Origin of the sequence: Pigmentiphaga sp. (assembly GCF_033795525.1) — a bacterium.
Taxonomy (GTDB): domain Bacteria; phylum Pseudomonadota; class Gammaproteobacteria; order Burkholderiales; family Burkholderiaceae_B; genus Pigmentiphaga.
In genome coordinates this window covers 284949-341467 of record NZ_JARYGM010000004.1, presented here as the reverse complement: position 1 = coordinate 341467, position 56519 = coordinate 284949, and the positions used below count along the sequence as shown (strand labels likewise).

Genomic DNA, 56519 nt, shown 5'->3' with positions numbered 1-56519 from the left:
CGTGATCGCCAACCTGCACGACGTGATCATCATCCTGGGCTTCTTTGCGTTCTTCCAATGGGAGTTCTCGCTGCCGGTGCTGGCGGCGGTGCTGGCGGTGCTGGGCTATTCGGTGAACGAATCCGTGGTCATCATGGACCGTATCCGGGAGAACTTCCGCAAGCAGCGCAAGGCCTCGGTCCGGGAAGTCATCGATAGCGCCATCACGGCCACCATCTCGCGCACCATCATCACCCACGGCTCGACCCAGATGATGGTCATCGCGATGCTGCTCTTCGGCGGCCCTTCCCTGCACTACTTCGCGCTCGCGTTGACGATAGGCATCTGGTTCGGCATCTATTCGTCGGTGTTCGTGGCCGCCGCCCTCGCGATGTGGCTGGGCGTCAAGCGCGAGGACCTGGTCAAGCCGATCAAGAAGGACACAGGCGAAGTCGTCGGTTGACCGGCGGTTGCTTCGACTTCGACCTGCGACTCTGTACGCCCGGCGCCGCCGGGCGTTTTTCATTGCAGCCGCCTGGATCCCACAGGCATGGAGCTTCGGATGAATCCGCGATTCGACCTTCTGACCCTGCAACTGCTGCGCAGGGTGGACGAGACGGGCAGCGTGGCGCGTGCCGCCGAATCCGTCCACCTGACGGCCTCGGCCGCCAGCAAGCGCATCCTGGAGCTGGAGTCCCAGCTGGGTATCGCGCTCCTGGTGCGGCGCCCGGAAGGCGCGCGCCTGACCGCTGCCGGACACGCCGTCGCGCAGCGCACGGAGCGCATGCTGGATGAACTGCGGGCGTTGCAGGCCGATCTCGCAGACTTCTCGGCCGGGACCTCGGGCACCGTCAGGATCGCTTCCAATACGTCCGGCATGTGCGCCGGCCTCGCGGACCAGTTGGCCCGCTTCTCGCGCGATTTCCCCGCTATACGGATTTCGGTGACGGAAGCCACCAGCGCGGCGGTCGTGGAAGCGGTGGCCAACGGCTCCGCCGACCTGGGCATCGCCCATGCCAGTGCGCAGGCCGGGACTTTGCGCAGCATCCCGTACGCGCGTACCCCGCTCGTGCTCGCCGTGCCGGCGGGACACGAACTGGCAGAAAGGACATCGGTAAGCCATGAGGAAACGCTGCGGTTTCCACACATCGCGCGCGCGCCGGGCAGCGCTCTGGCGCAATTCTCCGGCCCGGTCGGCCCCGACCCTTCTTGCATGCCGGCGGTGGCGACCCAGGTAACCAGTTTCCCTGCGGTATTTTCGCTAGTGAGCGCGGGACTGGGCGTGGCGGTCGTGCCGGCTGCGCCGGCGCAATGGCATGTTCCCGAGAACGTGGGGCTGGTACCTTTGTCCGACGGCTGGGCGAGCTTCGAGTTGTGCCTGGTCATCGACCCCGGTGTCGTGCCCTCCCCGGCCACCGCGCGCCTGCTCCAGGCTCTGCGGGCGGACTCCTGAGCAACCGGCGGTCGCGCCCAGCGCAACGCCCGGCCACCAAGGAGCGGCCGCCGTGCGATCAGTCGATGGTCACCGCCGCGTCCCGCACCACCTTGCCCCACTTCTTCTTGTCGGCCGCGATCAGCGCCGAGAACGCCTCCACCGAATCGGCCGCGGGCTCGTAGCCATTGCCGATGAGCTTCTGCCGAACCTCCGGTCTCGCCACATAGGCCTGCATCGCGGCATTCCATTTCCCGACGACTTCGCGCGGCGTACCCTTGGGCGCGGCAACACCCCACCATTCGTCGGCCACATAGCCCGGCAGGCCGGCCTCGGCCACGGTGGGCACATCCGGAAAGCTTGCCGCGCGTGCCGCGCCGGTGGTGGCCAGCAACTTGACCTTGCCTGACTTGATGTACGGGGTGGCCGGCCCCAGGATCGCGAACATCATCGAGATCTGCCCGCCCAATAAATCGTTCAGCGCCGGGCTGGTACCGCGATACGGAACGTGCCGGATGTCGATCTGCGCCATGGACTTGAACAGCTCGCCGGGCAGATGGCCCGCGGCGCCATTGCCGGCCGAGCCGAAGGTGAGCATGCCAGGCTTGCTCCTGGCCAGGGCGATGAGCTCCCGGATGGAATCCACGTTCAGCGAGGGATGCACCAGCACGCCGAACACCGTCGCAGCCACGCGGCTGACCGGCGTGAATTGCGCGTCGGGATCATAAGACAAAGACTTGTACAGGCTGGGATTGATCGCCGAGACGCCAGCGGTGGTCATCAACATGGTATAGCCGTCGGGCTTGGCCGAGGCCACCGCGGCGGCGCCTATGGCGCCGCCTGCACCTGGCCGGTTCTCGACGATGACGGGCTGGCGCCACTGGCGATCCAGTTCGCGGGCCAGTTCGCGGGCCAGGATGTCGGTGCCTCCCCCGGCTGGAAATGGCACGACCAGCCGGATCGGACCGGAGGGATAGGCGTCGCCCGCGTGGGCCGCACTCATGCAGGCGAGCGCGACGCCGGCGGCCAGGAGCATACGGATCGGTTTCATGCGTGGACTTCCTTGACTGATTCGGTATGGGATGCTTCGAGCGTGGACGCCGGAAAATAGACGGTCCCGGCGAACAGGCGCCGGGCGGTGCGCAGCAGGCTTGCCGAACGGATCTCGACACCGCCCGCGCCCTGGGCGGCGTCGACGTCCACGTGCAGGACGCCGGCCGGGTGCTCGATCGCGACCTTGGCGGCGCCGCCCGCGATTTGCGCGGCCACGGAACCCGGTACCTGCACCGCAGCGCCCAGGCAGACCGCGCCGGTCACGGCAAACGAGGTATGGCAGGTATAAGGCATGAAGTACCGGGCGGCGATCGTGCCGCCGCTGCGCGCCTGGGCCACCGTCACGAGCTTGGGCATTTCCAGCCGCGATACGTCGCCCAGCCCCATCGCCCGGCCAGCCGCGCATCGCACGCGCTCGACACGGGCCAGCAGTTCGGGCTGGGCATTGATGGCCTCGGCCGTTTCGTACCCGGTCATGCCCAGCGCCGCGGCCTGGACGATGGCCATGGGCACGGCCGCATCGATGCAACTGACGTCCAGGCCTTCCATTCTATCGACCGCGTTGCCGGTGGGAAGCAGCTTGCCGGTCTTGGCCCCGGCCACGTCGCAGAACCGCAGCCAGACCGGGGCAGCCGTGCCGGCCACGCCGTCGATCGCCGCGTCTCCGCTGTAGACCGCGCGGCCGGCACTCGTGCATACGGTCGCCACGATGCGCTTGCCGGTATTGACATTGAAGATGGCCACTTCGGTGGATGCGCCGGAGGCTGGCACCAGCCCTTCGTCGATGGCAAAAGGCCCGACGGCGGCCAGCATGTTGCCGCAGTTCACCGAATAGTCAATGGTGTTCTTGTGCACGCATATCTGCGCGAACAGGTAGTCGACGTTCACGCCGGGCCGGGTGCTGCGCGAAATGATGGCGACTTTGTTGGTAAGCGAGTCGATGCCGCCGATGCCGTCGATGCGGCGCGGCTCCAGCGCCCCCATGAGCCGCAGCAGTGCGGCATCCCGGAAGGGGCCCGGCGGGGGCAGGTCTTCGACCAGGAAGAACGGCCCCTTGGACGTGCCGCCTCGCATCAGGACGCAGCGCAGCCCCAGTTGATCGGAAAATGCTTGCATGGTTTTCCTCCTTGCCGCGAAGTCTGGCCTCGCCCGCCTCCCCTGGCAAACGAACATTTGGCGCGGGGGGCACGAAAAAATTTCGCGTCCCCTGGGACGGTAGGTGCGGGTTCGCCTCCCGCATACTGGCGGCCATGCACACTTTCGATCTCCCGAGTAGCCCGGCGAGCGGCATCGCCGAGGCCTTGCGCCGGGGCACGCTGTCGCCCGCCGAACTGGCCCGCGCCATCGTCGATCGCCATGCCGAACGTGAACCCGCGCTTCGGGCTTGGAGCTGGTTCGATCCGCTGCGCATCGAACAGGCCTATCGCAGCCTTGGAGCCGCCGATGCCCTGCCCTTGCTCGGCGTGCCCGTCGGCATCAAGGACATCATCGACGTGGCAGACATGCCGACCGGCCTCGGCCTGCCGGGCCCGGCCGCCGGCACGGCGGCGCGCGACGCCGCCTGCGTCGCCATGCTGCGCGCGGCGGGCGCTGTGCCGGTCGGCAAGACCGTCACAGCGGAGCTGGCCTTCTCGCATCCCGGTCCCACCCGCAATCCCCATGCCGCCGGCCATACGCCCGGCGGCTCCTCCAGCGGATCCGCCGCCGCGGTAGCGGCGGGCATGGTACCGCTGGCGCTTGGCACGCAAACCGGCGGATCCGTCATACGGCCTGCGGCCTATTGCGGCGTCGTAGGCGTCAAGACCTCGCTGCATGCCGTGCCCTCGGCCGGCGTGGCGCCCGTCGCCGACAGCCTCGACTGCGTTGGCTGGTTCGCCCGTTCGGTGGAAGACGCCGCCGCGGCGGGACGCGCGCTGCTGCCCTGGACGGGAGAAGCGCGCCCCCGCGCCCGCCATTGGCGCGTGTTGCGGCTAGACGCCGAAGCGCTCGGCCCGCTCGACCCCCAAGCCCGGCAGGCCCTGGAAGATGCGGCCGCCGCGCTATGCGAAGCGGGGCATCGCGTCGTTCCGTCGGCAATGCCGGAACGCCTGCAGGCCCTGGCCCGCTGCCACCGCATCGTCATGCTGTACGAGCTCGCGCGTTCGCTGATGCCTGTCGCCCGCACGCGGGGGCACGAGCTGAGCACCGTATTGCGCGAGGCGATCGATACCGGCCTGGCCATCGGCGCCGGCCAGTACCGCGCGGCCTTGGCGCAGGCCGCATCGGAACGGACGTCTTTCAGCCGTGAGCTGGAGGAATACGATTTCATCCTGACCGCGAGCGCGGCGGGAGAAGCGCCGGCCGGCCTCGCTCATACCGGGGACTCCACTTTCAACCGGGTATGGTCGGTACTGGGATGGCCCGCCGTTCATCTGCCTACGGCATGGTCCCGCAACGGACTGCCGCTGGGCGTGCAACTGGTCGCCCGGCATGGGGAGGACGAGCTCTTGCTGTCCTACGCCGCTCTGTCTCATCCGCTGCTCGACCGGCGGACCCGCACGATGCCTGGCCGGAGTCGTCCGGCTTAAGCCTGGTCTGGCGGATGCGCGCCGCCGGCTATCGCGCCACGCCGACCCGGTGCGCGACCGCGACGAGCGAAGCCACGAAAGGCTCCACCAGCCGCGGGACTTCGCGCCCTTTCTTGGTAATGCGGAAGAAATCGATGGGCACGGAAGGCTGCTCGAGGCGTGCAACCTCGACCCCCAGCCGCAGGCAGGTGGGCAGTGCGAAGGACGGCACGAAACCAATGCCGAAGCCGCGGGCGGCCATGGCGATGATGGTGGGCATGCTTTCGTACGCCGGCCGCTCTTCGTGGGCACGCCCGATCTTCTCCAGGTAGACGTCGATCAGCGACTGGCTGGGGTCGGCCGAGGCCAGGATAGGCATGGACGGCAGCTCGGCCCAGCTGGTCGTGGGCAGCCCGCCGTCCCGCGCCGGCTCGAGCTTGAGCACGCCGGGCTTGGCAATGCACAACAAGTGGCACTCGAACAGGGCCAGGCGCTCCGTGGCCGAGGCCGGGTTGGGCTGGGCGCAGAAGCCGACGTCGACTTCCCCGCTTTCGACCAGCTTCAGTATCCGTTCCTTGTTGACGTCGCGCAGCTTGACGGTCACCTCCGGCTCGGCCTGGCCGAAATGCTCGCACACTTCGGCCAGGAAGCTCGAGGCCACGACCGGCGCAACGGCGACGGTCAATACCCGGCGCGCATGCGCCGTGATCTTGCCCAGCGCCAGGCAGGCATCGCCGAACTCCGCCAGCATCCGTTCGATGCGCGGCACCAGTTGCGCCCCGGCCGGGGTCAGCGATACGACGCGGGTCGTGCGGTCGAACAAGCGGCAGTCGAACTGGGCCTCGAGGTCGCGCATCATGGCGCTCAGGCCCGCCTGGGTGATGTGCAGCTGCTCGGCCGCCCGGGTGAAGCTTTGCAGTCGCGCCAGGTACAGGAAGGCCTTCATCTGGCGGGTAGAGACATTCATAAATGATGCTTGTTAGTTAACAAGACTTCGTGACTTTACTTGTTAAAGCGCGAATCGTCTAATGGCGCGAACCGGAGCCGGGCCATGGCCCGCGGCCCCCTATTACGGTAGAGCCATGACGGAAACCTTGAATCCCTTACTCATCGAACTGCTTCACACCGAAGCGCGGTACCTCGACGAACAGCGCTGGCAGGACTGGCTGGCCCTTTACGAGCCGGATGCGGTGTACTGGGTGCCGGCGTGGAAGGCGGATCACCGCCCCACCGACGACCCTGCCACCGAGATCTCCCTGATCTACGCCGCCGGCCGCCACAGGCTGGAGGAGCGGGTCAAGCGCGCCACGGGGACCAAGTCGCTGGCGTCCCAGCCGCTGCCGCGCACCCTGCACTGCATCAGCAACGCCACGGTGGAGGCTGGCGCCGACAGCTCGACCTGGCTGGTGCGCTCCTACTGCGTAACGCATATCTACGACCTGCGCACCGAGGCCTTGCGCACGACGGCCTGCCGTTGCGAGCACACGCTGGTCGTCCGCGACGGCACGCCCCGGATCGCCCGCAAGAAGGCGCTGCTGATCAACGACAAGGTTCCCACCGTGCTCGATTTCTACTGCCTTTGATAGGAAGAACGATCAGGATGAATACCCCGGCATACGAGCCCGCACCGGCCAGCCCCCAACCGCTGACTCCTGCGGAGGTGGACCGGCTGCTGGACGACCGGACCGGCGAAGGCATCTTCCGCGTCCACCGCGACGCCTTCTGCAGCCCGGCGGTCTTCGAGCATGAGTTGCGCTCGATCTTCGAGAACACTTGGGTCTTCGTCGGCCTGGCCAGCCAGCTGGCGGCGCCGCACGATTTCTTCACCACCCGCATCGGCCGGCAGCCGGTACTGGTCACCCGCGACGGCGAAGGCCGTCTGCACTGCCTGCTCAACTCCTGTCGCCACCGCGGCATGGTGGTGACCGCCCAGCGCAGCGGCAACCGGCGCACCCATACCTGCCGCTACCACGGCTGGGTATACGGCAGCGACGGCGGCAACCAGTACGTCGCCAACCAGGCGGAAGGACGCTATCCGGGCTGGTTCGACCAGGCCGACCACGGCCTGGCGCCGGTGGCGCGCTTCGACCGCCATCGCGACTTCCTGTTTGCCAGCCTGTCGGCCGACGTTCCCCCGCTGGACGAGTACCTGGGCGATGCCCGCGCCTTCCTGGACCTGATCGCCGACCAGAGCCCGGAAGGACTGGAATACGTGCCCGGCGGCACGAGCTACACGTTCGATGCGAACTGGAAGCTGCAGCTCGAGAACTCGCTGGACATGTACCACTTCTCGTCCACCCATGCCTCGTACGTGGAGCTGCTGTCCCGGCGCCCGGCCGATGCCTATGCCGGCGGCATGCCGCCGGCCGCGGACGAAATCCAGGGCACCTTCAGCTTCGGGCACGGACATGCCGTCACCTGGCGCGAGAGCCGGGCGTCGCAGGCGCTGCTCGCCCGCCGCCGCGCCGCCTATTCGGCCACCATGGACGAAAACCGCATCCGCTGGGCGCTGCGGGCGAAGAACCTGACGATCTTCCCCAACCTGCAGATCGTCGACAACGTCACCAGCACGATGCTCCGGGTGATTCATCCGCTGGCCGCCGACCGGACCGAGATGCGGACCCATTGCCTTGCCCCGAAAGGCGAAGAGGCGGACCTGCGCACGGCGCGTATCCGCGACTACGAGGACTTTTTCAATGCCAGCGGGCTGGCCACGGCCGACGACAACGTCGCCTACGAGCACTGCCAAGCCGGATTCCACGCCCAGGCGGCGGGCTGGACGGCCGGCTACCTGCGCGGGCTGGACACCGCGGGCATGCCCCCGCTGGAGCCCTATGCCGCCGAACTGGCCATGCGGAACGTGGACGGCCGCCTGGGCCCCCGGACGCTGGGCGACGAAACCTGCTTTCACGACGGCTACCGGGAATGGCACCGGCTGATGCGTCGCGCGCTGCATCCCTGAAACCCCGCGGCCGCCTTTTCGCCAAGACCGGCCGCACCCTTTCGCCATACCTATATTGGAGACGACCATGTCCATACGCCTAAGCATTTTCAGCGCCGTCGTAAGCGCCGCGGCACTGCTGGGGGGCCCCGTTGCCGCCGCCGACACTGCCTATCCCAAGGGACCGACCACCATGATCGTGCCCTTCCCGGCCGGCGGCCCCACTGACGTCCTGGCCCGCATCGTCAGCCAGCAGTTGGCCGAGACCTGGAAGCATCCCGTGATCGTGGACTACAAGCCGGGCGCCAGCACCATGCTGGGTACCGCGGCCGTTGCCCGTGCGGCTGCCGACGGCACCACCATAGGCGTGGTCAATTCGGCCTACGTCATCAACCCCAGCCTGCAGAAGAAACTGCTCTACAAGAACGAGGACCTGACGGCGGTCACGCAATTGATCCGCGTGCCGCTGGCGATCGCGGCCAATCCGGACGCGCCGTTCAATACCCTGGACGAAATGATCGCCTACGCCAAGCGCAACCCGGGGAAGGTCACTTTCGCCAGCCCCGGTACGGGCGGCACCTCGCACCTGGCGGGCGAGCTGCTGGCGCACCGCGCGGGCCTGGACCTGGTCCACGTTCCCTACAAGGGCAGTGCGCCGGCCCACACCGATGTCATCGGCGGACGCGTCATGGTGATGATCGACCCGATTTTCTCGCTGATGCCGCACATCAAGTCTGGCCGCATGAAACTGCTGGCGACGACCGGTCCCAAGCGGGAAGCGGCCCATCCGGACTACCCCGCCGTGGCGGAAAAATACCCGGGTGTCACCGTGCAGGCGTTCATCGGCCTGGTCGTCCCGACCGGCACGCCGCAGCCCATCATCGACAAGATCCAGCGTGACAGCGCGGCGGCACTGGCCCTTCCTGCCGTCAAGGAACGGGTAGAAGGCCTGGGCATGGCGATCGTTGCCTCCAGCCCGTCCGATTTCGCGGCCCGGATCAAGGAAGAAACCGCCCAGTGGGCCGAGGTCATCCGCGAAGCGAAGATCGAACTGCAGGACTAAGGCGGGCCTCGCTCGAAGCGGGTTTCGGCACCGGCGGACGCAATGGCACAATAAGCGCTCCGCGTCTTGCTGGTGCTGCCATGTCCGACTCGCGAACACTCCGCATCTGGGATCTTCCCACTCGCATTTTCCATTGGCTGCTGGTGGCCTGCGTCATTGGCGCATTCGTCACCATCAAGGTCGGCGGACTCTGGCTCGAATACCACATGCTGTTCGGCTATGGGGTGCTGGGGCTGGTCCTGTTCCGTATCCTATGGGGCTTCGTCGGCGGCAGCCACGCGCGCTTTGCCCGCTTCGTGCGCGGGCCCCGCGCCATCCTTGCCTATCTGCGCGGAACCATGCCCCGCTCGCCCGGCCACAATCCGCTGGGCGCGCTATCGGTGCTGGCGATGCTGCTGCTGCTCGGCTACCAGGCCGTCACCGGGCTATTCGCCAACGACGACATCTTCACCGAAGGCCCGCTGGCCAGCCGGGTCAGCAAGGACCTGTCCGACCAGCTGACCCGGCTGCACAAGCTGGATGAATGGCCCATCCTGATCCTGGTCGGGCTGCACATTGCCGCCATCGCGTGGTATCGCCTGGCGAAAAAGCAGAAGCTGACCAAGGCCATGATCACCGGCGATGCGCCGGCCTCCGACTTTGCCGCCGGCGCCGATCCGGTCCGCGATACGGCCGCCACGCGGTTATTTGCCCTGGTCATCGCGGCCATCGTGGCGGCCGTGGTCTACGGCATCGTGTCGCTGCGGCCAGCCGGCTTCTGAACCGTCACGGCTTCCCGCCCTCCGGGGTGCCGTAGCCGCCGCCGCCCGGGGTACGGACTTCGACGATGTCGCCGGGCCCGACCTCCGTACGCGCCTGGGCCCCGAGCGTCTCCACGCGGCCGTCCACCCTGAACACCCGGTTGCAGCCGACTTCCCCCGGCTGCCCGCCGGCCAGGCCGAACGGCGCGTGGATCCGGTTGTTCGAGAGGATGGAGACCGTCATCGGCTCCAGGAAGCGCAGCCGCCGCGTGCCGCCGTCGCCGCCCCGCCAGCGCCCCGCCCCGCCCGAACCGGCGCGGATCTCGAACGATTCGAGCCGCACGGGATAGCGCAGCTCCAGGACCTCGGGGTCGGTCATGCGCGAGTTCGTCATATGGGCCTGGACCACCGAGGTCCCGTCGAAACCGCGCTCGGCGCCGGGGCCTGCCGTCAAGTCCACCACCCCCGCCCCGGTTCCTCCGGCCACGGTTTCGTAGTACTGGTGGCGGGCATTGCCGAAGGTCACGTTGTTCATCGTGCCCTGGCTCGATGCCAGCACGCCTAGCGCGCCGTACAGCGCGTTGACGATGCACATCGATGTCTCGACGTTGCCGGCCACCACCGAGGCGGGCGGATCCGGGTGCAGCATGGAATGCGGCGGCACGATGATCTCGATGGGCTTGAGGCAGCCTGCGTTCAGCGGGATGTCGTCGTCGACCAGCGTCCGGAACACATACAGCACCGCTGCCATGGTGATCGCACGCGGCGCATTGAAGTTATTGGCGAGCTGGGCCGACGTGCCGGTGAAATCGACGATGGCGCTGCGGGCCTGCCGGTCGACCTGGATCGCCACGCGGATCACGGCGCCGTTGTCCAGGTGGTACTCATAGGCGCCGTCCTTGAGCTGCGGGATGATCCGGCGCACGGCCTCCTCGGCGTTGTCCTGGACGTGGCCCATGTAGGCACGGACCACGTCCAGGCCGAAGTCGTCGCACATCTTCAGCAGCTCCTGCACGCCTTTCTCGTTGGCGGCGATCTGGGCATGCAGGTCGGCGATATTCTGTTCGGGGTTGCGTGCCGGCCACCGTCCCGAGGTCAGGACCTCGCGGACGGCAGCCTCCCGGAACGTGCCGGCGCTTACCAATTGGAAGTTGGTAAACAGCACGCCCTCGTCCTCGATGGTGACCGAATCGGACGGCATGGACCCCGGCGTGGTGCCGCCGATGTCGGCATGGTGTCCGCGGGAACCGACGTAGAACAGGATCTCGCTGCCCGCGCGGTCGAAGACCGGCGTCACCACCGTCACGTCCGGCAGATGCGTGCCGCCATGGTAAGGATCGTTGACCACATAGACGTCGCCCGGCCGCATGCGGCCCGCATTGGCCAGCATCACCGTGCGCACCGACTCGCCCATGGACCCCAGGTGCACGGGAATGTGAGGCGCGTTGGCGATCAGATTGCCTTCGGCGTCGAAGATGGCGCACGAAAAATCCAGCCGTTCCTTGATGTTGACCGAATGCGCGGTGTTCTGCAGCCGGTACCCCATCTGTTCGGCAATGGACATGAAGAGGTTGTTGAACACCTCCAGCATGATGGGATCGACCTGCGTGCCGATGGCCCGGCGCTGCTCGCGCGGCGCCACGCGCTTGATCACGATATGGTCGAGCTCCGTAATGCGGGCCTGCCAGCCCGGCTCCACGACGGTCGTCTGGTTCGCCTCGGAGATGATGGCCGGTCCGTCGACCGTATCGCCCGGTACCATGCCTTCGCGCAGGTAGAGCGGCGTGTCGCGCCAGTTGCCTGCGCTGTACATGCGCACTGATTCGCGCGGTGCGAGCGGGCCCGGTCGCTGGCCGGGGGCCGGACGCTCTTCGGCGCTCTGCCCGCCCCCCCGCGCTTCGACGGAGATCGTCTCGACCACCAGGGGCCGGTCCGCCATCAGGAAGGAAAAGCGCTGGCGATACGCTTGCTCGAACCCCTGCCGCATCTCGTCCAGCGCGCCGAACGGCACTTCGAGCGAGGTGTCGGAACCGCGGTACTTGATGTGCACCCGCCGGCTGACCTCGATGTCGGCGGCCGCCACGTGCTGGCGGCGCAGCTCGGCGGCGGCCTCCTCCGCCAGCATGTCGAAGGCGCTGGCCAACCCGTCGACCAGGGGCGCCTCCAGGAGCTGCTCGATGGTGCGCTGGCGCATCTCGGTCTGGTCGGCCAACCCCATCCCGTAGGCGGACAATACGCCTCCCAGCGGATGGGCGAACACGGTATTCATGCCCAGCGCATCGGCCACCATGCAGGCATGCTGTCCGCCGGCGCCGCCGAACGTGGTCAGCGTGTAGTGCGTGACGTCGTGGCCGCGCTGGACGGAAATCCGCTTGATCGCCTCGGCCATGTTGCCCACGGCGATCTCGAGGAAGCCTTCGGCCAGCTGCTCCACCGTCATCTCCTGGCCGCTGCACCGCCTGACCTCTTCTGCCATTTCGGTGAAGCGCCGCACCACGATGTCGCGGTCCAGGGGCTCGTTGGCGGCGGGACCGAACACATGCGGAAAATAGGCCGGCTGTATCCTGCCCAGCAGCACATTGCAATCGGTCACTGCCAGGGGGCCGCCGCGCCGGTAGCACGCCGGCCCCGGGTTGGCTCCCGCCGAATCCGGCCCGACCCGCAGGCGCGCCCCATCGAAATGCAGTATCGAGCCGCCGCCCGCAGCGACCGTATGGATGCCCATCATCGGCGCCCGCATACGGACGCCCGCGACCTGGGTCTCGAACTCGCGCTCGAACTCACCGGCATAGTGCGATACGTCGGTCGAGGTGCCGCCCATGTCGAAACCGATGACGCGCTTGAAGCCGGCCAGCTCGCTGGTGCGCGCCATGCCCACGATGCCGCCGGCCGGCCCCGAGAGAATCGCGTCCTTGCCCCGGAACCGGTGGGCGTCGGTCAAGCCCCCGCTCGATTGCATGAACATCAGGCGCACGCCCGGCAGTTCCGCCGCGACCTGGCTGACGTAGCGCGACAGGATGGGCGACAGGTAGGCGTCCACCACGGTGGTATCCCCGCGCGAAACGAACTTGATGAGCGGGCTGACCTCGTGCGAAACCGACACCTGGTCGAATCCCAGTTCGCGCGCCAGGCGCGCCGCCTCGATCTCGTGCCGGGTTTCCTTCCATGCATGCATGAAGACGATCGCGATCGAACCGATGCCGGCATCGCGGGCGGCCTGCAGCTTGGGGCGAAGGGCCTCGACGTCCAGCGGAACGAGCACCTCGCCATCCGCCGCAATGCGCTCGTCGGCCTCGATCACCGTCTCGTACAGCAGGTCGGGCAGGACCACGTGGCGGTCGAACAGCCGCGGCCGGTTCTGGTAGGCAATGCGCAGCGCATCGCGAAAGCCGCGCGTGGTGACGAGCGCTGTGCGCTCGCCTTTGCGCTCGAGCAATGCGTTGGTCGCCACCGTGGTTCCCATCTTGACGCAATCGACGAGCTCGGCGTCGACCGGCTGGCCGGGGGCCAGCCCTAGCAGCTTGCGGATCCCCGCCACGGCGGCGTCGCGATATTGCTCCGGATTCTCGGACAGCATCTTGGCCGTCGTGAAACTGCCGTCGGGACGGCGGCCGACGATATCGGTAAACGTGCCGCCTCGATCGACCCAGAATTGCCACTTCATGAGGATTCCTTCAAAAACATGCGATATGCATCGAAACTGTCCGGCACGCGGTCGGCAGGCGCCAGCGGTTTACAAACCCGTGCCGCGCATTTAGCCTTGGCGGATTCCCAGAGCCGCCTTTCCGGGCGGTCCCCTTTCATTTCCCGAGGACTCCCATGCTCGTCTATCCCGCGCAAGCCGCCGACACTTCCACGCGTATCCTCCAGGGAGGGCTGAAAGGGCCAGCCATCGTGCTGATCCACGGCCTTTCCTCGCGCGCGGACCGGTGGGTCCGCAACCTCGATGTACTGGGCGCCGCAGGTTTCCGGGCCTATGCGATGGACCTGCCGGGCCACGGACTGGCCGCCAAGGGCGGAAACTTCGACTACTCGGCGGCCGGCTACAGCCGCTGGCTCGAGGCCTTGCTCGAATCGGAAAACATCGACCGCGCCGTCGTCGTCGGGACCTCGTTCGGGGGCCTGATCGCGGCCCACTATGCCTGCGACTTCCCCGCGCGGGTCGCCGGCTTGATGGCCGTGGGCGCCATCGGTCTCGTGCCGGCGGGCCTGGAGCGCCGCCAGTTCACGATGCAATGGCTGGGCGAGATGTCCCGCGACGCCGTCGCGGCGCGCATGCGGCGCGGCGTGGCCGATCCTGCCCTGATCACCGAAGAACTGATCGAAGAAGACTGGCGCATCAACAACTCGGCCGGCGCAGCCGAAGCGTTTGCCAGGCTGGCGGACTATTACCGCGACCAGATCGACGACGATGCGGCGGCGCCGCGGCTGGCCGCGCGCTCGCCCCGGTTCCCGGTCAAGCTGGTGTGGGGCGCGCTCGACAAGTCCGTCTCGACCGACTACGCGAAGGCGGCGCGCGACCAGATCCCCGGCGCCACGCTGGACTTCCTCGACGGCTGCGGCCACCTGCCCTACTGGGAGGACCCGGAAACGTTCAACCCCTTGCTGATCGACTTTGCGCGTCATTGTCTTGCTGCCTAGCATCGCCGGGCGCGGACGAGCCGGCCGCAGCCGGGACTTCGGTTCGCGCGATCGACATCGCCCGGCCTAGCCCGGGCGGGCCATCAAAAAGCGCTGCGCCGCCGTGATTTCGAAATAGTCGCCGCGCCCGCCCCCCCTGAGGATGGGCCGCGCGGCGGCAGTGTCGTACACACCCCCGGCAACCAGGGGCTTGGCGATATGAATGGCGACCACCTCGCCCAGCACCAGCCAGCTGTCCACCTTCACGCCATCGACGCCCCCCAGCTGGATCAGCTCGGTCATCCGGCATTCGAACGCCACCGGGCTCTCGAGCACGCGCGGCGGCCGGACCAGGCGCGAGGGCGCCGGCGTCAAGCCGCCCAGCACGAACTCGTCCACCTCCGGCCCCACTTCGCGGGTGGTTTCGTTCATCGCCTCGGCCAAGGGCCGCGTGACCAGGTTCCAGACGAACTCGCCCGTGGCGTCGATGTTGCGGACGCTGTCCTTCCATCCCGTGCTGGCAAAGCCGATGATGGGGGGGCGATAGTTGAACAGGTTGAAAAAGCTGTACGGCGCAAGATTGTTGCAGCCGTCGGCGCTCTGCGTCGAGATCCAGCCTATCGGGCGCGGAGCCACGATGGAATTGAGGGGGTCGTGGCGCAGGCCATGGCCGTTGCGCGGTTCGTAGAAATGGAATTCCGTGTCCATGCTGTTATATGTCCGCGGCAGAAGTTCAGGAAGCCGGCGCGCCATCCGTGCCCATGGCCTGCTGCGACTCCCGCCGCCGCAACGCGAGCAGCGCGAGCGTCATGGCGACGGACAGAAGCACCAGCAGCGAACTGGCCGCGGCGATGGTCGGGTCGATCTCGAGCTGGACGCCATCCCACATGCGCTTGGGCAGCGTACTGTTGGAGCCGCCGATGAACAGCACGATCACGACATCGTCGAACGACGTCAGAAAGGCAAACAGCGCGGCCGAGACGACCCCCGGCCGGATCGCCGGAAAGGTCGTCACCATGAACGCCCGGACCGGACCCGCGCCCAGGCTGCGCGCGGCGCGCTCGGGCCCGAGGTTCACGCGCTTCAGGCTCCCGGCCACGATCACCACGACGATAGGCAGCGCAAGAATGGTATGGCCGGCGACGATGGCCACGCCCGAGCCGATCAGGCCCAGGGGCGCCAGGCTGAAATACAGCGCCACCGAAATGATCAGGGTCGGGATGATGATGGGCGAGATCATGAGCGGATACAAGGCTCGTATCCATGGGCTGGCGCTGCGGCTGAAGGCCACCGCGGCGGCGGTGCCGATGCAGGTGGACAGCGCCGCCACAGCCAGGCCGATCTGCAGGCTGTTCCGGGCCGCCGCCAGCCAGTCAGGCCGCGAGAAGAAATTCTCGTACCAGCGCCAGGAGAACGAGCTCGGCGGGAACTCCAGGTACGGCGCGCCGCTCAGCGACAGCGGGATCAGCATGAAGATGGGGATGACCAGGAACGCGATGACGGCAGCCGCGTAGACGTGGGTGGACGGTGTGGGCCTGCCGCGTTCGCGCGCGCCCGCCTTGGCCCGCCTGCCAGCCGCCCAGCGGCGTGCCCAGGTATCCAGCCTACCCAGGGCCACGCAGGCGGGGCCGATCAGCCAGCTGCGGTGGCGGACCTGCGATAGTCCCGCGCCGGTCTCGCCGCCAGCCCGGATGAAACGGCCGAACACCAGGACGAAGAACAGCGTCACGGCCAGCAGGATGACCGACATCGCCGCGGCCAGCGGCCAGTCCATGACGACCTCGACCTGCTGCTGGATCAGCATGACGTAGTTCATGTCCTCGAGTCCGCCCAGCAAGGCGGGCGTGACGAAGAACCCGATGCACAGTACGAACACCAGCACGGCGCCGGACAGCACCCCGGGCAGGCTCAACGGAAAGAAGACCAGCCAGAAGGCGCTGGTGCGGCTGGCCCCCAGGCTGGTGCTGACCGCCACCAGGTTGGGCGGTATCTGCCGCATCACGCTGATCAACGGAAAGACCAGGTACGGCAGCATGACGTGTACGAACCCGATGAGCACGGCAAAGCGGGTATAGAGCAGCTGCACCGGCGCGTCGATCAGGCCCAGCGACATGCCCACGGAATTGAACGCGCCCTCGCGGCCGAGCAGGATGATCCACGAGAACGAACGGACCAGGGTGCTGGTCCAGAGCGGAATGGCGACCAGCAGCATCAGCAGGTTGCGGGTCCGCTCGGAGGTATTCGCGATGACGTAGGCCAGCGGATAGCCGATCAGCACCGTCAGCCCCGTGACCTGCAGGCTCACGATGAGCGACCGGTACAGCAGCGACATGTAGCTGGGATCGCCCAGCGCCACGGCATAGTGCTGCAGGGAAAAACCGTCCTGGCCGAAGCTGGTGCCGAGCAGCCGGCCCAGGGGCACCATGAAAGCGGGGATCAATATCAGCAGCGCCGGCACCAGCAGGAGCCAGGGCTGGACCAGCATACTGGAGAGACGGCGTCGTCCCGGCGGCATGCCGGGCGGTGCAATCGTGGAACTGAGAGCGCTCATGCAGGAATTCCGGAACGGCCATCCCCGGCCGGCTTCCCGCAGGAAGCGCGGCCGGAGGCGGCAGCGGCGCGATTAGCGCTTGACACTGAACGACAGCCAGCGGGCGATGTTTTCATCGTAGATGGTCCTGCCTCGCGCGCCAGGCTTGAGCCACTCGTCGGGTTGCAGCTCGAGCTGCACCTTGCGGTTCTCCGGCGCCGATGGCAGGCGCGCGACCTCTTCCTTGGACAAGAGCGCGAACGCCGCCTTGTTCACGGGACCGATGCTGCTCTTGGCAATGGCGGCCTGCTGCTCGGGGCGGGACACGAATTCCAGGAACTTCATCGCGGCCTGCTTGTTCTTCGCCCCGCGCGGAACCGCCCAGTAGGTCATGCTGATGACGCCGTCGTTCCAGACGAAGTCGATCGGCGCGCCGCCGTCCTTGAGCTGCTGCACGCGCTGGGAATTGGTATAGCCGATGACCGCCTCGCCATCGACCAGCGCCTGCGATACGGCCGACCCGGAATTGACCCAGCGCACCACGTTCGGGCGGATCTTCTCCAGCTGGGCATAGGCCTTGTCCAGGTTCAACGGATAGACCTTGTCCTTGCCTTCACCGGTCGAGAGCAGGGCCACCTCGATCGGATTGACCGCGTAATTGCCGGCCGTAAGAATGCGCGGTCCGGGGAAGGCCTTGACGTCCCAGGCGTCGACCCAGTTCTTGGGATGCTTGCCGCCGGGAAACGCCTTGGTGCTGAAAGCCAGGACCTGCGAGGTCCATTGCGTACCGAGCACGTGGGACTTCTTGGCCGTTTCGTCCAATTGCTCCAGCAGCTTCGGATCGAACTTGCTGTAGTCGATCGGCTCGAGCAGGTTGGCCTTCACCAGCTGCGCGAAATCCGACGTGCTGGTGATGAAGACGTCCCATTCGACGTTGCCGGTCTGCACCATGGACCGCACCTTGGCGACCGAAATGCCGCTGGCCTCGATCACTTTGATGCCCGTGGCCTCGGTAAACGGCTTGAAAAAGGCCTCGCGCTGCGTGTCCTGGTAAAGCCCGCCGTACGAGGCGACGACGATGGACTCCTGGGCATGGGCGGCCCAGGCGGCGCCGATTCCCAACGCGGCGGCGACGGCTATCCGGGCCGGCCAGCGGCTTGACTTAGACATGGCAATACTCCTCGGTACGAAGGAACGATGGTTCCTAGCTCAATATCAACGCCTCGTCGGGGCTCCAGCTGATGTGCACGCGTTCGCCGGCCGCCAGTGGCGTGGCCGACAAGGCGCTGCTGGGCACGGACACCTTGAAATGCTCGCCCCCCTGGACCGCCGCGACCGTATACATGCGGCGCTCGCCGCCGAAAACGGTATCCACGACCACCGCCTCGAGCGATGCGCCCGGCGCAGCCCCCTCGGCGCCCAGCCGCACGCTTTCGGGCCGCAACATGAGCGCTGCCTCCTGGCCTTCGGCCAGCGGTTTGCCCACCCGCCCCTGCAACACCAGCCCGCCCCGGCTGCGGAACTCGCAACGCCCCTGCCCCGCCGGCTTGCCCGCCGCGCCATCGATGAACACCGATTCGCCGACAAAGCTGCCGACGAAACGCGATTCGGGATTGAAATAAAGCTGGTGCGGCGTGCCGACCTGCTCGATGCGGCCCTTGTTCATGACGACGATGCGGTCGGAAATGGCCATGGCCTCGGCCTGGTCGTGCGTCACGTGAATGACCGTAATGCCCAGCTTGCGGTTGAGCGCGCGCAGCTCGGCCTGCATATCCTCGCGCAGGGACTTGTCCAGCGCGCCGAAGGGCTCGTCCAGCAGCAGCACGGGCGGCGAATAGACCACCGCCCGGGCAAGCGCCACGCGCTGCCTCTGCCCGCCGCTCAGCTGCGCGGGAATGCGCTTGCCGAAGGCCGAGAGCTGGACCAGCTCGAGCGCCTCGCCCACCCGCTGCTGCACCACCGACCGGGGCTCGCCCCGCATGCGCAGCGGGAAGGCGATGTTGTCTTCCACGGTCATGTGGGGAAACAGTTCCAGGTGCTGGAACACCACGCCTATGCCGCGCCGGTTGGGGGGAAGATCGTCGATGCGCCGCCCGCCGACCAGGACCTGGCCGCTATAGGCGCCTTCGGAAAACCCGGCGATGATCATCAGCGTGGTCGTCTTGCCCGACCCGCTCGGGCCCAGGATGGACACCAGCTCGCCTGCTCCGACCTCGAGCGAGACGTTGTCGAGGGCCACCGTATTGCGATAGCGCTTGCTCAGCTCCTGGATCAGCACCCGTTCGCCTATGCCCGCTTGCGGGCCGCCGGCGGTGCCGGCTCCGGAGGAAGGACTGCTGGACGTCACAGGAGAATCGATAGAAGAAATGGATGCCGCAGTCACTTCGCCGTGCCAGCCTGTAGTGCAAAGAGATCTTTATAGAGTTTGGCGAACAGGTGCAGCTCGGGCAACACCGGCCGCATCGGCGCGTTGTTCAGCCACAGGCGCAGCAGGTCGCGCTTGTGGCGCTCGGAGTCTTCGAACTCGGTACGGGCATGCACCAATACGTAGTTGTTGACGAACATGATCTCGCCCGGATCGAGCATGAACTCGATGCGGAACCGTTCGTCGCGCGCCAGCCGCTCGAAGAGGTCCGCCCCTTCGGCAAAAGCCGGATCCAGCGGTTCGCCGCTCTGGCGGACCGCCTCGTTGCTGTTCTGCCGCGAGAAGAACACGCTGACCTTGCCGTCGACACAGGAAAACAACGGCACCTTCTCGGGGGTGGGGCCAAGGCTGGTGCCGCGCGCATCCAGCGTCGCATAGTGCGTGCCCTCGTAAAGCGCGGGCAACAGGTCGGGCCGCGTACCAAGGATCTCGTTGTGAATGGCGAGCGCGCTGGCGGCATGGCTGAAACCGCCGCTCTCGGAACGGTCCAGGCACATCAGCCCGAGGATGGCGTAGGCGTCGGTATGCGGAGACAGTTCCGCGGAGCTTCGATAGCCACGCTCGGTGGGGTGCGCCTTGTCCTGGGTGACGTGGGTGATCTGGTCGCCCTGCTTGTTCTGCACGGCTGCATCGCCCATGTGGGTGCCCAGCGCCCAGAAAATACGCTCGCACTCTTCATTGCTGTACGCGGCGCGATCGATGCCGTGGACGACGATCAGGCCGCGGCCGTCGGCCAGCTCCGCCTCCACGTCGCGGGCCAGCGCCTCGAACACGGGATCGGCGGCATGCTTGCGTTCGATCGACTGGACCGGCATGTGCGCGATGCCGCGCAGCACACGGTCGATAGCGGCGCGCTGTTCCGGGGACAGTGTCAAGGTCAGCTGGCGCTTGGGGTCGCTGCCCAGCGAAGCGCTGGTCCAGGCAGCGGGGTGGTCGATGATGTCCCGGTAGATGGGATTGCGATGTTCCATTGCGGCGTCACTCATGGCCCATGGCCAAATCGGATGAAGAAGAACCCGCGCCTAGGTGGGGCTGAGCGTCGGGATGAAATTGCCGGCGAAGCGGGCGGCCTGCTCCGAGACGGCCGGCCAGACGATCCTGCCGTCCTCGACCACGCATCGTCCATCGATCCACATGGACTGCATCGGCAGCACGCCGTCGGGATGGTTCTCGCCGCCGCCGGGCTTCCACCACGGAATGCCCAGCCCGATCGCGTTGCTGCCGGTCACGCGGATGTCTTCGATGAACGACCGCCCGCCCAGCCGCGCCGCCGGGTGGAAACCGATGGACAAATGGATGATCGAGCCGTATTCGCCCCGGGCCGCACGCCGCAGCGCCCGCTCCATCGGCATGTAGTCGGTGCGTCCGCCCTTGACCGCGACGATGCGCCGGTCGATCTCGAGCTCGACCGGTTCATCCAGTTCAGTGTAGTACTCGTGATAGGCGAAATCGAACCGGACCTTCCCGCGCACGCTGTCGTCCTCGGGATAGATCACGGCGGAGCCGGGCGGGGTGTAGAGGCCGGGCTCGTCGATGCGGCGCAGTTTCCGGGTCGCCGGCTTGCCGATCACGAACTCGAAGTCGGTACCGTTCGCGCTGGTGACGCGGCCGGGCTTGCCGACGCTGGCAGTCACCAACTCGTCGAGCGCGACCTGCAACGTGAACAGTTCGTCGAGATCGACGAAGCCGAACAGGCGGGTGATGCCCGCGGGCGTCAGGTCCGCCAGCTCGAGGCACCGGGTGCGGCGCGTCTCAAGCGCGGCGTTGTAGACCTTGGATCCGGCCAGGTAAGGGAACGTCATGTCGAACCAGACGTCGCTGTTGGCGACGGCGGCGACGGTGACGTCGGACAGGTAGGGGTCGGCCAGGGAGCCCTGGAAAGGCAGCTGCGGCACGGTCAGGATGACCGGCTTGGCGCCCGCGGCGGACGCCGCCAGGTACAAGGCGCGCACGGCCTGCTGGTCATGCGCGGAATCGGTCGTGATCACCACCGATTCGCCCCGCTTCACGCACATGTAGTCGCGCACGATTCTGTCGCAGGCGTAAGCCAGCGCGCTTTCGTCGCAGTGATCTTCGGTCATTGCTTATTGATCCTGGTGAGGGGATACGCTTCGCAAAAATTGCGCCAAAGCCCTTCAGCTTAAGCAGCTGGCATGACAGCGTCAATGCGTAATGTCGCCCGGCCGGCCTCGGCGTACGTCGATGCGGCACTGGCCGCCCCCAGGAGGAACGGCGATCGAACCGGCCTTCCGGTCCCGCCGGGAACGGGTGGCGCAACCCTTCCGGCACAATCCGCTCGTGTCCGCGTCAAGAAGTATAGGCGCGCCAGAAGAGTAGTTTCTTTCTTTTCATCCAGCGAGCGCGGGCCAATTTAGAATTATTTTCCCGCCTCCGCCCAATATCGCGAATGACTTTTCCTTCCGTAGGGGAAGGCTTCGGCGGGCGGAACCATCGCCCGCGCCGCCGTTGCCCGCTTAGCGGTTGCGGAAGTTATCGTGGCAAGCCTTGCAACTCGCCCCCACCGCGCCATAAGCCGCCCTGACCTGGGCGAGGTCGCCGGTCTCGGCCGCCGCCACCAGCTTGGCGACATCCCCCTCCAGGCGCTCGGATGCCTGCTTGAACTTGGCATTGTCCGACCAGACGGCCGGACGGGCGCCCTTGCTCTCGGTGCCCGGAGCGAATGCGCTCCAGGGCAGCTTGGACATCATGGATACGATGGCTACGTCGGCCCGCACCTGGGCGGCATCGTAAGGCTGCTGGCCGCGCACCACGGGCGCAATACGCCCGAAGTGGTTGGACATGACAGTCAGTACCGATTGACGGTACTTGACGGCGTCTTCAGGCTTGTCGAACTGCGCCGCAGCAGTGGCAGGCAGCAGCATAGGCGCTGCGGCCACACAGGCTACGGCCAGGGCGCGCAATACTCTCTCCATCGGGGACTCCTGAGTGGAACGGGTAAGGAAGGAACAGCCTACGAACAATCAACCAGGCGGCAGGGCCGCCGACGCGGCAGCCTTGCCAACGACTACGAGACGCGGGACGGGCGCAAAGTTCCGCCACGGCCCGGCGGGCGCCTCAGCGCGGGTCCAGCTCGCGGGCGAGCTTGGCGGCGAGCCCGATATAGGTGCGCGGCGTCATGGCCAGCAGCCGGGCCTTGGGTTCGTCCGGCAACTCCAGGCCTTCGATGAACTCGCGCAAGGCTTCTTCGCTGATGCCCTTGCCGCGGGTCAGCGCCTTGAGCCGTTCATAGGGCTGCGGCAGGCCGTAGCGGCGCATGACGGTCTGCACCGGCTCGGCCAGGACCTCCCAGCACTCGTCCAGGTCGGCATCGATGGCCGCGGTGTTGATCTCGAGCTTGTCCAGTCCGCGCAGGCAGGCGTCGTAGGCCACGAGGCAATAGCCAAACGCCACGCCCAGGTTGCGCAGCACCGTCGAATCGGTCAGATCGCGCTGCCAGCGGGAGATCGGAAGCTTGTCGGCCAGGTGGCGCAGCGTGGCATTGGCCAGCCCGAGGTTGCCTTCGGAGTTTTCGAAGTCGATCGGGTTGACCTTGTGCGGCATGGTGGACGAGCCGATCTCGCCTTCCCTGAGCCGCTGCTTGAAATACCCCAGCGCGATGTAGCCCCAGATGTCGCGGTTGACGTCGAGCAGAATGACATTAGCGCGCGCCACGGCGTCGAACAGGCTGGCCATCCAGTCATGCGGCTCGATCTGGATGGTATGGCGGTTCTGGGTCAGGCCGAGCCCGGCGAGCACCTTGGCGCTGAAGGCTTCCCAGTCGACTTCGGGGTAGGCCGACAGGTGGGCGTTGTAGTTGCCCGTGGCGCCGTTGAGCTTGGCGAGCGGCTCGATACGCTGGATCTCTGCCAAGGCGCGGCCCAGGCGGGCAGCCATGTTGGCGAACTCCTTGCCCATCGTGGTGGGACTGGCGGGCTGCCCATGCGTGCGCGACAGGAGCGGCTGGTCGGCGTGCTCGGCCGCCAGCGCAGCCAGCTTGTCGTATACCTTGCGCAGGGCCGGCAGCAGGGCTTCGTCCCGGGCGGCGCGCAGCATCAGCGCATGCGACGTATTATTGATGTCTTCCGACGTGCACGCGAAGTGGATGAACTCGGCCGCGGCGGACAGCTCGGCATTGCCTGCCACCTTTTCCTTCAGCCAGTACTCGACCGCCTTGACGTCGTGGTTGGTCGTACGCTCGATTTCCTTGATGCGGGCAGCATCTTCTTCCGAGAAATCCGCCACCAGTTGCTGCAGCCGGTCGCGCGCCTGGGACGAAAACGCCTTCAGCTCGGGCAGGCCGGCGTCGGACAGCGCGATCAGCCACGCGACTTCGACCTGCACCCGGTGATGCATGAAGCCGGCTTCGGACAAAAGCGGGCGCAGGGGCGCGCCGCGGCTGGCATAGCGGCCGTCCAGCGGCGACAATGCATTGAGAGGGGTGAGCTGGTCGGAAGTTTTCATAAGCGCTTGAAAGTAAAAAGAAATTGTAGCATCGCACCGTCTCCCGGGCCGCTCGCGATGGTATACTCCGCGACCCATGCCTCGCCCGCCGGCCGGCACCGATTTTAGAGCCCCGTCCGGCTTTCATCTATGAAACTCATCGGCTCGTTGGCCAGCCCCTTCGTCCGCAAAGTCCGCATCGTGCTGGCTGAAAAAAAGCTCGACTATCAGTTCGAACTGGAAGACGTCTGGGCCGAAGACACCCGCATCCAGGACTCCAATCCGCTGGGCAAGGTGCCCTGCCTGATCATGGAAGACGGCGGCGCGGTCTTCGATTCCCGGGTGATTGCCGAATACCTGGACACCATTACCCCGGTGTGCCGCCTGCTGCCGTCCTCGGGGCGCGACCGCGCCGAGGTCAAGTGCTGGGAAGCCCTCGCCGACGGCTTGATGGAAGCAGCCGTGCTGATCCGTGCCGAACATACCCAGCGGCCCGAGGAACTGCGCAGCGCCCGCTGGATCGCCCGCCAGCAAGGCAAGATCGATGCCGCGCTGGAAGCCATGGACACCGGACTGGCCGAAAAACCGTTCTGCGCCGGGAACACATATACCCTGGCCGACGTCGCCACCGGCTGTGCGCTGAGCTACCTCGACTTCCGCTACCCCGAACAGGACTGGCGCGGGCGCCATCCCAACCTGGCCCGGCTGCTCGACAAGCTCTCCCAGCGCCAGTCGTTCATCGACACCGACCCCCGCAAGGCGTAGGCAGCGCGCCGCCTCACCAGCGCCGCAGCGCTATGCGGTGCCCGGCGGGACAGGACCGGCGGCCTGGCGGCAAGCACGCACCATGGCGGTGCTCCCGCTGCTATGCTTGACCGCGTTTTTGTCGCAAGGAGTCATGATGTCCTGGTTTGCCGCGCGATACACCGCCCTGTGGCTGGCCGTGCTGGGTACGGCCGGGTTCGGCCTGCTCGCCATGGACGAAACCGTGTGGATCGTACCGGCGCTGTTGTGCGGCGCGCTGGCGGCGCTGGGCGTGTTCGACGTGCTCCAGACGCGGCACGCCATCCGCCGCAACTACCCCATCCTGGGCAACCTGCGCTTCCTGTTCGAATCCGTCCGCCCCGAACTGCGCCAGTACTTCTTCGAGGACGACACCAAGGCAACGCCTTTTTCGCGCAGCCAGCGCTCCATCGTCTACCAGCGGGCCAAGCAGGACATCGACAAGCGCCCCTTCGGCACCCTCGAGGATGTCTACGAGCGCCGCTACGAGTGGATCAACCACTCGATGGCCCCCGTCCACATCGAGAACTTCGATTTCCGCGTGACCGTGGGCGGCCCCGACTGCACCCGGCCTTATAGCGCCTCGGTATTCAACATCTCGGCCATGAGCTTCGGCGCCCTGTCCGCCAATGCCGTGCTGGCGCTCAACGCCGGAGCGCGCAAGGGCAACTTCGCCCACGACACGGGCGAAGGAGGGATCAGCCGCTATCACCGGACACCGGGGGGCGACCTGATCTGGAACATCGGCTCGGGCTACTTCGGCTGCCGCGATGCCGACGGCAACTTCAGCGACGAGGCCTTTGTCGCCAACGCCACCTCGCCGCAAGTCCGCATGATAGAGATCAAGCTGTCCCAAGGTGCCAAGCCGGGACACGGCGGCATCCTGCCGGGCGCCAAGGTTACCCCCGAAATCGCCGAGGCGCGCGGCGTGCTGGTAGGCGTGGACTGCAATTCGCCCTCACGGCACGGCGCCTTTTCCACCCCTATCGGACTGATGCAGTTCGTGGCGCGCCTGCGCAAGCTCTCCGGCGGCAAGCCCGTCGGCTTCAAGCTCTGCATCGGCCACCCCTGGGAGTGGTTCGCGATCGTCAAGGCCATGCTGCAGACGGGCATCACGCCCGACTTTATCGTGGTCGATGGCGCCGAGGGCGGAACAGGCGCGGCCCCGGTCGAATTTACCGACCACGTCGGGGTACCGCTGCAGGACGGACTGTTACTGGTCCACAACACCTTGGTCGGCGTCGACCTGCGGGACAAAATACGCATCGGCGCGTCGGGCAAGATCATCACGGCCTTCGACATCGCGCGCACGCTTGCCATGGGCGCCGACTGGTGCAACAGCGCCCGCGGCTTCATGTTCTCGCTCGGATGCATACAGGCGCAGGCCTGCCATACGGACACCTGCCCGACCGGCGTCACGACGCAGGACCCGCTGCGGCAACGGGCGCTGGTGGTGCCCGACAAGGCGGAACGGGTCTACAACTTCCACCGCAACACCATGCGGGCGCTGAGCGAGCTGGTGTCGGCGGCGGGATTGGACCACCCCTCCAAGCTCAGCCCCGAACATATCGTGCGGCGGATCTCAGGCAATGAAGTCAAGCTGCTCGCCAGCCTATTCCCGGCTCTCAAGCGGGGCGAACTGCTGGCGGACACGCCTTCGTACGCGGTCTACCGGAAGTACTGGCCGATGGCGCAGGCCGAATCGTTCGAGGCCATGCTGCCCCAAACCGAGGCCAGCGCCGCTTGATGCGTCAGGCATAGCCGCCGTTGGCGCGCAGCACCTGGGCATTGACCCACTGCCCGTCCGGGCCGGCAAGGAACGACACCACGCCGGCGATATCCTCGGGCGTGCCCAGCCGCTCGAGCGGCGCCAGCTTGCTCATGTAGTCGATCTGCTCTTGGCTCTTGCCCTTGAAGAACAGCTCCGTACCCACCGGGCCTGGCGCCACCGCATTGACCGTAATGCCCCGGCCGCGCAGCTCGTTGGCAAGCACGCGCACCAGGCCTTCCACGCCGGCCTTCGATGCAATGTAGGGCCCGTACGCCGGGAACGACTTGGCAATCACGCTGGTGGACAAGGCGATGATGCGACCGCCTTCGGCGACATGGGCCGCGGCTTGGCCCAGGACCAGGAAGGCGCCGCGCAGGTTGGTGGCGATCACCTTGTCGAAATCGGCCAGGCCGCTTTCGGCGATCGGGGCCATGGGCATGATTCCCGCACTATTGACCACCACGTCGATGCGGCCCAGTTCGCGCTTGGCGGCGGCGAACAGTTCAGCCACCTGCTCCGGCTGGCTGACGTCGCCCTGGATGGCCATGGCACGGCCGCCGGCGGCCTCGATGTCCGCCACCGTTTGCTGGGCGGCGGCCGCATTGCCGGCATAGTTGACGACGACCGCAAAGCCATCGGCCGCAAGGCGCTTGGAGATGGCTTGCCCGATGCCGCGAGAGCCGCCGGTGACGAGAGCCACACAAGAGATGTTCGTATTCATGGAAATGCTCCGTTGAAGAGGGATACCGTGGGGATCATTCTGCGTGTTTATGCTGGGGAAATAAATAAGGCAAAATTGGCAACGGAATTCAGTTTTCGACAATAATCGCCTATGGACCGACTCGACGCCCTACAGCTTTTCACCCGCATCGTGGAGCTGGGCAGCTTCAGCCGCGCGGCGGCGGCCCTGGATATCCCGCGCGCCACGGCGACGCATGCGATCAAGGAACTGGAAGGCAGGCTGGGCGCGAGGCTTTTGGAGCGCACGACCCGCCACGTGCGCCCGACCCTGGACGGCCAGGCGTTTTACGAACGCTGCGTCCATGTGCTGAGCGAACTGGACGATGCGGAATCCTCGTTGCGCCACCTGGCCTCCAACCCGCGCGGCATCCTGCGGGTGGATCTGCACGGCACCCACGCCACGGAAATCGTGCTGCCGCGCATCGACGAATTCCGGGGCCTCTATCCGGGCCTGGACCTGGTCGTCACCGGAGGCGATCGGCTGGTGGACTTGGTGCGGGAAGGCGTGGATTGCGTCGTGCGTGCAGGCAAGGCGCGCGACTCGTCTCTGGTGGCCAAGCGGCTGGCCGTCCTGCCGCAGATTATTTGTGCCAGTCCCGACTACCTGGCCCGCTTCGGCACGCCCCGGCATCCGGATGAGCTGCCGGCACACCAGGCCGTGAAATTCTTTTCCAGCAGCGGGTCGGTTGCTTACCCGCTCGAGCTGTTCGTGGATGGCCAGCTGCGCGAATTCACGCTGGGCGGCTGGATATCGGTCAACGATGCCGAGAATTACGTGGTGTGCGGGCGGCGCGGCTGCGGACTGATCCAGCTCCCGCGCTTCCACATAGAAGAGGACTTGCGCACGGGGCGCCTGGTCGAGGTACTCGGTGCCTGGGCGAGCCCGCCGCTCCCGCTTTCCGCGATGTACCCGTCGCACCGGCAGCTCTCGCCTAGGGTCCGGGTGTTCATCGATTGGGTAGCCCGGCTGTACGAGGAAAAATTCGGCCCTCCCCCGGTTCGCGCGGCCTGAGGCGGCTGCCGCGCATCCGGGGCGGCTCGACGAAAAAAGCGCGCCGAAGCGCGCTTTTCATTTGGCCCGGGCCTATCGAGCGCCGAGGCTTCCTCAGGCGGCCTCGGCCTGCACCGGATTGCGCAGCAGACCGACCTTTTCGATCTCGATCTCGACCACGTCGCCCGGCTTCATCCAGACCTGCGGATTGCGGGCCTGCCCCACGCCAGCCGGCGTGCCCATCACGATCACGTCGCCCGGCTCCAGCGTCAGCACTTCGGTGAGCAGCTCGATCGTCTCGGGCACATCGAAGATCATGTCGCTGGTATTGGCGTCCTGCATCACCTGGCCGTTCAGGCGGCACTTGATGGACAGGCCCCGGGCGGCCGGCGGCAGCTCGTCGGCGGTTACCAGGGTGGGACCAAAGCCGCCCGTGGCGTCGAAGTTCTTGCCGATGGTCCACTGGGGCGTACGCTTCTGGTAGTCGCGCACGGAGATGTCGTTGAAGCAGGCATAGCCGAAGACCAGGTCGAGCGCCTGGTCGCGCTTGACGTGCCGGCCTGCCTTGCCGATCACCACGGCGAGCTCGGCTTCGTAGTCGAACTTGTCGGACACCCGCGGACGCAAGGTGGGTTCGCCGTGCGCCAGCAGCGACGTCGCGCCGCGGAAGAAGAACCAGGGGTACTCGGGCTTGTCGCGCCCGCCTTCTTTGGCGTGGTCGAAGTAGTTCAGGCCGAGGCAGATGATCTTGCCCGGACGCGGCACGACCGGCGCGTAGGCCAGGGTATCGAGGGGCAGCCGCGGCGCCGACGACGCGATCGCAGCTTTGGCGGCCGCTTGCAGATCCACGCCTGCCTGCAGGGCAGCCCCCAGGTCGGCCGGCACCTGAGGCTGCGCCTGGTTCAGGTCGATGACGCCGTCGTCGGCCAGCACGCCCAGGCGCACGGCGCCATCTTTGCGGAAACTCACGAATTTCATCTCAGACTCCGGAAATGGAAAGTAAGGGGGGTTCGCTCCTTCGGTGTCGCCATTTTTATATATATTTTCTGGAATGGCAATTTTTTATACATTTTCAGCCTGGCACGCGGAATTTATACACTTTCGGCTAAAATTCGAGCAGGGCGCCCCCGCCCACCGTCCGATTCGGGCCTTCCGGGAGTCTTCGTGGCCAAATCCGCCGTCCCCCCCTCCGATCATGGCACCGTCATGCCTACCATGGCGACCACGCTGTACGATCGCATGCGCGCCGACCTGCTGGCGGGCCGCCTGCTGCCTCCCGGCCGCAAGCTGCAGATCGAATTCCTGAGCCATCACTACGGCGCCGGGCAAACCCCCGTACGCGAAGCCCTGAACCGGCTGACGGCCGACGGGCTGGTGGAACAGCGGGACCAGCGCGGATTTGCCGTGGCGGCGGTCAGCCCGGCCGATTTGGTCGAAATCACCAATACCCGTTGCTGGCTGGAAGAAATCGCGCTGCGCAAATCGATGGCGTCCGGCTCGGCCCAATGGGAAGAAGAGCTTGTGCTGGCTTTCCATCGCCTGACGAAAACGCAGCGGTCGCTACATCCGGACCGCTTCGAGGCCAATCCGGAATGGGAACAGCGCCACCGCGCGTTTCACCGCGCACTGATAGGCGGCTGCGGCTCGCGCTGGCTCATCGGTTTCTGCGAACAGCTGGCCGACCAGCTATACCGCTATCGCCAGCTCTCGGTACAGAAGATTTTCCCGGACCGCCCCATCCAGCAAGAGCACGAAGCACTGATGGAAGCCATCACGGCCGGCGACGCCGACCTGGCGGTATCGCTATTGACCGAGCACTACCAGAAAACCGCCCGCATCGTGCTGGAGGATCCTGATGCATTCGGCGATTGATGGGCGAACCGGCTTGCCCGGCCCGTTTCGTCGGCTGGTTTTCCCTTAACGCGCCGCGGGCGACGTAATGATGCCGCCGCCCAGGCACACTTCGCCGTCATACAGCACGGCGGACTGCCCCGGCGTCACGGCCCATTGGGGCTCTGGGAAGGCCAGCTCGAAATCCTCGCCCGCGGCGGCCAATGTGCAGGGGGCATCGGGCTGGCGATAACGCGTCTTCGCGCCATAGGCGCCGGCAGCCGGCGGCTCGCCCGCTACCCAGGAAGCCTGCTGCGCGCTCAACCCGTCGCTCAGCAGCCAGGGATGATCGTGGCCTTGCACCACGTACAGCGTATTGGACGCGAGATCCTTCCTGGCCACGTACCAGGCATCGGCCGTGCCGTCTTCTTGCTGGCGCCCCTTCACGCCCCCTATGCCCAGGCCCTTGCGCTGCCCCAGGGTATAGAAGGACAAGCCTACATGCTGGCCCAGGGGCTGCCCTTCCGGCGTACGTATGGGGCCGGGCTGCGTCGGCAGATAGCGGTTCAGGAATTCGCGGAACGGCCGCTCGCCTATGAAGCAGATGCCGGTGGAATCCTTCTTGGCCGCATTCGAGAGGCCCAGCTCATGAGCGATGCGGCGCACTTCGGTCTTGCGGATTTCGCCCAGCGGGAACACGGTGCGCGAGAGCTGCTGCTGATTCAGCCTGTGCAGGAAATAACTCTGGTCCTTGGTGTGGTCCAGGGCTTTGAGCAGCTGGTATTGCCCCGCATGGGGGCCGGACTCCACCCGGCGTACGCGCGCATAGTGACCGGTGGCGATGTGCTCGGCGCCCATGCGCATCGCATGGTCCAGGAAGGCCTTGAACTTGATCTCGGCGTTGCACAGCACATCGGGATTGGGCGTGCGGCCGGCCGAATATTCCCGCAAGAATTCGGCGAACACGCGGTCCTTGTATTCGGCCGCGAAGTTCACCGCCTCGATATCGATGCCGATGACATCCGCCACGCTGGCGGCGTCCAGCCAATCCTGGCGGGTCGAGCAGTATTCGGAATCGTCGTCGTCCTCCCAGTTCTTCATGAACAGGCCGACCACTTCGTAGCCCTGCTGTTTCAGCAGCCACGCGCTGACCGACGAATCCACGCCGCCGGACATGCCCACTACGATGCGTCCCTTACTGCTTGCCATGATGATGCGTTTTTTCCACGATTGCTGAATGAGTGTATAAGGCGTCCAGCGGCAGCCAGGGCCGCCCCGACGCTCGCGCGCGCAGATAGTCGTCCACGCAGCGCATGACCAGCGGACTGCGATGCTCGGCCTGCCGGGCGCGCAATTCGTCGGCGGAGATCCAGAACGCACGGAGGATGCCTTCGTCCAGCCGCCTGCCGGCAACCGGCTCGGCCACCGTCCCGACGAAGGCAAACCGCAGGAAGGTCGATGCCGCATCCGCCTCGGGACGCCACAAGTACGTTCCCAACAGCCCTTCGGGCTCGAAGGGATGCGCGGTTTCTTCCAGGGTTTCGCGGCGAGCCGCTTGCTCGAGGGACTCGCCGGCTTCCAGATGCCCGGCCGGCTGGTTCAGCCTGACGCCGTCGGCAGTCTCTTCTTCAATGATGAGAAACCGTCCGCCCCGTTCGATCACGGCAGCGACGGTCACACGGGGGCTCCAGACCATGGATGGCCTCGTTCGGGTCCATCCTGGATTTTACTGTAGGCCGAAGGCCCCCGCCGGACAACGCCGCTCAGGCCGCCGCGCCCCTGATCCCCGGCATGTCGAAGCCCTGCTCCGTGAGCTGGCGGAGCAGTTCGTTCTCCTGGTCCGCGGGCAGCTCCACCAGCGGCGGCCGCACCGGGCGCCAGGCAGGGTCCTGGGAGAAATGGGCAATGATGGCCTTGAGCGCCGGGATCATCGAATACTTCTGCACCAGTTCACGCGTGCGTGCTACCTGATGCTGCAGCGCCTCGGCATCCGGCCCCTGCCAGTTGTCGTAGAGCCGGCTGATGGGTCCTGGATTGATGTTGCCGGTCGCCGTGATGCAACCCTTGCCGCCCGCCCGCAGGCCGCGCAGCAGCAGCGTCTCGCTGGCGGGAAAAACATCGAAGCCCGTGGCGGCGAAGCCCTCGATGACGGACTTGGAATAATTCCAGTCGCCCGAGGAGTCCTTCAGGCCGACGACGGTGTCCGGATACGCCTTAACCAGCCGCTCGATCAGAGGCAGCGAAATCGGCACCTGCGATACCGGGGGGATATGGTACAGGTAGACACGCAACGCCGCGTCGCCCACGCCTTCGATCACCTGGCTGTAATAGCGGAACAGGCCTTCGTCCGGAACGCCCTTGTAGAAGAACGGGGGCAGCATGAGCACGCCGGCCGCCCCGACCTTGAGCGCGGCGGAAGTCATTTGCACCGCCTCGGGCACCGAACACGCGCCGGTGCCGGGCATGAGCCGGTCCCCGGGGATGCCCTCGGCCACGAGCCTATCCATCAGCGCGATCTTCTCGGCCGCCGATAGCGAGTTTGCTTCGCTATTGGTGCCGAAGATGGCCAGTCCGGCGCAGCCGCTATCGAGCAGCCAGCGGCAATGGCGCACGAAGCGGCCGGCATCGGGCGCCATGTCGGACTGGAAAGGGGTGACGACGGGAGCAAGCAGGCCTTGCAGGCGGGGAGGCTGGGACATGTCTTTTCTTCCTGGACGGTGGACTCGGATCAATGGGCCTGGATGCGCTGCAGCCGGGCCATGGCATTGCTCATGTGCGCATGCGCCGCGACCCTCGCCCCAATGGGGTCGTGCGCGGCGATGGCTTCGTAGATGGCCTCGTGCTCCATCGTGATATCGCTCAGCCAGCCCGCCAGTTCGCAATTGCGCCGGCTGATGGACAGCTGCGTACGGGTGTAGCGCTCGAGGAACTCAAAGAAATCGTCGTAGACCGGGTTTTTGGCCGCGCGCGCGATGGCGCGGTGGAACAGGATGTCTTCTTCCACGCCGTCGCCGCCTCGCAGGCTGGCCTTGTTCAGGACCTTGAGCGCGTTGCGGATGTCCTTGACCTGCACGGGCGTGGCGCGCGCAGCCGCAAGCGCGGCGGCTTCGGTCTCGACACCTATGCGCAGCTCGAACACCTGCTGCACCACCGCGTGCGCTTCCTGGCGCTCGCCACCGATGCGGAACGGCCGTCCCATGGGCGTGGCAGCGACAAATGCCCCCAGGCCCTGGCGGGTCGTAACCAGCCCATCGGACTTCAGGCGGGCAATGGCTTCGCGCACCACCGTGCGGCTGACGCCGTACTCCGCCGCCAGCCGTTCTTCGGTGGGCAGCCGGCTGCCGGCCGCACGTTCGCCCGAGGCGATCTGCCTGGACAGGACGTCGCTGAGCTGTTCGGCCAGGTTGTTGCTGCGTAGCGGCGAGGAAGACATGGGCGGCAAAAGAAGAAAGGGGAAGGACAATTCGCCCGGTCATCATACAACCAGTCAACTACAAGAACCACCTGGCGGGGCGGCCGTAGCGCATGCCGGCCCAATGGCAAGAAAGATACGGTCGGGCACGGAACCCCATGCTAGGATGCTCCGGGCGATGCGGGGAAATCGCCATAGGCCGCGCCAGACGGCCGTGCCCCCCGGCCCGTCCGCCACGACGCACAGAGGAGAATCTCATGAAGATTGGGGTCCCGACTGAAATACGGCCGGGGGAGACGCGCGTTGCCGGCACACCGGAAACCGTGAAGAAACTGGTTGCCGGCGGCGCCAACCAGGTGCTGGTGCAAGCCGGCGCCGGAACCAACGCCAGCTTTACCGACGACGCCTATGCGGCGGCCGGGGCCACGGTGGTGCCCGATGCCGCGCAAGTCTATGCACAGGCGGACCTGATCCTGAAAGTGCAGGCACCGCAGGAGGCCGAGCTGTCCCAGCTGCGGGCCGGACAGCTCCTGCTCGGCATGCTCGACCCCTTTAATCTGGAGGGGTTGGAGAAACTGGCGGCGACCGGGGTGACGGCGTTCGCGCTCGAAGCCGCGCCCCGGATCACGCGGGCCCAGAGCCTGGACGTGCTGTCGTCGCAGGCCAATATCGCCGGCTACAAGGCGGTCATCATGGCGGCCGACCATTACGGCCGGTTCATGCCCATGCTGATGACGGCGGCCGGCACCGTCAAGGCCGCGCGCGTGCTCGTCCTGGGGGCCGGCGTAGCCGGCCTGCAGGCCATCGCGACCGCCAAGCGCCTGGGCGCGGTGGTTGAGGCGTCCGACGTGCGGCCCGCCGCCAAGGAGCAAGTGGAATCGCTGGGCGCGAAGTTCATCGACGTACCGTTCGAAACCGACGAAGAACGCGAGATCGCTCAGGGCGTGGGGGGCTACGCCCGCCCCATGCCGGCGGCATGGATGGCGCGTCAGGCGGCGCTGGTTGCCGAGCGTTGCAGGCAGGCGGATATCGTCATCACGACGGCCCTGATACCCGGTCGCCCGGCACCGGTCCTCGTCAGCGAGGAAACCGTCGCCGGCATGAAGCCGGGCTCGGTCATCGTCGACCTTGCGGTGGAACGCGGCGGCAACTGTCCGCTCTCCCGCCCGGACCAGGTGGTCGACGCGCACGGGGTGAAGATCATCGGCTACACCAATCTCGCGGCCAGGGTAGCCACCGACGCCTCGGCCCTCTATGCCCGCAATCTGCTGGACTTCCTCAAGCTGGTGGTGGCCGCGGACGGCACCCCGGCGATCCAGCGGGAAGACGAGATCGTCGCCGCCTGCATGGTCTGCGATGCCCACCGTGTGCTGAGGAACAAGTAATGGAACTCGTCGACACCACCATCATCAACCTCATCATCTTTGTCCTGGCCATCTACGTGGGCTACCACGTCGTCTGGAACGTGACGCCGGCGCTGCACACGCCGCTGATGGCCGTCACCAATGCCATCTCGGCCATCATCATCGTGGGCGCGATGCTGGCCGCGGCGCTCACCGACACGGGGCTGGGCAAGGTCATGGGCGTCCTTGCCGTCGCATTGGCCGCAGTCAATGTGTTCGGCGGCTTTTTGGTCACCCGCCGCATGCTGGAGATGTTCCGCAAGAAACCGAAGGCCCCGGCCGATGCGTCGTCCAAGCAGGAGGCCCGCTGATGCTCTCGCTCAACGTCGTCACGCTGCTGTACCTGGTCGCATCGGTGTGTTTCATCCAGGCGCTCAAAGGGCTGTCGCATCCCACCACGTCCCGGCTCGGCAACACGTTCGGCATGGTGGGCATGGCCATCGCCGTGCTGACCACCGCGGCGCTGATCGCGCGCCTCGCCAGCGAACCTCTCGCGGGCCTGGGCTGGGTCGTACTGGGCCTGCTCGTGGGCGGCACCGCTGGCACCATCATGGCCAAGCGCGTGGAAATGACCAAGATGCCGGAACTGGTAGCCTTCATGCACAGCATGATAGGCCTGGCCGCAGTGTTCATCGCCATCGCGGCGGTGGCCGAGCCGCATGCCTTCGGTATTGCCGACCCCGGGATGCCCATTCCTACCGGCAACCGCATCGAGCTGTTCATCGGCACCTTCGTGGGCGCGATCACTTTCTCCGGCTCGGTCATTGCGTTCGGCAAGCTGTCGGGACGCTACAAATTGCGCGTGTTCCGCGGCGCGCCGGTGGTATTCGCCGGCCAGCACCTGCTCAACCTGCTGCTGGCCATCGTCATGGTCGCCTGCGGCATCTGGTTCGCGGTCACGCAGCAATGGACGCCCTACGTCATCATGACGGCCATCGCCTTCGTGCTGGGCGTGCTCATCATCATCCCCATCGGGGGCGCCGATATGCCGGTGGTGGTGTCGATGCTCAACAGCTACTCGGGGTGGGCGGCGGCGGGCATCGGCTTCTCGCTCAACAACCCGATGCTGATCATCGCCGGCTCGCTGGTGGGTTCGTCGGGCGCGATCCTGTCCTACATCATGTGCAAGGCGATGAACCGCTCGTTCTTCAACGTGATCCTGGGCGGCTTCGGCGGCGATGCCTCGGCGGCCGGCGCGGCAGGGGAACAGCAGCAGCGCAGCGTGAAGTCGGGCAGCCCCGACGACGCCGCGTTCATGCTGGCCAATGCCGAGACCGTGGTGATCGTGCCCGGCTACGGACTGGCCGTGGCGCGCGCGCAGCATGCGCTGAAGGAACTCACCACCAAGCTGTCCGAGAAAGGCGTGGACGTGAAGTACGCGATCCACCCGGTGGCGGGCCGCATGCCGGGGCACATGAACGTGCTGCTGGCCGAGGCGGAGGTCCCTTACGACCAGGTCTACGAGATGGAAGACATCAACTCGGAGTTCGGCCAGGTCGACGTGGTGCTGGTGCTGGGGGCCAATGACGTGGTCAACCCCGCCGCCAAGAACGATCCCAAGTCGCCCATCGCGGGCATGCCCATCCTCGAGGCCTACAAGGCGCGCACGGTCATCGTCAACAAGCGGTCGATGGCGGCGGGCTACGCCGGCCTGGACAACGAGCTGTTCTACCTGGACAAGACCATGATGGTGTTCGGCGATGCCAAGAAGGTCGTCGAAGACATGGTCAAGGCGGTGGAGTAAGCGGCACGGGCGGCCCGCCGGTGGGCCGCCCTATGCCGTGGGCGGCAGCAGCGCCGCCAGCGTATCGAGCGTGTCGGCCTCCTCCACCGGTTTGTCGCGCCGCCAACGCAGCATGCGCGGGAAACGCACGGCGATGCCGCTCTTGTGCCGGACGCTGCGAGCGATGCCTTCGAATCCCAGCTCGAACACCAGCGTCGGGGCGACGCTGCGTACCGGACCGAAGGTTTCCCGGGTGGTCTTGCGCACGATCGCGTCGACCTCGCGGATTTCTTCGTCGGTCAATCCCGAGTACGCCTTGGCAAAGGGCACCAGCCGCCGGCCGGCCACGCCCGGCGGCGCGTCCCAGACGGCAAAGGTGTAGTCGGTATAGAGGCTGGCGCGTCGGCCGTGCCCCTTTTGCGCATAGATCAACACCGCGTCCACCGAATACGGATCGACCTTCCACTTCCACCACGTGCCGGCGTCCTTGGTACGGCCCACGCCGTAGCCCCCCTGCGCGCTCTTGATCATCATGCCTTCCACGCCGCGCTCGCGCGAGCTTTCCCGCAGGTGTGCATACGCCTCCCAGGAGGCGGCATGGAGCAACGGACTCGGCAGCAAGCGGGACTCGCCGGCTTGTGCCAATAGCATGTCGAGCGCGGCGCGGCGCTCGCGCAAGGGCCGCGGCCGCCAGTCCATGCCGTCCCGTTCCAGCAGGTCGTAGGCAAGCAGCGCCACCGGTGCGTCGCGCAAGATGCGCGGCGTCAAGGCCTTCCGGCCTATCCGCTGCTGCAACAGCGCAAAGGGTTGCACCTTGTCGTCCTTGTAGGCCACGATTTCGCCATCCACGACAGTCCCCTCGGGCAGGGTTTGGGCTGCCTCCACCAGCTCGGGAAAACGGTCGCTGACCAATTCCTCGCCGCGCGACCACAGCCAGGTGCCGCCATCGCGCCGCACCAGCTGCGCGCGAATGCCGTCCCACTTCCATTCCACCAGCCATGCCGTGGTGGAACCGAGCAGGCGATCGAAGTCGCCGACGTCGGCTTGCAGGGGATGGGCCAGGAAAAACGGATAGGGCATGCCTGCTTCGCGCCGGCCTGCCGGTGCGTCGGCAGCGATCAATGCCTGATAGGCCTGCGCCGTCGGCCGCGCATTCAGGTCGGTATAGCCCACCATGCGCTGCGCCACCTCCTTGGCATCGATGCCCGCCAGTTCCGCCAGCACGCGCGTGACCATCAGGCGCGAGACGCCCACCCGGAAACTGCCGGTGATGAGCTTGGTGAAAACCAGCCGTCCCCGCGTATCGAGCCGGCTCCAGGCTTCGAGCAGGCGCGGCTTCAATTGCTCGGGCACCATGCCGCGCAGCGGCAGCAGGCCATGCTCGATCCAGGCGGCCAGGCTGGCGTCGTCGGCGTGCGGCGTCTCGGGCAGCAGCAACGCAACGGTCTCGGCCAGGTCGCCCACCGCCTGGTAGCTTTCCTCGAACAGCCATTCGGGAATGCCGGCTGCCTCGCGCGCATACGCTTTGAGAAGCTTGGCCGGCACGAGCTGCCGCGGCTTGCCGCCCGCAAGGAAATAGACGGCCCAGGCAGCGTCCTCGGGAGGGCTGCTGCGCAGGTAGTCCAGCATCGCCGCCCGCTTGCCCAGGCTGGACGTGGTCGACTCGAGCGCGATGTACAGATCGACGAAGGCCTTCATGCTTCCTCCGCCACGATGGGCTCGCCCCGGTCTCCGTCTTCCTCGTCGCCGTACTCGGTCGAGAACGCCTCGCCCTGCAATCCCTGCTCGCGCAGCCAGCGCACCATGGCGTGGACACTGCCGTGCGTGACGAAAACACGCTCCGCGCCGGTAGCGGCTATGGCTTGCTGCAGGCCCGGCCAATCGGCATGGTCCGACAGCGCAAACCCGCGATCCACGCTCCGGCGGCGCTGGTTGCCGCGCACCCGCATCCAGCCGCTGGCGAACCCGTCGGAGTAATTGCCGAAACGCCTCAGCCACGGCGAACCTCGCGCCGAGGGCGGCGCCAGGATCAATGCCTGTTGCAGCACCGCCTTGTCGGCGACTTCCACCAGCCGCAAGGCGGCAGGCAACACCACGCCGGCGGCCCGATAGGCGTCGTTGACTGCTGCCACGGCCCCATGGACCACGATGGGGCCGATGCCGGCGTCCACGCTCGCCAACACACGCTGCGCCTTGCCGAAGGCATAGCAGAACAGCACCGAGGCACGCCCTTGCGCCGCGTTCCGGGCCCACCACTGGTTCATCTCTCCGAAAAGCGTCCGGCCGTCCTGCCAGCGATAGATGGGCAAGCCGAAGGTGGACTCGGTAATGAAGGTGTGGCAGCGAACGGGCTCGAACGCGCGGCATGTGGGATCAGCCGCCAGCTTATAGTCGCCGGAGGCCACCCATACTTCCCCGTGGTACTCGATGCGCACCTGGGCCGAGCCGAGAACGTGGCCCGCGGGATGCAGCGACACCTTGACCCCATCGAGCTCGACGCTCTCGCCGTACGGCAAGGTCTGGAGCGCGATGTCGCCCAGCCTCGCGCGCAGCACCTGTTCTCCGGCCGCGGCGGCCAGGTATGCGCCATGGCCGGCCCGGGCGTGGTCGGCATGGGCATGGGTGATGACTGCGCGGTCGACGGGACGCCACGGGTCGATATAGAACCGCCCGGGGGGGCAATACAGTCCCTCGCGGGTGGCGACGACGAGGTCCATCGGCCGTTTCCACGAAATGAAGCGATGACAGCAAGATAGGGGCGCGGCCCTGCTTGTTACAAGCGCCGCCAGGCAAACGGACGGTGCAGTTGGTGAGCAGATGTGAACGGCGGCAAGCCCTAGGCCAGCAACACCCGCAGGACGGCGATCAGGGCCAGCGGCTGGTCCAGCATCAGGTAGTGATAGGCCTGGGGCACGACAATGGGCCCACGCCCGCGCGGCAGGCATGCCACGATGCGTTCGGCCTCGTGCTGCCGGACGACCGTGCTGAATTCTCCCCGCACATAGTCCACCGGTACCCGAAGCTGGCGTAATACCTCGGCCATGTCCGGTTCATGCGGCCCCGGCGGCAGCAAGGGGTCGAACTTCCAGAGCCATCCCCCGTCCTGCTCACGCAGCGAGTGGCGGGCGATGTAGTCCACCAGGTAAGGGTGGTCGCACGGCTGCCCGGGTGCGAGGCGATAACGCGCGCGGGCGCTGGCGTAATCGGGATACGGTTCCAGCCGCGGGCGCCGCGGGGGTGCCTGCTTGCTGGAGGGGGAGTCGGCGAAGCGGCAGATGCTGTCCACCGCCACGACGTGCTTGATGAGATCGGGAAATTCGAGTGCGGCCCGCAGGGCCCGCGCGCCGCCGAAGCTGTGGCCGACCACCACGGCCGGCCCCAGCCCGGCATGTGCGATGACGGCCGCGATATCGGCGGCGAACCCATAGGCGCCATATTGGGCACGATGGCCGCTGTCGCCCATGCCCGCGAGGTCCATGGCGACCACCCGATGGCTATCGGCGAAGTACGGCGCGATGGCGTCCCAGTAGTGGGCATGGGCGCGGTAGCCGTGGACGAAAAGCAGTCCCGGCCGCTCCCGGTGCTCGAGCCGCCACGCCAGGTAGTGAAGAGGCACGCCGCCGGCCTCGGCGAAGTGCGGTTCGCCCCGGCGTGCCCACGCACGCTCGACCCAGGCCGGCACGCTAGCCTCGCTCTGCGTCATTGCCTAATCCATCCTCGCGCGCGGTTGCTCCCCGCCACCGACTACCGAGGCGTGCCGGCCCGAGCGTGTAATGTCCACGCGCGCCTGCGCGACCAGTTGCAGGTGCCGCTCGATGGTTGCACGGCGCTCGGCCAGCACGAGCCGCTTGGTCAGCCGGTTGGCATGCATGGAATTGGCGGCCAGTCCTCGCGCCAGCGACAGCGCGTCGGCATACGCATCCTGCGCGACCCGGTTGACGAGACGGATCTCCCTGGCTTCTTCGGCGGTATAGGCACGTCCGGTCAGCATGATTTCCAATGCCGCGGCTTCGCCCACGATACCGGGCAAGGTGATGTCGCTGATGCCCGACAGCATGCCATGCTCTACCTCGGGGAATGCCAGGCGCGCATCCGGCGCCGCGACCCGCATGTCGCAATGAATGGCGAGCGTCAGCCCAAAGCCGATGACGTAGCCATGCAGCGCCGCCACGATGGGCTTGGTGACTTCCACGCCCACGGTAGGAATGGCATTGGCTAGCGTTTCCGTGCTGACGGTGCGGCCGGTGGACTTCATTTCCTTGAAGTCGGATCCCGCCGAGAACGCCTTGGGCCCCGCGCCCCGCACCACCAGCGCCCGCACATCGTCCCGCGCCTCCGCTTCGCGCCAGACATCGGCCAAGGCCTCTTTATGGGCTGCATCCAGCGCATTGAGGCGCTCGGGCCGATTCAAGGTGACCACGAAGACGCCGTCGCCGGCTGCCTGGAATTCGATGCTCATCGATGTTCTCCGCCGTGCCCACGGCCGGGACAGGTCATGCCGGCGATTGTAGGAAGAGTTTGTATATAGCACAACATGTGTTTATTATGAACATCCCACGCTTGCCGCCCGCTGCCACCGGACTTTCCGCTCGCCCATGAGCATCGCCACTCTTCTCGAACAGGCCGGCACAACATGGCCGGACCGTTGTGCGCTGATCGACGCCCACACCGGAAAGCAGTTCACGTTCGCCGAACTGGTGCAGGCGGTATCCGCGTTCTCGCAGCGGCTGCTGGCAAGCTTCGAAACGCCGCCAGGCGCCCGTATCGCGTTGCTGGGCGACGCCACGCCCGACTTCCTGTTTGCCGACTATGGCGTCATGAGCGCCGGGCGCGTACGGGTCTCGCTGGACCCGGCACTGGATCCGGCCGAACTGCTCGGCCAATTGCGGGACTCGGGCGCGCGGGTACTGCTGTACTGCTCCCCCTACGCCGACAAGGTCCACGCCATGGGCGCGGGCATCGCCGAATGCGGCATCGAGGCCCGGCCGATCGACAGCCTGGCCGATGCAGCAGGCCGTCCGGATGCGTTCGTGCACTGTGCGCCGGACGACATCGCGGCGCTGAACTACACGGGCGGCACCACCGGCGAGCCCAAGGCCGTGGTCCACACGCATGGCAGCTACGGCGCGGCGATCCGGAACATCATCGCGGCGCGCCGCCCCTGGACAGGCGACGTGATGCTCAACGTCCGGCCCTTGTGGCCCATTGCCGCGATCCTGCAGCTGGCGCACCTGCTACAAGGCGGGACGTTGATACTCGGGCCCCATTTCGAACCGCACCGGTTCATGGAACTCGTGGCCCGCTACCGGCCGACGTGCACGTCGCTGGTCCCCACGCATCTGGTTCGCCTGCTAAAGCTACTGCCCGGCACCCCGGCCGGCCTGGGCTCGCTGTCATGCATCGAAGTGGGGGCCGCCGCCATGCCTTCCGAATTGCTGCAGCAGGCAGTCGCCGTTTTCGGCCCGGTCTTTTCCGTCATCTATGGACTGACCGAAGCGCCGTGGACCTGTTATCGGCCGCCGCCGGCCATCGCCGAAGTGCTGGCGGATCCCGCGGGAACGCAGGGCCTGGTCGGGCCCACGACCACCGAGTCCGTCCACCTCGCCATCAGAGACCCGCGTCGCCCTTTGCCGCCGGGCATGGTGGGCGAAGTCCTGATACGCGGGCCGCACGTGATGCGGGGCTACTGGCAACGGCCGGAGCTGAGCGCGGCCGTGCTCGATGACGGCTGGTTCCATACCGGCGATCTCGGCAGTCTCGACAGCCAAGGGCGGCTCCGTATAGTCGGGCGCGCGAAGGCCGTGATCCGCACAGGAGGCAAATCGGTCCAGCCGGGCGAAGTCGAGCAGGTGCTGTGCGAGCATCCCGCTGTCCTCGAGGCAGCCGTAGTCGGGATCCCGGATACCGAGTGGGGCGAGCTCGTCGCCGCGGCCGTCGTGAAGCAGCCCGGAACCGCGCTCGGTGCCGAAGCGCTGGCCGCCTTTTGCAAGGAACGCCTCTCTTCCCACAAGCGGCCCAAATTGCTGGTGTTCATGGATGCGCTGCCCCGCTCCCATTACGGTAAAGTGTTGACCCGGAAGGTCCTGGACGCGATCGTCTCGAGCCGCGCCGGCTGACCGGCGGCTCCGGCATGCCGGCCGCGTCCTTTTCATCGAGCGTCACTCTTGCAGAAGAAACCAGAAAACCGCCCAGCCGATGCCGGCGATGCCGGTCGGGTGCAATCCATAGACCGTGCCTTCACGGTGCTGCGCGAACTGGCCAGCACGCCGCAGGGCGCCACGGCGCTCGACCTCTCCCGGCGCACCGATATCGAACGAACGACGGTCCACCGGCTGTTGAAGACCCTCATGCATTGGGACATGGTCGCCGCCGAGGACGGCGTCTACACGCTCGGTCCGGAGTGCCTGCTGTTCGCCACGGCGCATGCCAGCCGGCTGAACGTGCGCCGAGCCGCGCTGCCCTATGCGGTGGAGTTGCAGGAGAAAGTCTTGCAAGGCCGCTCGGCCCTGGTCTCGATTTCGGTTCCGGCGCGCGATCGAGTGATTATCGTCGAGCGCATCTGGACACCGCGCACGCCCATGAACGTGATCATCGATATTGGCAACCAGTTTCCGATCGACGATTGCGCCAGCGGCAAATCCATTCTGTCCACCTACCCGGACGAACTCTGCCTGTCCATGCTGGGAAAGGCGCGATTCGACAAGATCCATCCCGCCTTGCGCAAGATCCGGCAGGCGGACGGATTCAGCGCCACCGTGGGCCGCTACAAGCGGGGCCTGGCCTCGCTGGCCTACCCGTTCCATGGACGAGGCGGGACGGCGCTGGGCGCCATCGTCGTGTCCGGCCTCGACCTGGACGACAGCTTGCGGCCGGATTCAACCCTGGCCCAGCACTTGCATCGCGCCTGCGAGAACGTATCGTCTGCCCTGCAGCACGGCTGACACGCGCCGCCAGCGCTAAGCCTGCGGGTAGCGCCGCGGACGCAGCCCGGCATGGAACCAGTTGATCAGCGTGACGCCGTCGTAGACCGGCACGCCGAAACGCTCGGCGATGTCGGCGCTGAAAGGCGTCATGTTGCTGCATTCCGATACGATGGCGCCGACGTCCGGGTAGTCCCGCAGCAGGCGCGCGGCCGCATCCAGCACTTCCGTCCGCATGGGCTCGAACCGGGGTACCGTGTCGCCCGACTTGATCGCGGTCACGAACATGGAATCGGCCGGCATGCCGACGACCGGCGTACCTGCGTCCACGCCGACCGCTTCCAGGTGAGCCGCATGCAGGCTCTCGCGGCTGAAGGTCAGGATGCCTACCCGCTTGCCCGGCGGCAGCAGCCGCTCGGCCCAGGGCGCCTGCAGCAGGCTGCTGGAGGCAACCGGCACCCCGCAAGCCGCGGCCAATTCCCGCTGGTACAAGGCAAGAAAGCCGCAGGTGGTGGCGATGCCGTCCACCCCTCCCGCGACCAGTTCACGGGCCGCGTCCTTGAAGGCATCCAGCAGCCCCGACTCTTCGAGCGCCATCATCTTGTCGGGCGTGGCTTGCTCGACAATACGGTACTGCACGGGGAAATCCCAGGTACCGGCATGGCCCACGTCGCCCGGCAGGCGGCAGAAACCGGTCTTCACCATCAGGATGCCGACGGTCACGCCGTGGAACGTTTTCTTGCGGGCTGCAACCATGCTTGCTCCGTCATTCGTCCGTATGGACCTCATTTCTTTTCGATCTTTGCCTGTTCCACGGCCTGCGCGTACTTGCGGCTTTCCTTCTGTACGTATTCGCCGAACTGCTTGCCGGTCACGGTGCCGGCAACCATTCCTTGCTTGTCGAGCCACGCCTTGAACTGGGAGGAACCGAGCACCTTGGTCAACGCCGCCTGGATGCGGGAGGAAACCGCCTCGGGCATCCCGGCCGGACCCCACATGCCATACCAGGACACGAAGTCCATGTCCGGCACGCCGGCCTCCCCGAGGGTCGGGACGGAAGGCAGCAGTGCGCTGCGGCGCTCGCCGGTGACCGCGATGGCTTTCAAGCGTCCGGTGTTGACGAATGGCAGCGTCGTGAGCACCGGGTCCATGATCGCGCTGAGCTGGCCGCCCACGATGTCCGCCAGGGCGGGTGCCGATCCCTTGTAGATCACCATGGGAATCGCCGTGCCGGCCCGCACATTGAAGGTTTCCATCGCCAGGTGACCGCCGGAACCGAAGCCGCCTACGCCGAAGTTGACCTTGTCGGGATGCGCCTTGGCGTGCTTGATGAAATCATCGACGGTGTTGATGCCGCTCTGCGGAGAGACGACGAAAACCAAGGGTGTGCTGGCCACCATGCCGATGGGCGTGAAGTCTTTCTGCAGATCGAATGGCTGCTTTTCCTTCATGACCAGCGGATTGACGATGACGGTACTGGCCGTGACCAGCAGCACATGTCCATCGGGCTCGGAGCTGGCCACGTATTCGGCGCCGATGTTGCCGGACGCGCCGGCGCGGTTCTCCACCACGACCTGCTGGCCGAATTCTTCGGTCAACTGCACGGCCAGGGCGCGGGACAGCACATCGACCGTGCCGCCGGGCACGTACGGCGCAACGATCCGGATCGGCTTGCTGGGAAAAGTCTGCGCCATGGCGCTTGCGGAAACGATCGTCAATATTGCGGCCGCCGCCTTCGCTGCCAATTTACTGGTAACCATCATGGATGCATCCGTCCTGTCGAGTGAATGTGACGCATGCCCCGCCGCATCGCTCCCGGGCGCGGAACATGTTCATAATACGGACTACCTGTGCGAGCAAGAATAGAGTATGCGCGGGCCCGGGACGGGTCAACGAATTTTTAGGCAGGACAATAGCGTGGCGGGGAATAAGGACGCCGGCGCGGCGGCACGGGTCGGGGAAGGCGGGCGCCGAGGAAGGGCTGCGGCAGAAGCGGCAGAAACGGCGGAAACGGCAGAAACGGCGCAGGCCGGGCGGGCCGGCCTGCAAGAAGGAGATCAGTCGCCCACGATCTTGCGTTCGCGGATGATGGCGCCGAAGCGCCTGGCGTCTTCCTCGACACGCGCATGGAACTGCTCGGGCGTCATCGGGGCGGGATCGCCGCCCATCGCGACCAGGCGCTCGCGGAAGGCCGGTGTGCCGACGATCTTGTTGATTTCGGTATTCAGCTTGCCGATGATTTCCTTGGGCGTGCCGGCCGGCGCATAGAAGCCGAACACCGTATCGGCATCGAAACCCTTGAGGCCTGCCTCGTCCAGCGTCGGTACATTGGGGAACAACGGCGATCGCGTCAGGCTGCCTACCGCAAGCATGTTCAGCTTGCCCGATTGCACATGCTGCATGGCGATGCCCGGGTCGAAGGCGAAGTCGATCTGTCCGGCCAGCAGGTCGACCAGCGCCGGCGCCGCCCCGCGGTACGGGACATGCACGGCGCTCACGCCTGCCTGGCTCTGGAACATTTCCGCCGCCAGGTGCGGCGAGCTGCCATTGCCGGGCGTGCCATAGCTCAGCTTGCCGGGATTGGCCTTGAGGTAGGCGATGAAGGACTTGATATCGGCAGGCAGCTTGCCCGGCTGGGTCACCAGGAACACCTTGACCTTGGCGGCCGCGGCCACGGGGGCGAGGTCCTTGATGGGATCGAACGACATCTTCGGGTAGATGAACGGATTGACCGACACCATGCCGCCCGAGCTCATCAACAACGTGTAGCCGTCGGGCGCGGAGCGGGCCACGGCTTCGCCGCCGATGTTGCCCCCTGCCCCGCCCTTGTTTTCGACCACGACCGGCTGCCCCAGGACTTCCTGCAGCGGCCCGGTAATGGCCCGGGCGATCTGGTCTGCCGCGCCGCCCGGCGGAAAGTTGACGACAACCTTCACGGGCTTGGCCGGCCACGATTGGGCCGCGGCGCCGAACGCCGCGGCGCATCCGAGCGCGAACGCGCCCAGTTTGGCCGCGAAGGCCCACTTGCCTGCTTGATGGTTCATGCTTGTCTCCTGGCTTGTTATGAAGGGATGCGCTTCCCCGTCCCGCCACCCCGGCCATGGGCGGCCGGGGCGCGGAAGCTCAGAACGGATAGTGCCGCGGGGTGGTCTGCACGGTGATCCAGCGCAGCTCGGTGAACTCATGGATGCCTGCGCTGCCGCCAAAACGGCCGATGCCGCTGGCCTTGACGCCGCCGAACGGCATCTGGGCTTCGTCGTGCACCGTGGGGCCATTGACGTGGCAGATACCCGATTCGATACGCTTGGCCACCTGCATGGCCCGGGCGATGTCGCGTCCGAACACAGCCGATGACAGGCCGTACTCGGTATCGTTGGCGCTCTTGATGGCTTCCTCCACCCCGTTGACGCGCACCACCGCCTTGACCGGTCCGAACGATTCCTCGCTGTAGATCTGCATCCCGGGCGTGACGCGATCGACGATCGTCGCCGGCATCAGCGTGTTCTCGGCCTTGCCGCCGCACACCAGCACGGCGCCCTTGGCCAGTGCGTCGTCGATCATGGCGTTGCAGCGTTCGACGGTGCTCATGTCGACCACCGATCCAAGCACGGCGGGCCCCTTGCGCGGATCCTGCAAGGGAAGAGACTTGGCCTTCTCGGCAAACTTGGCGATGAAGGCGTCGGCGATCTTGTCGTCGACGATGATGCGCTCGGTAGACATGCAGATCTGGCCGGAATTGGCGAACGCGCCGAAGGCAGCGGCACTGACCGCGGCATCGAGATCGGCGTCGTCCAGGATCACCAGAGGCGCCTTGCCGCCAAGTTCGAGCACCACCGGCTTGAGGTACTTGGCGCAGGTCTGGGCAATGATCTTGCCCACGCGCGTGGAGCCGGTGAAGTTCACGCGCCGCACGGCCGGGTGCGCCACCGCGGCCTCCACCACCGGACCGGCATCGGCCGGCGCGTTCGTGATGAAGTTGACCACGCCGGGCGGAAAGCCGGCCTCATTGAGCGCCTCGACGATCAGCCCATGCGTGGCCGGGCAGATCTCCGAGCCTTTGAAAACCACGGTGTTGCCGCAAGCCAGGGGCACGGCGATGGATCGCACGCCCAGGATCACCGGCGCGTTCCAAGGCGCGATGCCCAGTACCACGCCGGCCCCTTGGCGCACCGCCATGGCGAGGCTGCCCGGCACGTCGGAGGGAATTACTTCGCCGTTGATCTGAGTGGTCAAGGCCGCGGCTTCCTGCAGCATGCCGGCGGCAAGATGCACGTTGAAGCCCGCCCACATCGCCGACGCGCCGGTTTCCGCCGCCATGGCCTGGGCGAATGCTTCGCCCTTGGCCTCCAGCGCCTGGGCGGCCTTGAGCAGCAGTGCGCGCCGCTCGCTGGGGCCGGTGTCGCGCCAGGTCTCGAACGCGCGCGCCGCCGCGTCGACGGCCTTGACCATGTCCTCGGGCGAAGCCGCGGGGGCCTGGGTCGCGACCGAACCGTCCAGCGGGTTGCGCCGCTCGAAAGTCGCGTCCTTGGAGGCCGCCGCAGATTTTCCGTCGATCAGCATTGCTATCGTTTTCATATCAGTCTCCTGCTCTGGCTGGTGGGGGGGGCGAAGCGGAATTCAAGCGATTTCTACATCCACAAGGAGTGGAACCGGCGATGACAGCGCTTCGCGCAGCACGTCCGGCAGCTTGGCGGGGTCCGACACGCGTATGCCTTGGCACGCGTGTCCGCGCGCGAGCGACACGAAATCGAGGTCGGGCAGATCTGTGCCGGCCAGCGGGTCTTCCGGTTTGAACCCGAAAGTGGGCGCAAATTCCCTGAGGGCCGCATACCGCCGGTTGTTGAGGATGATGAAGGTAATGGGCAGCTTGAGCTGGGCGGCGGTCCAGAGCGCCTGGATGGAATACATGCTGGAGCCGTCGCCGATCAGGGCTATGACCTTGCTTTGCGGCTTGGCGAGCGCCACGCCGACTGCCGCCGGCATGCTGTAGCCGAGGCCGCCGCTGCACATGGTGTAGAACGTCTCGCTCTGCAGCATGGGCAGATGCTGGTGCATGACCGGGCGGGCACTCGGCGATTCCTCGACCACGATGGATGCCGGATCGCGCACTTCGGCCAGCGTCTGCAACACGTACGCCACGGACATGGGCGCAGACGGTTCGGCACGCGGCAGAGGACGCCTGGCCGGCGGCAAGGGCCGCTCCGCAGGCGTGGTCAGCTCGAGCAGTTCCCGCACGCCCAACCCGATACTGCCGACGGCGGCCGTCCCTGCGGGGGCCCACGCCGCCACGTGCGGATCGTCGGTCAGCTGGACCAGGTTCGCGCCGGGAGGCACGTGCGGGCCGAAGCCCTCTACGTGATAGGTGAAGGCCGGCGCTCCGATCACGAAGATGCAGTCGTAGCCGCCCAGCAGCGAAACGATCTTCTCGCGGATGGCGGGCAGAAAACCCATGAATTGGCGGTGGTCTTCCGGAAACCCGCAGCGGCCCGACATGGGGGCGACCCAGACGCCCGCACGGTGGCGCTCGGCCAGCTGGACCACGTCGTCCCAGGCACCGTCCCGGTCGACGGCTGCTCCGATCACGAATGCCGGGCACCGCGCCGCGTCGAGGGCGCGCGCGATCTCCGCCATGACCTGCGGATCGGGCCGCAGCAGCTTGCCGACGCGGCGCGGCGCAACGGGCTCGCAAAGACGCGACCAGTCGTCGGCCGGCACCGAGATGAGCACCGGACCGCAGGGCGGCTGCATGGCTATGTAGTAGCCCCGCGCGATGGCGAGCGGCACGTCTTCTGCCCGCGCCGGCTCGCAGCTCCATTTGACGTAGGGCTTGGGCAGCTCGGTTGCCTGGGCCGAATGCAGGAACGGATCGAACGGAAGAATGGAGCGGGCCTGCTGCCCGGCAGTGATGACCAGCGGCGTGCGGTTCTTGTACGCCGTGAAAATGTTGCCCATGGCGTTGCCGACACCGGCCGCCGAATGCAGGTTGATGAACGAAGCGTTGCGCCGCGCCTGCGCATAGCCGTCTGCCATGCCAACCACCACGCCCTCGTGCAGGCCGAGCACATAGCGGAAATCGCTTGGGAAATCGAGGAACAGCGGCAATTCGGTGGACCCGGGATTGCCGAAGATGGTGGTCATGTCGAAGGCGCGCAGCAGGTCGAGCACGGCCTCGCGGACGGTGGTCGTTCCGGACGAGGCGGCGGGCATGGCCGGGCTGGATGGCGTCATGGTTCGTCTCCGCTTGATGTTCCGGGCGAGACCCGGCGAGTCCCACAAGTATGGCAAGCGACCCCTTGCCTGAACATTGCTTTTTTAAGAAAAAGTCATTACCTTTTGGCATGACCTACGACATCCGGCAACTGAATGCCTTCCTGGCGGTCGTACAGCACGGAACCCTGGGGCGCGCGGCCCAGACCCTCAACATTACGCAACCGGCGCTGAGCCGGACCATACGCCGCTTGGAGGAACAGATAGGCGCGCCGCTGTTCGAGCGCTATGCCACCGGCATGGTGCTCACTCCCTTCGGCCAGGCCCTGCTGCCGCACGCGACGCTGCTGCAGCGGGAAGCCGAGCAGGCGGCCGAGGAAATCAACGCTCTGCGCGGCCTGGCGCGCGGCACCATACGGGTGGGCGCGGTCGCCAGTGCCGTCAGCCTGGTGCTGCCCATCGCCATCGGCCGTGTCCTGGCGCAATGGCCCAACCTGCAGGTCCACGTCGTCGAAGGGGTGGGCGACCTGCTCACCGATGCCCTGCTCACCCACGACATCGACCTGGCCATAGGCGTCTCGATGCCGGATACCGCGGATATCTGCGTCATTCCGGACTGCGAATGGCACGACGCCAGCCACATCATCGCGGCCACATCCCATCCGCTGCGCAAGCGCACGCGGCTCCGGCTGGAAGATACGCTGGACCACAAATGGGTGCTGCCGCCCCGCGGCACGGCGCCGTTCGAAGAAGTCACCCAGCTGTTCGCGTCACGGGGATTGCCGCTGCCCGATATCGTGGTCGAGACGCGCTCCATCATCGCCCTCAAGAGCATGGTCGCGCATGCAGGCTTCCTGAGCTGGATGCCGCAGCCCATGTACGAAGCCGAGCGCACGGCCGGCCTGGCCGACACCCTGCACCTTCCCCACGTCGGCCTGCAGCGCAGGCTGATGGTGTTCCGGCGCACCAAGGGCATTCTTCCCCAACCTGCCGTCAAGCTGCTGGATGCGCTCCGGCAGATCGCGCAGGGTCTTTAGCGGACCGCCGTCAAGCTGCGGCGGATGGCGCCCGCAACGCGTCGTCGACGGCCTCGATCCAATGCCTGACCGGGATACCGGTGCCGCTCTGCAAATGGGCCAGGCAGCCGATATTGGAAGACAGAATCGCATCCGGCTCCGCCTGCCCGATCGCGGCCAGTTTCCGGGCGCGGAGCTCGCCCGCGATCTGAGGCTGCAGCAGCGAGTAGGTGCCCGCCGAACCGCAGCACGAATGGCTGTCCGCAAAAGGCTGCAGCGCGAACCCCAATTCGGCCAGCATGCGCTCGGTCAGCGGCCGCAATGCTTGCCAATGCTGCAGCGTGCAAGGCGGGTGGAAGGCCACGCGCGCCGGCAGCCGCCCCTGCAGCCGCGGCGCGAGCTCGCCCGCATGCGGTGCGAGTATCTCGGCCACGTCGCGGACCAGCCCGGACACCCGCCGTGCCTTGGCGGCATAGGACGGATCGTCCTGCAGATGATGGGCGTACTCACGCACGGTCGCGCCGCATCCCGAAGCATTCATCACAATGGCCTCGATGCGACCGGCCTCGATATCCGGCCACCAGGCGTCGATATTGGCGCGCATCTGGCCCAATGCGGCCGACTGCTGGTTCAAGTGGAAACGCGCAGCCCCGCAGCAGCCGGAACCCGGTGCAACGCTGGCCGATATCCCCACCGCGTCGAGCACGCGCAGCGTGGCGGCATCGATGGAGGGCATCATCGAGGGCTGGACACATCCGGCCAGTATCAGGACGCGCCGCGCATGCGTGCCCCGCGGCACGGCCCCCGATGGCCGGCGCGCCGGCACCTTCACCGCGATGGCGCGCGGCAGCAGCGGCCGCAGTGCCTGCCCGACCCGTAGCGCGGCACCGAATAAAGGCGTAGCCAGCACCCTGCCGAGGACGGCACGCTTGGCCCGTTCGCCGGCGGGGCGCTCGACACGCGTTTCAACCATGCTCCGCCCGATGTCGATCAACTGCCCATACTCCACGCCCGATGGGCAGGTCGTCTCGCAATTGCGGCAGGTCAGGCAACGGTCCAGGTGCAGCTGGGTACTGGCAGTCACCTCCCCGCCTTCGAGCATCTGCTTGATCAGGTAGATGCGGCCGCGCGGGCTGTCCAGCTCGTCGCCCAGCACCTGGTAGGTCGGACAGGTGGCCGTGCAGAAGCCGCAGTGCACACATTTGCGCAGGATCGCCTCGGCGCGCTTGCCGTGGGGCGTATCCTTGATCGACTCCGATAGCCGGGTTTGCATGGAAGCTTGCTCGCGTCTAGATATCTGGGTACATGCGGCCCGGATTGAATATGCCGTCCGGGTCGAATTCATTCTTCAGGCGCCGATGAAGGGTCGCGATGGACGCCGGCAGCGGGTGGAAGACGCCCGCCTCCCGCGCCTCGCCGGCCGACGTGGCCCGAAACAGCGTCGCGTGGCCGCCGGCCTGTGCGACCCTGTTCCGCAGCGAGCGCGCCGGATAGGTCCCGGCCAGCCAACGCTGGGCCCCGCCCCATTCGATCAAGGTCGGTCCCAGGTCCAGCACTGGCGTCGTGGAGGGAACGGACAAGCGCCACAGGGGCCGCTGCTTCAGGAAGGAATGGGTATGGTCGCGCAGCGAGCGCCACCAGGCTCCTGCCGCCCCATCCGGCAAAGCCTCGCCGCCCATGCGCCGACGGGCAGCATCGACCGCCTCGAGCGAGCCGGACAACCGGACGGTCAGGCGGCCGCTGCCGTCGGTTCCGGCATCCCAGCAACTGGCGCTGATGGGCAACGCGCGGCCGCCCCAATCGTTCATTTGCCGCAAGGCGGCCGCCTGGTCCATGGCGAATCGCACGGTCGCCTCGACCGCGGGCCTGGGCAACACCTTCAGCGACACTTCCAGTATCACCCCCAGAATGCCCAGCGATCCGGTAACGAGGCGGGCCACGTCATATCCCGCCACGTTCTTCATGACTTTGCCGCCGAACTGCAACACGCGTCCCTGCGCGTCCAGCAGCCGCACGCCCAGCACGAAATCGCTGACCGAACCTGCGCTCGCGCGGCGCGGGCCGGCCAGCGCCGTTGCCACACAACCGCCAATGGTGGGACAGCTGCCGAAATGCGGCGGCTCGAACCCCAGCATCTGTCCCTGTTCGGCAAGCATGGCCTCGACCTGGGCAAGAGGCGTGCCCGCGCGCGCCGTCAGCACCAGCTCGGAGGGCTCGTAATCGACGACCCCGGTGTAGGGTGACATATCGAGCACCTCGTCATGCTCGACGGGCAAGCCATAGAAAGGCTTGCTCCCACCTCCGCGGATATACAGCCCTTTGCCCACGGCATTGGCCAGCAGCACACGGGCACGAAGATCGGACAGCAGCACGTCCATGAATGGAATCGGTCTCCAGCGCGGACTTCCGTTGGCAGCTTCGGAAGTCCCGGCGTTCAAAAACGGGGGATCTCGGGAAAGCGGATAGCGTCGCGATGGACGTGCCGCCGGCCATACTCGTTGCACCTGGCCAGGGTCGGGATGCCTTTGCCCGGATTGAGCAAACCGGCGGCGTCGAAGGCGTGCTTGATACCGAAGAAAAGATCGAGCTCTTCACGGGCGAACTGTACACACATCTGGTTGATCTTCTCCATGCCGACCCCATGCTCGCCGGTAATGGTTCCACCGACCTCCACGCAGAGCTCCAGGATCTCCGCGCCAAAACGCTCCGCCCGCTCGACCTCATCCGGCACATTGGCGTCGAACAGGATGAGGGGATGCAGGTTGCCATCGCCGGCGTGGAACACGTTGGCGCAACGCAGCCCATACTTGAGCTCCATATCGGCAATGGCCGCCAATACCCGCCCAAGGCAGCGGCGCGGAATGGTGCCGTCCATGCAGTAATAATCGGGCGAAATCCGCCCTGCCGCGGGAAAGGCGTTCTTGCGTCCGGCCCAGAACAGCAGCCGTTCGGCCTCGGAACACGACACCTGCAGACGCGTCGCGCCGCACTCGGCGAACAAGGCCTCGATGCGGAAGATCTCGTCGGCCACCTCTTCTTCGGTGCCGTCCGACTCGCACAGCAGGATGGCGGCGGCGTCGAGGTCGTATCCCGCCTGAACAAAGGGCTCGACCATCTGCACGGCGCGCTGGTCCATCATTTCGAGGCCCGCGGGGATGATCCCCGCGGCGATGACCCGCGCCACGGCATCGCCGGCCGCCTCGACCGAGGGGAAACTCGCCATCACCACCCGCGCCACCGCAGGCCGCGGAATCAGCTTGACGGTGACCTCCGTCACGATGCCCAGCATGCCCTCGGACCCGATGACCACCGATAGCAGGTCCAGCCCGGGCGCGTCGAGGGCCGCCGCCCCCAGCTCGAGGATTTCGCCTTCCATGGTCACGACCCGCGCGGCCAGCACGTTGTGTACTGTCAAGCCGTATTTCAGGCAATGCACCCCGCCGGAATTCTCGGCGACATTCCCTCCAATGGTGCATGCGATCTGGCTGGAAGGGTCGGGCGCATAGTAAAGGCCATAGGGCGCCGCCGCCTCCGAAATCGCCAGGTTGCGCACGCCGGGCTGTACCACCGCCTGGCGCGCCAGGGGGTCGATGTTGAGGATGCGATTGAACTTGGCCATGCCGAGCAGCACGCCCTCGGGGTGCGGCATGGCGCCGCCCGACAGGCCCGTGCCGGCGCCGCGCGCCACCACGGGAACGTTCAGGCGCTTGCATAGGCGCAGAACCTTGCGGACCTGCTCCTCGTTCTCGGGCAAAGCCACGACCATGGGCACCTGGCGATACAGCGACAGGCCGTCGCACTCGTAGGGGCGCGTGTCCTCTTCCCGAAAAAGGACGCAGTGAGCGGGCAGCGCCTCGCGCAATGCCCGTACGACTTCGATCCGGCGCTGGACTGTGATCGGGTCCAGCCCGATTTCTGTTGGGGCGTTCATGCACCTTCTCCAATATCCTATGAAGATAGCGTGCACCTACCTTCCCCGACACCGTATAAACCCGAAGGGAGCGTCCGAGACCGGCGCGCCCCAAAGGCAAGCGCCGGCTACGGCGAGGGCGGACTTGCCTGCGGCAGCACCTTGCCGGGGTTCAGGATATTGAGCGGATCGAAGACTTGCTTGATCTGCCGCATCAGTTCGAGGGCATCTTCGCCGTGTTCGTCGTCCATGAACTGCATCTTGTGCAGGCCCACGCCGTGTTCGCCGGTGCAGGTGCCGTCCATGTCGAGGGCGCGCCGGACCATGCGCCGATTGATGGCTTCGGCTTCGGCCCACTCGGCCTCGCTGTCGGGGTCGAGCAACATCTGTACATGGAAATTGCCGTCGCCTACATGGCCTACGACACAGGAAGGAAAGCTGGCCCGGGCAAGATCCTCATTGGTCTGCCGTATGCAGTCCGCGAGGCGCGAGATCGGCACGCAGACGTCCGTGCTCGACGCCCTGGCGCCGGGCCGCAATTGCAGCGTGGCGAAGTACACGTTGTGCCGGGCAGCCCAAAGGCGATTGCGGTCCTCGGGATGCACGGCCCAGTCGAAGTCCATGCCGCCGTGCTCGCGAGTGATCTCCTGCACCAGCGTGGCCTGCTCCTCAACGCCGGCCGGACTTCCATGGAACTCGAACAGCAGCAGCGGCGTCTCGCGCAATGTAAGCTTGCTGTAGCGGTTGACCGCGCGGACGGTCGCATCATCCAGCAGCTCCACGCGCGCCACCGGTATGCCCATCTGGATCGTCTGGATCACGGCAGCCACGGCTGCGTCCACGCTCGGGAAATTGCAGACCGCCGCCGATACCGCCTCGGGCTGCGGGTACAGGCGCACCGTGACTTCGGTGATGATGCCCAGCGTGCCCTCGCTGCCGATGAACAAACGGGTGAGGTCGTATCCGGCGGACGATTTCTTCGCCCGGCGCGCGGTGCGGATAAGCTTGCCCTGCGCCGTCACCACGGTCAGCGACAGGATGTTGTCGCGCATGGTGCCGTAGCGGACGGCGTTGGTACCGGAGGCCCGCGTCGCCGCCATGCCTCCGAACGAGGCATCGGCACCGGGATCGATGGGAAAGAACAGCCCCGTATCGCGTATGTCGTTATTGAGCTGCTTGCGTGTGACGCCTGCCTGTACCGTAGCGGTCAAGTCGTCAGTGTTCACCGACACCACACGGTTCATTTTCGACAGGTCGAGCGTGATGCCGCCCTGCACGGCAAGCAGGTGCCCTTCCAGCGATGATCCGGAGCCATAGGGAATCAGGGGCACGCCATGCGCCGCGCAGGCGTTGACTGCGGCCACGACATCTTCCGTACTTTCGGCGAACACCACCGCGTCGGGCGGGGCGGCCGGGAAAGGCGATTCGTCCCGCCCGTGATGCTCCCGTACCGCCGCGCTCAACGACAGGCGATCGCCGAAATGGGCGGCAAGCGCGTCGAGGCATGCCTGGGGCACGGCGCGGCGCAAGGAGGTCGGCAAGGCAGGGGCATTCATGGCTATCCGGCAAGCAAGGTGATGGAAGAATTTTACGCCGCCGGGCCGCCGGCAGGGCTGACTACAATGCAGCCATGGCGCGGACGCCGCGGCAGGACATGGGAGCAGCAATGGGAAATCGACTCAGCGTCATCGCCACGCGTACCGGCGACGATGGCACCACCGGACTGGCGGATGGAACGCGCATCGGCAAGGACGAGCCGCGGATGTGGGCCATCGGGGATGTGGACGAACTCAACAGCGCCATCGGCCTGCTATGCACCGAAGTCCTGCCGCCGGACATCGCCGCTCACCTGCTCGACATCCAGCACGACCTGTTCGACCTGGGCGGCGAACTGAGCATGCCCGGCCGCGCCGTGCTCCAGCCGGCGCGCGTCGGCCACCTGGACCGTCTGCTGGCGGACTACAACGCCGACCTGCCGCCGCTGCGCGAGTTCGTCCTGCCTGGCGGCTGCCGGGCCGCGGCGCTGGCCCACATGGCACGGAC

50 protein-coding genes (2 of these 50 cut by a window edge) are annotated in these 56519 nt (G+C 66.6%); 19 read left to right on the top strand and 31 right to left on the bottom strand.

Annotated elements, in window-relative coordinates:
* Both secF and QHC78_RS13860 read left to right on the top strand, forming a co-directional pair.
* Nucleotides 1–442, top strand: partial view of a protein translocase subunit SecF gene (gene secF, locus QHC78_RS13865; protein ID WP_319745468.1) — the 3' end only. The gene continues 491 nt to the left of window position 1, outside the view; 442 of the gene's 933 nt are visible here — the last part of the coding sequence; its start codon lies beyond the left edge, outside the window; the stop codon is at nucleotides 440–442.
* 99 nt (nucleotides 443–541) lie between these two features.
* Nucleotides 542–1432: a LysR family transcriptional regulator gene (locus QHC78_RS13860; protein WP_319745466.1), complete on the top strand. Its 891-nt coding sequence runs from the start codon at nucleotides 542–544 to the stop codon at nucleotides 1430–1432.
* A 58-nt stretch (nucleotides 1433–1490) separates the two neighbouring features.
* On the opposite strand, the gene QHC78_RS13855 is transcribed toward QHC78_RS13860, so the two are convergent.
* Together QHC78_RS13855 and QHC78_RS13850 are read right to left on the bottom strand one after the other, a co-directional pair.
* Nucleotides 1491–2462 (bottom strand): Bug family tripartite tricarboxylate transporter substrate binding protein, encoded by a 972-nt coding sequence (locus tag QHC78_RS13855; protein ID WP_319745464.1) that lies wholly within the window; start codon nucleotides 2460–2462, stop codon nucleotides 1491–1493.
* A complete protein-coding gene (locus tag QHC78_RS13850) occupies nucleotides 2459–3580 on the bottom strand; it encodes a 4-oxalomesaconate tautomerase (RefSeq protein WP_319745462.1) in 1122 nt (373 codons plus the stop codon). The genes QHC78_RS13855 and QHC78_RS13850 overlap by 4 nt, the downstream gene beginning before the upstream one ends.
* Nucleotides 3581–3714: 134 nt before the next feature.
* Between QHC78_RS13850 and QHC78_RS13845 the strand changes: the two genes are divergently transcribed.
* Nucleotides 3715–5031, top strand: coding sequence for an amidase (locus QHC78_RS13845; RefSeq protein WP_319745460.1), 1317 nt, complete (start codon nucleotides 3715–3717; stop codon nucleotides 5029–5031).
* Nucleotides 5032–5059: 28 nt separating this feature from the next.
* On the opposite strand, the gene QHC78_RS13840 is transcribed toward QHC78_RS13845, so the two are convergent.
* Entirely contained in the window at nucleotides 5060–5977 is a 918-nt protein-coding gene (locus QHC78_RS13840) for a LysR family transcriptional regulator (protein ID WP_319745458.1), read from the bottom strand.
* 115 nt (nucleotides 5978–6092) lie between these two features.
* Between QHC78_RS13840 and QHC78_RS13835 the strand changes: the two genes are divergently transcribed.
* The 4 genes from QHC78_RS13835 to QHC78_RS13820 all read left to right on the top strand — a co-directional run bounded on the left by QHC78_RS13835 (nucleotide 6093) and on the right by QHC78_RS13820 (nucleotide 9775).
* Entirely contained in the window at nucleotides 6093–6593 is a 501-nt protein-coding gene (locus QHC78_RS13835) for an aromatic-ring-hydroxylating dioxygenase subunit beta (RefSeq protein ID WP_319745456.1), read from the top strand.
* A gap of 17 nt (nucleotides 6594–6610) precedes the next feature.
* Entirely contained in the window at nucleotides 6611–7972 is a 1362-nt protein-coding gene (locus QHC78_RS13830; RefSeq protein ID WP_319745454.1) for an aromatic ring-hydroxylating oxygenase subunit alpha, read from the top strand.
* 67 nt (nucleotides 7973–8039) lie between these two features.
* On the top strand, nucleotides 8040–9014 hold the full coding sequence (locus tag QHC78_RS13825) for a Bug family tripartite tricarboxylate transporter substrate binding protein (protein ID WP_319745452.1): 975 nt from the start codon (nucleotides 8040–8042) through the stop codon (nucleotides 9012–9014).
* Nucleotides 9015–9094: 80 nt separating this feature from the next.
* Complete coding sequence (locus tag QHC78_RS13820; protein WP_319745450.1) at nucleotides 9095–9775, top strand: cytochrome b/b6 domain-containing protein; 681 nt, start codon at nucleotides 9095–9097, stop codon at nucleotides 9773–9775.
* Nucleotides 9776–9779: 4 nt separating this feature from the next.
* On the opposite strand, the gene QHC78_RS13815 is transcribed toward QHC78_RS13820, so the two are convergent.
* On the bottom strand, nucleotides 9780–13418 hold the full coding sequence (locus QHC78_RS13815; RefSeq protein WP_319745448.1) for a hydantoinase B/oxoprolinase family protein: 3639 nt from the start codon (nucleotides 13416–13418) through the stop codon (nucleotides 9780–9782).
* Nucleotides 13419–13573: 155 nt separating this feature from the next.
* On the opposite strand from QHC78_RS13815, the gene QHC78_RS13810 reads away from it, so the two are divergent.
* The gene (locus QHC78_RS13810) at nucleotides 13574–14395 is read left to right on the top strand and encodes an alpha/beta fold hydrolase (RefSeq protein WP_319745446.1); all 822 of its coding nucleotides are present in this window, start codon (nucleotides 13574–13576) and stop codon (nucleotides 14393–14395) included.
* A 66-nt stretch (nucleotides 14396–14461) separates the two neighbouring features.
* On the opposite strand, the gene QHC78_RS13805 is transcribed toward QHC78_RS13810, so the two are convergent.
* The 8 genes from QHC78_RS13805 to purB all read right to left on the bottom strand — a co-directional run bounded on the left by QHC78_RS13805 (nucleotide 14462) and on the right by purB (nucleotide 23790).
* Nucleotides 14462–15082 (bottom strand): flavin reductase family protein, encoded by a 621-nt coding sequence (locus QHC78_RS13805; protein ID WP_319745444.1) that lies wholly within the window; start codon nucleotides 15080–15082, stop codon nucleotides 14462–14464.
* Between the two features lie 25 nt (nucleotides 15083–15107).
* On the bottom strand, nucleotides 15108–16925 hold the full coding sequence (locus QHC78_RS13800) for an ABC transporter permease subunit (RefSeq protein WP_319745443.1): 1818 nt from the start codon (nucleotides 16923–16925) through the stop codon (nucleotides 15108–15110).
* A gap of 72 nt (nucleotides 16926–16997) precedes the next feature.
* Complete coding sequence (locus tag QHC78_RS13795) at nucleotides 16998–18074, bottom strand: ABC transporter substrate-binding protein (protein ID WP_319745441.1); 1077 nt, start codon at nucleotides 18072–18074, stop codon at nucleotides 16998–17000.
* A gap of 34 nt (nucleotides 18075–18108) precedes the next feature.
* Nucleotides 18109–19251, bottom strand: a complete 1143-nt coding sequence (locus QHC78_RS13790) for an ABC transporter ATP-binding protein (protein WP_319745439.1) — start codon at nucleotides 19249–19251, stop codon at nucleotides 18109–18111.
* A gap of 32 nt (nucleotides 19252–19283) precedes the next feature.
* Entirely contained in the window at nucleotides 19284–20315 is a 1032-nt protein-coding gene (locus tag QHC78_RS13785) for a TauD/TfdA family dioxygenase (protein ID WP_319745437.1), read from the bottom strand.
* A gap of 36 nt (nucleotides 20316–20351) precedes the next feature.
* Nucleotides 20352–21410, bottom strand: a complete 1059-nt coding sequence (locus QHC78_RS13780; RefSeq protein ID WP_319745435.1) for a 2,5-dihydroxypyridine 5,6-dioxygenase NicX family protein — start codon at nucleotides 21408–21410, stop codon at nucleotides 20352–20354.
* 393 nt (nucleotides 21411–21803) lie between these two features.
* A complete protein-coding gene (locus QHC78_RS13775) occupies nucleotides 21804–22262 on the bottom strand; it encodes a c-type cytochrome (RefSeq protein WP_319745433.1) in 459 nt (152 codons plus the stop codon).
* A gap of 142 nt (nucleotides 22263–22404) precedes the next feature.
* Complete coding sequence (gene purB / locus QHC78_RS13770; RefSeq protein ID WP_319745431.1) at nucleotides 22405–23790, bottom strand: adenylosuccinate lyase; 1386 nt, start codon at nucleotides 23788–23790, stop codon at nucleotides 22405–22407.
* A gap of 129 nt (nucleotides 23791–23919) precedes the next feature.
* Between purB and QHC78_RS13765 the strand changes: the two genes are divergently transcribed.
* Both QHC78_RS13765 and QHC78_RS13760 read left to right on the top strand, forming a co-directional pair.
* The gene (locus tag QHC78_RS13765) at nucleotides 23920–24534 is read left to right on the top strand and encodes a glutathione S-transferase C-terminal domain-containing protein (RefSeq protein WP_319745429.1); all 615 of its coding nucleotides are present in this window, start codon (nucleotides 23920–23922) and stop codon (nucleotides 24532–24534) included.
* 136 nt (nucleotides 24535–24670) lie between these two features.
* Complete coding sequence (locus tag QHC78_RS13760; RefSeq protein ID WP_319745632.1) at nucleotides 24671–26299, top strand: FMN-binding glutamate synthase family protein; 1629 nt, start codon at nucleotides 24671–24673, stop codon at nucleotides 26297–26299.
* Nucleotides 26300–26303: 4 nt separating this feature from the next.
* Here QHC78_RS13760 and QHC78_RS13755 read toward each other — a convergent pair whose 3' ends face one another.
* Nucleotides 26304–27044 carry an SDR family oxidoreductase gene (locus tag QHC78_RS13755; RefSeq protein WP_319745427.1) on the bottom strand — a complete coding sequence of 247 codons (741 nt, stop codon included), beginning with the start codon at nucleotides 27042–27044 and terminating at the stop codon, nucleotides 26304–26306.
* A 111-nt stretch (nucleotides 27045–27155) separates the two neighbouring features.
* Here QHC78_RS13755 and QHC78_RS13750 point away from each other — a divergent pair, with 111 nt between their 5' ends.
* Entirely contained in the window at nucleotides 27156–28076 is a 921-nt protein-coding gene (locus tag QHC78_RS13750) for a LysR family transcriptional regulator (RefSeq protein WP_319745425.1), read from the top strand.
* A 93-nt stretch (nucleotides 28077–28169) separates the two neighbouring features.
* Here QHC78_RS13750 and QHC78_RS13745 read toward each other — a convergent pair whose 3' ends face one another.
* Nucleotides 28170–29033 (bottom strand): fumarylacetoacetate hydrolase family protein, encoded by an 864-nt coding sequence (locus QHC78_RS13745; RefSeq protein ID WP_319745423.1) that lies wholly within the window; start codon nucleotides 29031–29033, stop codon nucleotides 28170–28172.
* 186 nt (nucleotides 29034–29219) lie between these two features.
* Here QHC78_RS13745 and QHC78_RS13740 point away from each other — a divergent pair, with 186 nt between their 5' ends.
* Nucleotides 29220–29927 carry a GntR family transcriptional regulator gene (locus QHC78_RS13740; protein ID WP_319745421.1) on the top strand — a complete coding sequence of 236 codons (708 nt, stop codon included), beginning with the start codon at nucleotides 29220–29222 and terminating at the stop codon, nucleotides 29925–29927.
* A gap of 45 nt (nucleotides 29928–29972) precedes the next feature.
* On the opposite strand, the gene mnmA is transcribed toward QHC78_RS13740, so the two are convergent.
* The 4 genes from mnmA to QHC78_RS13720 all read right to left on the bottom strand — a co-directional run bounded on the left by mnmA (nucleotide 29973) and on the right by QHC78_RS13720 (nucleotide 33318).
* A complete protein-coding gene (gene mnmA, locus QHC78_RS13735) occupies nucleotides 29973–31094 on the bottom strand; it encodes a tRNA 2-thiouridine(34) synthase MnmA (RefSeq protein WP_319745419.1) in 1122 nt (373 codons plus the stop codon).
* Nucleotides 31081–31581: an NUDIX hydrolase gene (locus tag QHC78_RS13730; protein ID WP_319745417.1), complete on the bottom strand. Its 501-nt coding sequence runs from the start codon at nucleotides 31579–31581 to the stop codon at nucleotides 31081–31083. Before QHC78_RS13730 ends, mnmA begins: the two co-directional genes overlap by 14 nt.
* Before the next feature lie 67 nt (nucleotides 31582–31648).
* Entirely contained in the window at nucleotides 31649–32584 is a 936-nt protein-coding gene (locus tag QHC78_RS13725) for a dihydrodipicolinate synthase family protein (protein WP_319745415.1), read from the bottom strand.
* A 29-nt stretch (nucleotides 32585–32613) separates the two neighbouring features.
* Nucleotides 32614–33318, bottom strand: coding sequence for a FadR/GntR family transcriptional regulator (locus QHC78_RS13720; protein WP_319745413.1), 705 nt, complete (start codon nucleotides 33316–33318; stop codon nucleotides 32614–32616).
* A 236-nt stretch (nucleotides 33319–33554) separates the two neighbouring features.
* On the opposite strand from QHC78_RS13720, the gene QHC78_RS13715 reads away from it, so the two are divergent.
* The 3 genes from QHC78_RS13715 to QHC78_RS13705 are packed head-to-tail and all read left to right on the top strand — an operon-like array spanning nucleotide 33555 to nucleotide 36444.
* Nucleotides 33555–34682 carry a Re/Si-specific NAD(P)(+) transhydrogenase subunit alpha gene (locus tag QHC78_RS13715; protein WP_319745411.1) on the top strand — a complete coding sequence of 376 codons (1128 nt, stop codon included), beginning with the start codon at nucleotides 33555–33557 and terminating at the stop codon, nucleotides 34680–34682.
* Complete coding sequence (locus tag QHC78_RS13710) at nucleotides 34682–35011, top strand: NAD(P) transhydrogenase subunit alpha part 2 (protein WP_319745409.1); 330 nt, start codon at nucleotides 34682–34684, stop codon at nucleotides 35009–35011. The genes QHC78_RS13715 and QHC78_RS13710 overlap by 1 nt, the downstream gene beginning before the upstream one ends.
* Nucleotides 35011–36444 carry an NAD(P)(+) transhydrogenase (Re/Si-specific) subunit beta gene (locus tag QHC78_RS13705; RefSeq protein ID WP_319745407.1) on the top strand — a complete coding sequence of 478 codons (1434 nt, stop codon included), beginning with the start codon at nucleotides 35011–35013 and terminating at the stop codon, nucleotides 36442–36444. The genes QHC78_RS13710 and QHC78_RS13705 overlap by 1 nt, the downstream gene beginning before the upstream one ends.
* Before the next feature lie 30 nt (nucleotides 36445–36474).
* Here QHC78_RS13705 and QHC78_RS13700 read toward each other — a convergent pair whose 3' ends face one another.
* The 4 genes from QHC78_RS13700 to QHC78_RS13685 all read right to left on the bottom strand — a co-directional run bounded on the left by QHC78_RS13700 (nucleotide 36475) and on the right by QHC78_RS13685 (nucleotide 40882).
* Nucleotides 36475–38121, bottom strand: a complete 1647-nt coding sequence (locus QHC78_RS13700; RefSeq protein ID WP_319745405.1) for an ATP-dependent DNA ligase — start codon at nucleotides 38119–38121, stop codon at nucleotides 36475–36477.
* Nucleotides 38118–39140 (bottom strand): ligase-associated DNA damage response exonuclease, encoded by a 1023-nt coding sequence (locus QHC78_RS13695; protein WP_319745403.1) that lies wholly within the window; start codon nucleotides 39138–39140, stop codon nucleotides 38118–38120. Before QHC78_RS13695 ends, QHC78_RS13700 begins: the two co-directional genes overlap by 4 nt.
* A gap of 119 nt (nucleotides 39141–39259) precedes the next feature.
* A complete protein-coding gene (locus tag QHC78_RS13690; RefSeq protein WP_319745401.1) occupies nucleotides 39260–40126 on the bottom strand; it encodes an alpha/beta fold hydrolase in 867 nt (288 codons plus the stop codon).
* A 3-nt stretch (nucleotides 40127–40129) separates the two neighbouring features.
* The gene (locus QHC78_RS13685; RefSeq protein ID WP_319745400.1) at nucleotides 40130–40882 is read right to left on the bottom strand and encodes an enoyl-CoA hydratase/isomerase family protein; all 753 of its coding nucleotides are present in this window, start codon (nucleotides 40880–40882) and stop codon (nucleotides 40130–40132) included.
* 136 nt (nucleotides 40883–41018) lie between these two features.
* Here QHC78_RS13685 and QHC78_RS13680 point away from each other — a divergent pair, with 136 nt between their 5' ends.
* Together QHC78_RS13680 and QHC78_RS13675 are read left to right on the top strand one after the other, a co-directional pair.
* Entirely contained in the window at nucleotides 41019–42539 is a 1521-nt protein-coding gene (locus tag QHC78_RS13680; RefSeq protein ID WP_319745398.1) for a class I adenylate-forming enzyme family protein, read from the top strand.
* Between the two features lie 48 nt (nucleotides 42540–42587).
* Nucleotides 42588–43364, top strand: coding sequence for an IclR family transcriptional regulator (locus QHC78_RS13675; RefSeq protein ID WP_319745397.1), 777 nt, complete (start codon nucleotides 42588–42590; stop codon nucleotides 43362–43364).
* 15 nt (nucleotides 43365–43379) lie between these two features.
* Here QHC78_RS13675 and QHC78_RS13670 read toward each other — a convergent pair whose 3' ends face one another.
* The 5 genes from QHC78_RS13670 to mdlC all read right to left on the bottom strand — a co-directional run bounded on the left by QHC78_RS13670 (nucleotide 43380) and on the right by mdlC (nucleotide 49571).
* The gene (locus tag QHC78_RS13670) at nucleotides 43380–44099 is read right to left on the bottom strand and encodes an aspartate/glutamate racemase family protein (protein ID WP_319745395.1); all 720 of its coding nucleotides are present in this window, start codon (nucleotides 44097–44099) and stop codon (nucleotides 43380–43382) included.
* A 29-nt stretch (nucleotides 44100–44128) separates the two neighbouring features.
* A complete protein-coding gene (locus QHC78_RS13665; protein ID WP_319745394.1) occupies nucleotides 44129–45106 on the bottom strand; it encodes a Bug family tripartite tricarboxylate transporter substrate binding protein in 978 nt (325 codons plus the stop codon).
* Between the two features lie 294 nt (nucleotides 45107–45400).
* Nucleotides 45401–46387, bottom strand: a complete 987-nt coding sequence (locus QHC78_RS13660; protein ID WP_319745392.1) for a Bug family tripartite tricarboxylate transporter substrate binding protein — start codon at nucleotides 46385–46387, stop codon at nucleotides 45401–45403.
* Between the two features lie 79 nt (nucleotides 46388–46466).
* Nucleotides 46467–47918, bottom strand: coding sequence for an aldehyde dehydrogenase (locus QHC78_RS13655; RefSeq protein ID WP_319745390.1), 1452 nt, complete (start codon nucleotides 47916–47918; stop codon nucleotides 46467–46469).
* Nucleotides 47919–47960: 42 nt separating this feature from the next.
* On the bottom strand, nucleotides 47961–49571 hold the full coding sequence (mdlC, locus tag QHC78_RS13650; RefSeq protein WP_319745389.1) for a benzoylformate decarboxylase: 1611 nt from the start codon (nucleotides 49569–49571) through the stop codon (nucleotides 47961–47963).
* A gap of 110 nt (nucleotides 49572–49681) precedes the next feature.
* Between mdlC and QHC78_RS13645 the strand changes: the two genes are divergently transcribed.
* A complete protein-coding gene (locus QHC78_RS13645) occupies nucleotides 49682–50587 on the top strand; it encodes a LysR family transcriptional regulator (protein WP_319745387.1) in 906 nt (301 codons plus the stop codon).
* Between the two features lie 10 nt (nucleotides 50588–50597).
* Here the strand turns inward: QHC78_RS13645 and glcF are convergent, their stop codons facing one another.
* The 4 genes from glcF to QHC78_RS13625 form a co-directional block, all read right to left on the bottom strand.
* Entirely contained in the window at nucleotides 50598–51839 is a 1242-nt protein-coding gene (gene glcF / locus QHC78_RS13640) for a glycolate oxidase subunit GlcF (protein ID WP_319745386.1), read from the bottom strand.
* A gap of 16 nt (nucleotides 51840–51855) precedes the next feature.
* The gene (gene glcE / locus QHC78_RS13635) at nucleotides 51856–52944 is read right to left on the bottom strand and encodes a glycolate oxidase subunit GlcE (RefSeq protein ID WP_319745384.1); all 1089 of its coding nucleotides are present in this window, start codon (nucleotides 52942–52944) and stop codon (nucleotides 51856–51858) included.
* 56 nt (nucleotides 52945–53000) lie between these two features.
* On the bottom strand, nucleotides 53001–54497 hold the full coding sequence (locus QHC78_RS13630; protein WP_319745383.1) for an FAD-linked oxidase C-terminal domain-containing protein: 1497 nt from the start codon (nucleotides 54495–54497) through the stop codon (nucleotides 53001–53003).
* A gap of 107 nt (nucleotides 54498–54604) precedes the next feature.
* On the bottom strand, nucleotides 54605–56032 hold the full coding sequence (locus tag QHC78_RS13625) for an FAD-binding oxidoreductase (RefSeq protein WP_319745382.1): 1428 nt from the start codon (nucleotides 56030–56032) through the stop codon (nucleotides 54605–54607).
* Nucleotides 56033–56142: 110 nt separating this feature from the next.
* Between QHC78_RS13625 and QHC78_RS13620 the strand changes: the two genes are divergently transcribed.
* Nucleotides 56143–56519, top strand: partial view of a cob(I)yrinic acid a,c-diamide adenosyltransferase gene (locus QHC78_RS13620; protein ID WP_319745380.1) — the 5' portion only. The gene runs 172 nt beyond the window's last position; the window shows 377 of its 549 coding nt (coding positions 1–377); its start codon is at nucleotides 56143–56145; its stop codon lies off the right edge, out of view.

Bases quoted from the DNA above. Each gene is read 5' to 3' on its own strand.
- QHC78_RS13860 (WP_319745466.1), top strand. From the start codon at position 542: ATGAATCCGCGATTCGACCTTCTGACCCTGCAACTGCTGCGCAGGGTG.
- QHC78_RS13855 (WP_319745464.1), bottom strand. From the start codon at position 2,462: ATGAAACCGATCCGTATGCTCCTGGCCGCCGGCGTCGCGCTCGCCTGC.
- QHC78_RS13850 (WP_319745462.1), bottom strand. From the start codon at position 3,580: ATGCAAGCATTTTCCGATCAACTGGGGCTGCGCTGCGTCCTGATGCGA.
- QHC78_RS13845 (WP_319745460.1), top strand. From the start codon at position 3,715: ATGCACACTTTCGATCTCCCGAGTAGCCCGGCGAGCGGCATCGCCGAG.
- QHC78_RS13840 (WP_319745458.1), bottom strand. From the start codon at position 5,977: ATGAATGTCTCTACCCGCCAGATGAAGGCCTTCCTGTACCTGGCGCGA.
- QHC78_RS13835 (WP_319745456.1), top strand. From the start codon at position 6,093: ATGACGGAAACCTTGAATCCCTTACTCATCGAACTGCTTCACACCGAA.
- QHC78_RS13830 (WP_319745454.1), top strand. From the start codon at position 6,611: ATGAATACCCCGGCATACGAGCCCGCACCGGCCAGCCCCCAACCGCTG.
- QHC78_RS13825 (WP_319745452.1), top strand. From the start codon at position 8,040: ATGTCCATACGCCTAAGCATTTTCAGCGCCGTCGTAAGCGCCGCGGCA.
- QHC78_RS13820 (WP_319745450.1), top strand. From the start codon at position 9,095: ATGTCCGACTCGCGAACACTCCGCATCTGGGATCTTCCCACTCGCATT.
- QHC78_RS13815 (WP_319745448.1), bottom strand. From the start codon at position 13,418: ATGAAGTGGCAATTCTGGGTCGATCGAGGCGGCACGTTTACCGATATC.
- QHC78_RS13810 (WP_319745446.1), top strand. From the start codon at position 13,574: ATGCTCGTCTATCCCGCGCAAGCCGCCGACACTTCCACGCGTATCCTC.
- QHC78_RS13805 (WP_319745444.1), bottom strand. From the start codon at position 15,082: ATGGACACGGAATTCCATTTCTACGAACCGCGCAACGGCCATGGCCTG.
- QHC78_RS13800 (WP_319745443.1), bottom strand. From the start codon at position 16,925: ATGAGCGCTCTCAGTTCCACGATTGCACCGCCCGGCATGCCGCCGGGA.
- QHC78_RS13795 (WP_319745441.1), bottom strand. From the start codon at position 18,074: ATGTCTAAGTCAAGCCGCTGGCCGGCCCGGATAGCCGTCGCCGCCGCG.
- QHC78_RS13785 (WP_319745437.1), bottom strand. From the start codon at position 20,315: ATGAGTGACGCCGCAATGGAACATCGCAATCCCATCTACCGGGACATC.
- QHC78_RS13780 (WP_319745435.1), bottom strand. From the start codon at position 21,410: ATGACCGAAGATCACTGCGACGAAAGCGCGCTGGCTTACGCCTGCGAC.
- QHC78_RS13775 (WP_319745433.1), bottom strand. From the start codon at position 22,262: ATGGAGAGAGTATTGCGCGCCCTGGCCGTAGCCTGTGTGGCCGCAGCG.
- purB (WP_319745431.1), bottom strand. From the start codon at position 23,790: ATGAAAACTTCCGACCAGCTCACCCCTCTCAATGCATTGTCGCCGCTG.
- QHC78_RS13765 (WP_319745429.1), top strand. From the start codon at position 23,920: ATGAAACTCATCGGCTCGTTGGCCAGCCCCTTCGTCCGCAAAGTCCGC.
- QHC78_RS13760 (WP_319745632.1), top strand. From the start codon at position 24,671: ATGTCCTGGTTTGCCGCGCGATACACCGCCCTGTGGCTGGCCGTGCTG.
- QHC78_RS13755 (WP_319745427.1), bottom strand. From the start codon at position 27,044: ATGAATACGAACATCTCTTGTGTGGCTCTCGTCACCGGCGGCTCTCGC.
- QHC78_RS13750 (WP_319745425.1), top strand. From the start codon at position 27,156: ATGGACCGACTCGACGCCCTACAGCTTTTCACCCGCATCGTGGAGCTG.
- QHC78_RS13745 (WP_319745423.1), bottom strand. From the start codon at position 29,033: ATGAAATTCGTGAGTTTCCGCAAAGATGGCGCCGTGCGCCTGGGCGTG.
- mnmA (WP_319745419.1), bottom strand. From the start codon at position 31,094: ATGGCAAGCAGTAAGGGACGCATCGTAGTGGGCATGTCCGGCGGCGTG.
- QHC78_RS13730 (WP_319745417.1), bottom strand. From the start codon at position 31,581: ATGGTCTGGAGCCCCCGTGTGACCGTCGCTGCCGTGATCGAACGGGGC.
- QHC78_RS13725 (WP_319745415.1), bottom strand. From the start codon at position 32,584: ATGTCCCAGCCTCCCCGCCTGCAAGGCCTGCTTGCTCCCGTCGTCACC.
- QHC78_RS13720 (WP_319745413.1), bottom strand. From the start codon at position 33,318: ATGTCTTCCTCGCCGCTACGCAGCAACAACCTGGCCGAACAGCTCAGC.
- QHC78_RS13715 (WP_319745411.1), top strand. From the start codon at position 33,555: ATGAAGATTGGGGTCCCGACTGAAATACGGCCGGGGGAGACGCGCGTT.
- QHC78_RS13710 (WP_319745409.1), top strand. From the start codon at position 34,682: ATGGAACTCGTCGACACCACCATCATCAACCTCATCATCTTTGTCCTG.
- QHC78_RS13705 (WP_319745407.1), top strand. From the start codon at position 35,011: ATGCTCTCGCTCAACGTCGTCACGCTGCTGTACCTGGTCGCATCGGTG.
- QHC78_RS13700 (WP_319745405.1), bottom strand. From the start codon at position 38,121: ATGAAGGCCTTCGTCGATCTGTACATCGCGCTCGAGTCGACCACGTCC.
- QHC78_RS13695 (WP_319745403.1), bottom strand. From the start codon at position 39,140: ATGGACCTCGTCGTCGCCACCCGCGAGGGACTGTATTGCCCCCCCGGG.
- QHC78_RS13690 (WP_319745401.1), bottom strand. From the start codon at position 40,126: ATGACGCAGAGCGAGGCTAGCGTGCCGGCCTGGGTCGAGCGTGCGTGG.
- QHC78_RS13685 (WP_319745400.1), bottom strand. From the start codon at position 40,882: ATGAGCATCGAATTCCAGGCAGCCGGCGACGGCGTCTTCGTGGTCACC.
- QHC78_RS13680 (WP_319745398.1), top strand. From the start codon at position 41,019: ATGAGCATCGCCACTCTTCTCGAACAGGCCGGCACAACATGGCCGGAC.
- QHC78_RS13670 (WP_319745395.1), bottom strand. From the start codon at position 44,099: ATGGTTGCAGCCCGCAAGAAAACGTTCCACGGCGTGACCGTCGGCATC.
- QHC78_RS13665 (WP_319745394.1), bottom strand. From the start codon at position 45,106: ATGATGGTTACCAGTAAATTGGCAGCGAAGGCGGCGGCCGCAATATTG.
- QHC78_RS13660 (WP_319745392.1), bottom strand. From the start codon at position 46,387: ATGAACCATCAAGCAGGCAAGTGGGCCTTCGCGGCCAAACTGGGCGCG.
- QHC78_RS13655 (WP_319745390.1), bottom strand. From the start codon at position 47,918: ATGAAAACGATAGCAATGCTGATCGACGGAAAATCTGCGGCGGCCTCC.
- mdlC (WP_319745389.1), bottom strand. From the start codon at position 49,571: ATGACGCCATCCAGCCCGGCCATGCCCGCCGCCTCGTCCGGAACGACC.
- QHC78_RS13645 (WP_319745387.1), top strand. From the start codon at position 49,682: ATGACCTACGACATCCGGCAACTGAATGCCTTCCTGGCGGTCGTACAG.
- glcF (WP_319745386.1), bottom strand. From the start codon at position 51,839: ATGCAAACCCGGCTATCGGAGTCGATCAAGGATACGCCCCACGGCAAG.
- glcE (WP_319745384.1), bottom strand. From the start codon at position 52,944: ATGGACGTGCTGCTGTCCGATCTTCGTGCCCGTGTGCTGCTGGCCAAT.
- QHC78_RS13630 (WP_319745383.1), bottom strand. From the start codon at position 54,497: ATGAACGCCCCAACAGAAATCGGGCTGGACCCGATCACAGTCCAGCGC.
- QHC78_RS13625 (WP_319745382.1), bottom strand. From the start codon at position 56,032: ATGAATGCCCCTGCCTTGCCGACCTCCTTGCGCCGCGCCGTGCCCCAG.